This is a genomic window from Curtobacterium poinsettiae (genome assembly GCF_025677645.1).
Taxonomy (GTDB): Bacteria; Actinomycetota; Actinomycetes; order Actinomycetales; family Microbacteriaceae; genus Curtobacterium; species Curtobacterium poinsettiae_A.
On record NZ_CP106879.1, the window covers coordinates 230687 to 288357 of the forward strand.

Genomic DNA, 57671 nt, shown 5'->3' on the forward strand with positions numbered 1-57671 from the left:
AACCCGCACGCAGCATTGCAGGCGTACTGGCGCGAGACGATGCAGCAGCTCCGGTTCGAGGGGCGCGTCGTCCGGCTGTCGGACGACGAGTCCGATGCGCTGTTCGCGGACCGCTCCCCGAAGTCACGCGCCGCGACGGCCATCGCCGATCAGTCGGCCGTGCTCGAACCGCGGACGCTGCAGGACCTGATCGACGACGCGAACGACCTGCTCGACGACTCGGGCGACGACGTCCCCCGACCTGCACGGTGGGTTGCCTGGCGTCTCGAGCCCGACATCGTGGAGTTCTGGCACGGCAGCCGTGACCGGATGCACCGACGACTGCAGTACGCATTCGCCGACAGTCTGGACGGCCACCCGCCTGCAGCCGTAGTCGGCGCGGCTTCCGTTGGTGCGAGATCGACCACTCCGCGCGCTCGTTGCGCTGCACGGAGTGATCAACCTCGCACCGAGCGCCGCCCGCGCCCCTACCGCCCGATCGGGTTCACCATCTCCCCCGCCCGGATGAGCGACGCCGACTGGTCCGCCAGGTCCACCATCGACAGGGTGTTCCGCAACTGCAACCGGTTCAGGCACGAGTGCTCGAACGTCGGTACCCGCAGGTCCAACGGTCGACGGCGCTCCGGGTGTGCAGCGGCGTGCGCGTCGATGCACTCCCCCACGACCTCCCAGAAGCGGGACTCCGGCAGCCCCCCGTCGTCGTCGAGGATCGCGGCGACGAACCGCAGCACCCCGTCGAACACGTCGGTGAACACGGCGAGCGCTGCTTCGTCGTCGGACACCGGGTGCACGATCCGGTCGATGTCGGCCGGGACGGGGTGGTCGGCGTGGCGACTGAGGACCGCCGCCTCTTCCCCGATGTCCTTCATCACGGCACGGACCACGACGCCGTCGCGCACGACGAGCACCAGGTTCTCGCCGTGCGGCATGAACACCAGGTCGTGCACGGTCAGGCAGTGCACGACGGGCAGCAGGTACGCGTGGAGCCAGCGCCGGACCCAGACGTCGGCGGACAGACCAGAGGCCTCGATCAGCGCCGAGACCACGGCGTTCCCCGAGGCGTCCCGGTGCAGCAGCGCCGCCATCGTCAGCAGTCGCTCGCCGTCCGCCACCCGCGGCAGAGGGCTCTCCCGCCACAGCGCCGCGAGCATCTTGCGCTGTGGCGAGGACACGTCGACCCGATGGTACGCGTCGCCGGTGTACCCGATGGCGGCGTGCTCCCGGAGCACCGAGAACCCGGCGGCGGCGAGCGTGGGGTCGGCGGCGACGATCGACGCGACCCAATCGTTCACAGCCGGGGTGTTCCGCATGTACGCGGGCGACATCCCCCGCAGGAACCCCATGTTCTGCACGGCGAGCGCCGTCTTGACGTACGAGCGTGATGGGTCGGTGCGGTTGAACGCGGTGCGGATCGACTGCTGCGGCTGGTACTCGTCCGGCCCCTCGCCCAGGTCGACCAGGTCGTGTCGGCCCAGGTCGGGCGCGAAGGTCACGGCGATCCGGTGCTGCCACTGCCACGGGTGCACGGGCAGCCACACGTAGTCGTCGGGGTCGAGCCCGCGACGCTCCAGCGTGCCCCGGAAGCCGGCCACGACGTCCGCCGACAGCTCCGACTCCCAGTGCGCCTGCTCGGTGCGGTCCGCGGCGAGCGCCAGGTGCGTGTGCTCGCGTCGGGCGGCGAGCCACCGGTACCGGAACCGCCCGCCGGACTCCGGCGCGAACGCCCGGTACTCGTCGAGCCCGAACCCGATCCGACCGTTGGCGGCGACGAAGGCCGGATGCCCCTCGGTCATCGCGGACTCGACGTCCTGGAAGGATGCGACAGCGGCGTCGACGGATTCCCCGGACCGCCCGCGCGCGAGCTGTGCAGCGGACGGGCCTCCCCGCCGGTGCTTCGCCGCCGCGCTCGCCAGGGTCGACGCGATCTCCTCCAGGTACGTGCCGAGCAACTCGTCGGGGATCCCGAGCACCCCGCGCAGTTCGAGCACGAGCTCCTGCGCACTGAGCGGCGTCGGCACCCCCGCACGGTTCCGCGTCAACGAGGCCTCGTCCATCGACCAGTGCTCGAGCAGGTGCTGCCGCGCCCGGAACCGGTACGTCGACTCCCCCGCGTCGAGCCGCCACCCGTCCTCGTCCGGCACGGGTGCGATCAGCCGTTCGTGGGTGAACTCCGCGATCGCCTTCGCGACGAGGTGCCGTTCGGCGGGTTCCAGGTGCTCGGGCCGCAGGTGTGCGGCCGGCCCGTCGTCGTCCGGCACGCCGATCCGGTCGGTGTCGAGCACCGACAGCAGGGCCCGCTTGCCGGCGACGTCCACCTGTCGCAGGGCGCGGAACCCGACCTCGGCGTTCTTCGCCTGCACGGCGGTGTTCCGCACGTCCGGTTCGACGACGACCCGGCGCGCGCCGAGGGCGTCCCGGCAGTGCTCGACGACGGCGCGCATCACCGCGCTCGTGAGGCCGTGCACACGACGGTCCGCGGGTGCCGGAGCGACGAGCAGGTGCATGCCGACGTCGCCGGGTTCGGCCGCCCACACGTCGGTGAGCAGGACGGCGGCGGGGTCGTAGGTCTCGGCCAGGAAGCACGGGTCGCCGTCGCGACGACCGAGCCACGCGGCCTGCGCCGGATCCGCCTGCACGCCGGCCAGGTAGTCCCGGACGCCGTCCACGTCCAGGTCACCCATCTCCCACCAGGACGACGCCGGGTGGGCGAGCCAGGACTGCACGACGGCGGCGTCGCGTTCCGGGTCCACGGGTTCGACGGTCAGGAGGCCCGGCTCGGCTCCTCCAGGCACGGTCGCGTCCGGTGCGGTGGTGGTCACGGTCGTGCTCATGCGGACACCTCCGCACGCTCGGTCGCGAGCCGGGCTGGCGCCCGCTCCGCGGCGCCGGGCTGGGCGGTGGACGGCGCTGCTGTCGACTGCCCCGAGGCGGGCAGGCCGAACTCCTGGAAGGCGATCCGGGCCTCCAGGCCGTACACGGGGCGACCCGTGACGGACCGGATGATCGACGCGTTCCGCCACGCCCCCATGCCGAGGTCGGGCGCGGTCAGGCCGTGCGTGTGCTCCTCGGCGTTCTGCACCCAGATGCGTCCGCCCAGGGTGTCGACGTGGTGGTCGCGGGCGACCGCCAGGCGGCCCCGGGAGTCGCGGGCGACGAGGTGCTCGACCGGGTCGAGGAACCGCGGGACCCGTGGGGTGTACCCGGTGGCGAGCACCAGCTGCTCGACCTCGTGCTCGTACGTCTGGTCGAGCTGCCCGTGGCGCAGCGTCAACCGGTACGTGCCGCGGTCGGCGAGCCAGGCGGCGTCGACGACGCTCGTCTCGGTCCGGAGCGTCGTCGGGACCGGGCCGCGCGCACTGATCCGGTAGAGCTGGTCGTACAGGTCGTCGACCAGGTCGGCGCTGATGCCCTTGTACAGGCCGCGCTGTTCCCGCCCCAGGCGATCGCGGACGGCCTCGGGCAGCCCGTGGAAGTGGTCCGTGTACTCGGGGCTCGTCATCTCGAGGGTGAGCTTGGTGTCCTCCATCGGGAAGAACCGGGGCGAGCGCGTGATCCAGTCGAGGCGGTATCCGTCCTGCCGGATGTCCTCGAGCAGTTCCCGGTAGACCTCCGCGGCGGACTGCCCGCTGCCGACGACGGCGATCGACCCGGCGTCGCGCAGGGCGTCGCGGTTCGGCAGGAACGCAGCGGAGTGGATCGCCGGCCCGCCGATCCCGCGCAGCGGGGCGGGGACGGACGGCTCGGTGCCGATGCCCACGACGACGTGGCGTGCGCGGTACGTCTCGAGGCCCTGATCGGTCTCGGCGTGCACCGTGAACGTGTCGGTGACCGGGTCGTGCTCGACGGCGGTCACCCGGCGGCCCCACCGCAGGGTGTCGAGCCGGTCGGCGGCCCATCGGCAGTAGGCGTCGTACTCGCTGCGCAGGGGGTGGAAGTCCTCGCGGATGTAGAACGGGTACAGGCGCCCGGTCTCCTTGAGCCAGGCGAGGAACGAGAACGGCGAGGTCGGGTCGGCCATCGTCACCAGGTCGGCGAGGAACGGCACCTGGATCGTGGCGTCGTCGAGCATCATGCCGTGGTGCCAGGCGAAGCCGTCAGCCGCGTCGAGGAACACCGCGTCGAGGTCGGCGATCGGGTCGGTCAGGCAGGCGAGGCCGAGGTTGAACGGGCCGATGCCGATGCCGACGACGTCGTGCACCGGCTGCTCATCGCGGTTCATCGGTTCGCTCCCTCGGTCGCGGCGGTGACGGCGCGCACCCGGGCGGCCGTCGCGACGACGTGCTCCAGCGACGCGCGCATCTGCTCCGGGGTGGTCTCGGGGTTGAGCAGCGTGAGCTTGTTGCACGGCCGACCGTCGATGACCGTCTTGGCGATCAGCACCCGGCCCTCGGCGAGCAGGGCCGAGCGGATGGGGGCGACCAGCGCGTCGGCGGCCTCGTCCGTCATGCCGGCGGGCTGCCAGCGGAACAGCACCGTGCTGAGCTGCGTCGGCGCGACGAGCACCAGGTCCGGGTGCTCCTCGACGATCCAGTGGGTGGCCGCGGCGAGGTCGATGACGGCGTCGAACGCTTCGCCGATCGCGTCGGCGCCGGTCGCCCGCAGGGTGGCCCAGAGCTTCAGCGCGTCGAACCGACGGGTCGTCTGCAGCGACTTGTCGACCTGGTTGGGCTCGGCGGCGTCCTCGGGGTTCAGGTAGTCGGCGTACCAGGCGGTGCGGCGCAGGTCCTCCGGGCGCTGGACGAGCAGGGCGCTCGACGACACCGGCTGGAAGAACGCCTTGTGCAGGTCGGCGGTCACGCTCCGGGCCCGTTCGGCGCCGTCGAGCAGGTGCCGGCGGGTCGGGGAGACGAGCAGACCGCAGCCGTACGCGGCGTCGACGTGCAGCCAGACCCCCTCGAGGTCACAGACGTCCGCGATCGGCTCGAGCGGGTCGATCACCCCGCGGTCGGTGGTGCCGGCGGTGGCGACGACGGCCATCGGCGTCTGCCCGGCTGCGCGGGCGGCGGCGATCGCCTCGGCGAGGGCGGCGGGCACCATCCGGCCGGCGTGGTCGGTGGCGACGGCGACCACGGCCTCGAGCCCGAGCAGCCGCGCCGACTTCGCGATGCTGAAGTGGGTCTCCGCGGTCGTGAACACGGTGCCACTGACGCCGAGGGCCTCGCGCGCCAGCAGCAGGGCCTGCAGGTTCGATTGCGAGCCGCCCGAGGTGAAGATGCCGTCCCCCGCGGCGAACCCGATCCGACCGGCGAGCCAGGAGACGACGTGCCGCTCGATCTCGGTGCCGATCCGGGACTGGTCCCAGGTGTCGACCGACGGGTTCACGGCGGCCAGGACCGACTCGGCGGCGACCGCGGGCAGCGCGACCGGGCAGTTCAGGTGCGCGAGGTACGCCGGGTCGTGGAACCAGACGGCCTCGCGGACGAACAGCTCGTCGAGTTCGGCGAGTGCGCGGTCCGTCCCGAGGGGTTCGGCGTCGAGGTCGACGTCCTGCACCCGGGCCCGGAGGACCTCGGGAGCGGTGTCGGTCGTCGGACGGTCGGCGGCGGCGAAGCGGTCGGCCAGACGGCCCACCGTGGACGTCACGGCGGAGCGGTAGCGCTCGGCGGTGGCGGTGTTCAGGAGTTCGATGGGAGGTGTCACGTTAGGTAAGGCTAACCTCACAAAGCGTGATCGTGCCACCCGAACGAGGGGCGCTCTGGCAGGCCGGGCGTGTCAGACGCCCGTCTGCCGGACGCGCCGGGCGTCCATTCGCCGCGCGGGTCGGCGTCCGCCCGCCGGGGCGTCAGGCGTTCATGAACTCGCTCAGCTGCAGGGCCCGGCCGACGATGCGCACGTCGCCGATCGACCCGACGAACACCTGGTCGAGCTGTCCGCCGTAGCGGTACCCACCGAGCAACCACGGCTTGCCGATCGTGCTCAGACCGCGGTTCGGCGTGGACGGGTTCCGCACGACCGGACATCCGTCGACGTACAGCACGGTGTGCGTCCCGTCGTTCACCACGGCAACGTGCCACCAGGCGCCGAGCGGCAACTCGTGCCCCCAGTTCGTCAGCGATCCGTCCTGGCTCGTCGGGTACACGCACCACTGCAGCTCGCGGTCCCCCGACAGGCTCAGCGTCACGGCGGGCTCGTCCGGGTCACCATCGGGCCCGGTCGCCTTCCCCACCTGGCCGGCGCTCGAGTACTGCGACAGCAGGGCACTGAACCCGTTCGCGCTCGGGTCGAACGTGGTCGGCAGGGCGAAGAACGCCTCGACCGTGTAGCCGTGGGGGAACCGGGTCCGGTTGAGCGGAGCCGTGTCGATGGTCTGCAGGTGGTCGCCGCCGGACTTGCCGCCCTGCAGCGCGAGGCTGCCGGCACCCGGCTGGTCTGGATGGTGTGCCGCCGTCCAGCGCAGCGCCCCCGCGACGGCACCGGTCCGGCGGGCGACCACCAGGTCGTTCCCCCGCCCGCTCTGGTCGCGCACCAGCGTCGTCGGCGCGAGCGCCGCCCCGTCCGGGTTGCCGTCGAACCGCCAGTACGCCAACGTCCCCGGCACCAGCATGCGTGCCGCCGGCCGGGAGGCCCGTGGTGCGACCGGCGCGAACCCCGCGAAGCGCGCGTCGAAGTCCACGGCCATGGTGAAGCGGTCGACGTCGCCGCTGAGCGCGGTCTCCTGTGCTGCGAGCTCGTTCGCGTCGCCGAGTCCGCCGGCGAGCAGGAAGGGCGACAGCGTCTCGACGTCGATGACGTTCCGCTCGACATCGACGTGGTACAGCCGGATCATGGCCGCCCCGCCGTAGTAGCGGTTCTGGTAGTTGGTCAGGTGCAGCGCGACGTCGTGCCCCACGGCGTTCTTCGCCGTCGTGCGTCCCGGCCCCCAGTAGTGCCCGTTGAGCGTCAGGAAGACCTGGTCGTGCTTCGTGATGAAGGAGTCCCAGAGCCGCTGCCCGTAGGGGTCGAACGCCGCCCCGCCGCTGGCGTCCGAGTCGACGAGGGCGTGCGTCGTGAGGATCACCGGAGCGTGCGGTCGGGCCGCGAGCACGGAGCTGGCCCAGGCGAGCCCGCTCGCACTCGTCCGCCAGTCGAGCGCCAGGACGACCCACTCGCGGCCGGCCGCGGTGAACCGGTGAGCGGTGTTGTACCCGTCCGGGCTCGAGCCGATCCAGCCGGGGGCCTTCCGGAACCGCTGCGGACCGAACACGTCGAGGTACGGGGTCCGGCCGCGCTGGTCGTCGGTCGAGGGATCGACGTCGTGGTTGCCGGCGAGCACGCTGTAGGGCGCCCCGGCTCGGTCGAGCACGTCGAAGACCGCACCGGACGCGCGCATCTCGGACGCCGCACCGTTCTGGGTCAGGTCGCCGAGGTGGACGAGGAACACGGTGTTGTGCCGGGCCTGCTCGCGGACGACGTACTCGAGCGAAGCCCGCATCGGCGCCGGGTCGACCGCGGCGCCGTCGAACATGTACTGCGTGTCCGGCATCACCGCGACGGTGAAGCGCGGCGAGGTCGTGTCCGGGCGCCACCGTCCGGTGTGTCCGCGCACCACCGCAGCCCGAGCGGCCGCGGCCGGTCCGCCGAGCGTCCCCGGGGCCACAGCGGGTGCCGCGGTCAGTGCATCGGCGACGGCCGGGGCGCTGCCGAGGCCGTTCGACGCCACGAGACCGGCGGCACCGGCGAGCCCAGATCCGACCAGGAAGCCCCGGCGGGAGACCGGGATGCGCTTGCTGCGCTCTCCGGCGTGGTCGTCGGTGCCGTCGCGGTCGTCAGGGCTGTTCTGCACAGCACCGCACCGTACGGATCGCGGGGGAACGCCCCGGGTCCGTTCCGTGAACTCCAGACCGGCTGCGGCTGCCGGTTCGGTGTGGACCGGTGAGGGCTCCTACAGCTTCTCGATCGGGGCGATCTTGATGAGGAGCTTCTTGCGGCCCGCGGAGTCGAACGCGATCTCCGCGATGCGCTTGGCACCCTGCCCCGTCACCGCGGACACCGTGCCTTCACCGAAGTCGACGTGCTTGATGCGGTCGCCCGCGACGAGTTCCATGTCGCCGTTGTCGCGCACCTGCCCGGACACCCGGTTCGCCCACTCGGTCTTCGGGCGGGTCTTCGAGGCCGCCGCTGCGCGGTCGTACGAGCCGCCACCCCAACCACCACCGCCGCGGTAGCCGCCACCGCCGCCGCCGAAGCCGCCGTCGCGCTTGGCGTTCAGGGCACGGGGCTGCGTGCCACCGCGGCTGTTCGCCATGCCCGGGGACTGCTTCCACTCGATGAGCCCCTCGGGGATCTCCTGCAGGAAGCGCGAGGGCATCGCCACGTTGACGTCACCGAACTGGGCACGGGTCATCGCGAGGGACAGGAACAGGACCTTCTTGGCGCGGGTGATGCCCACGTAGAACAGCCGTCGCTCTTCCGACGGCCCGCCGGGTTCGTTGGCGGACATCCGGTGCGGGAGCAGGTCTTCCTCGACGCCGGTCAGGAACACCGCGTCGTACTCCAGACCCTTCGCGGTGTGCAGCGTCATCAGCGAGACCGTGCCCGAGGAGTCGTCGAGCTCGTCCGCCGCGGCGACCAGCGAGACCTCGGTCAGGAAGTCCGACAGCGTGCCCTCGGGGTTGTTCTTCTGGAACTCACGCGTCACGGCCACGAGCTCGTCGATGTTGTCGGCACGGGCCGCGTCCTGCGCGTCGGGCGACTTCCGCAGGTTGTCGAGCAGCCCGGAGCCGTCGAGCAGCTGTGTCAGGGTGTCGACCACCGGCTGCGTCGGGGCCTTCTCGGACACGGAGTCCAGCAGCGCCGCGAACTCGGTGATGGCGTTCCGCACCTTCGGTCCGAACCCGAGCTCGCCCGCGTGTCGCAGGGCGTCGCGCATCGTGGTCTCGTGCTCGTCGGCGTAGCGCTGCAGCGTGGTCTCGGTGACCGAGCCGATGCCGCGCTTGGGCACGTTGAGGATGCGGCGCAGGGCCATCGGGTCGGCCGGGTTCGCGACGGTGATCAGGTACGCCATGGCGTCCTTGATCTCGGCGCGCTCGTAGAACTTCGTGCCGCCGAGCACCCGGTACGGGATCGCCGCACGGATGAAGATCTCCTCCAGCGCACGGGTCTGCGAGTTGGTCCGGTAGAACACCGCCATGTCGCGGTAGTCCATGCCGTCTTCCCGCAGGCGCTGGATCTCGTCGGCGACGAACTGCGCCTCGTCGTGGCCGGTGTACCCGGTGAAGCCGACGATCTTCTCGCCGGCGCCGACGTCGGTGAACAGGCTCTTCGCCTGGCGGTCGAAGTTGTTCGCGATGACGGCGTTCGCCGCGTCGAGGATGTTCTGCGTCGAGCGGTAGTTCTGCTCGAGCAGGATCGTCTTGGAGTTCGGGAAGTCCCGCTCGAACTCGACGATGTTGCGGATGTCCGCCCCGCGGAACGCGTAGATCGACTGGTCGGAGTCGCCGACCACCGTCAGGGACGCGGGGGCGATCGAGCCGTCGGTCTCGCGCATCCGGGCGACGTGCTGCCCGGAGTCCTCGAGCTTGTCCACCTGTTCGACCGGTACCGGGCGGGTGAGCTCGCGGATCAGGGCGTACTGGGCGTGGTTCGTGTCCTGGTACTCGTCGACCAGGATGTACCGGAAGCGGCGCTGGTACAGGGCGGCGACGTCCGGGAAGGCGCGGAACAGGAACACCGTCTGGCCGATGAGGTCGTCGAAGTCGAACGCGTTCGCCCGGCGGAGTTCGTTCGTGTAGCGCCGGAACACCTCGGTGAACATGACCTCTTGCGGGTCGTTCACGTTGATGTTGCGCGCGTAGGTGTCGATGTCCTGCAGCTCGTTCTTGAGCTTCGAGATCTTCGACGCCGCGGCGCCGACGGTCAGCCCGAGGGAGTCGGCCTCGAGCTCCTTGATGATCCGCTTCAACAGCGCCTTGGAGTCGGCGGAGTCGTAGATCGTGAAGGACTGCGGGAACCCGAACCGTTCGGCTTCGCGCCGCAGGATGCGCACGCACGCCGAGTGGAACGTGGAGATCCACATCCCCTCGGCCTCGCCACCGACCAGGGCCCGGACGCGCTCGCGCATCTCGGCGGCGGCCTTGTTCGTGAACGTGATCGCCAGGATCTGCGACGGCCAGGCTTCGCGGTTGGCGAGCAGCAGCGCGATGCGGCGGGTGAGCACGCTCGTCTTGCCGGAACCGGCGCCGGCAACGATCAGCAGGGACTCGCCGCGGTACTCGACGGCTTCCTTCTGCTGGGGGTTCAGACCCGCGGTGAACGGGTCTTCGTACGCGCGGGCACCGGCGCCCGGCTCGGGCGTCGATTCGAAGGGGTCGAGCACGATCGTCATGTCCGGGACAGTCTAGGCGGGACCCCCGACAGCAGACCGGGCGAGCACCGCCAGGTCGGGGTGGTCGGCGAACACCCCGTCGAGTCCGGTGCGGATCACGGAGGTGAACCACCGCTCCCAGTCGCCGAAGGCCGCGACGTCGCCACCACGACGCAACGGCGACGGCAGGAACCGGTTCTCCGGCCGGAGGGTCCACGTGTACACCGCGAGTCCGGCGGCGTGGGCACGGTCGACGATCGCGCTGCGCACCGGCGTCGGGTCGTCGAGCGCGACGCTGTCGACGCCGGCCATCAGGGTGCCGAGGTCGACGCTGATGCCGTGGAACTCGGTCGCGAACGACGCGAGCGCGTCCTCGGAGCGCTCGGCGGCGTAGGTGGGGGCGAGCGACCCGTGGGACGCGACCTCGTCCGCGGCGCTGCCACGGGCCTCCTGGAGGTACACGAGCCGGCCACCGGTCCCCCGCTCGCGCAGGTCCCGCAGCACGCCCTTCTCGAAGCTCTCCACCGTGAGCCGCTCGTCCTGCCGCCACCCGGCCTCGCCGAGCGCGGCGTCGACGAGTGCACCCATCGGGAACCCGGCGCGGTCGAAGTACGCGGCGTGCTTCACCTCGGCGACGAGCCCGACCGGGCGGGGCGCCGCGTCGAGGATCGCGAGCAGGTCGACGAGCCGCAGGATCGGCTGCGCACCGTCGTGCTCGGCGGATCCCGGCCGCAGCACCGGCAGGCGCTCGCGGGTGCGGAGCGTCTGCAGCTCGGACCACGTGAAGTCCTCGGTGAACCAGCCGGTCAGGGTCTGCCCGTCGACGGTCTTCGTCGTGCGCAGGTGCCGGAACTCGGGGTGGTCGGCGACGTCCGTGGTGCCCGAGACCTCGTTCTCGTGCCGGAGCACCAGAACGCCGTCCTTCGTGGGCACCAGATCCGGTTCGATCGCGTCGGCGCCGAGCTCGATCGCGAGGTCGTACGCGCTCCGCGAGTGCTCGGGACGGTAGCCGGACGCACCGCGGTGGGCGATCACGAGGGTCATGGCGCGACCCTACTTGCCGCGGGTGACCAGCGGGGCGCCTGTGTCGCGGGACACACGCGTCGCTCCGGCGGCCGTCGTTCCCAGCGACTGCGCCGAGCATCACCGCATGACCGTCCGTTCGCTCTCCACCGCCGTCGAGGCCCGGATCGACCGGGCTGCACGCCGTCTGCTCGACGCCGGGCACCAGCCGCACCGGCCCGTCCGGGTGTTCGTCACCGAGTTCCTGGTGTTCGGCGCGAAGCAGGCCTGGGCGTGCGCGTTCGGGGCGATGCTGCTCGCGACCATGGCCGTGGTGCACCTGACCGTGCCGGCGGCGATGCGGAACGACGTGCTGACCATCGCGGCCGTGCTGCTGCAGGTCGGCATGCTCGTGTTCGGGCTCGAGACCGTGCGTGAGCTCCGGGTCGTCCTGCTGTTCCACGTCGTCGGCACCGCGATGGAGGTGTTCAAGACCCACATGGGCTCGTGGACCTACGAGCCGGGCGGGCTGTTCGTCGTCGCCGGGGTGCCGCTGTTCTCGGGGTTCATGTACGGCGCGGTCGGGTCGTACATGGTGCGGGTCTACCGGCTGTTCGACCTGCGGTTCGACCGGTACCCGCGGCAGTGGCTGCTGGCGGTCGTGGCGGGCGGGATCTACCTGAACTTCTTCGGCCACCACTTCGTCGCCGACGCCCGGTACGTGCTGCTCGCGCTCGTGCTGCTGCTCTTCGCCCGCACGACCATGCACGTGCGGATCCACCGGGCGACGCTGCGGATGCCCGTCCTCGTGGCGATGGCCCTCGTCGCGGTGTTCATCTGGGCGGCCGAGAACGTCGCGACCTGGGCCGGGGCGTGGAGCTACGCGGCGCAGCTCGCGGTGTGGCAGCCGGTGGCGCCGACGAAGGTCGTGGCGTGGTTCCTGCTCATGACGATCTCGGTCGCGCTCGTCACCTGGCTCTACCCGGCGCTGTCGTCCGGACGGGCGGACTCGGCTGGCTCGACGGCGGACTCTCGACGTCCTCGGGGCGCGCGTGCAGCGGGCGACCCTAGGCTTCCCTCGACGGGGCCCGCTGGGCCCGCGTCCGCTCGCCGCGAATCCTCAGCCTTCCGCGACCGAGCGCCCCTAGGCTGAGAGGACTCGAATCTCCTAGGAAGAGGACACCATGGCCTTCAAGCCCGGTTTCGACCAGTCCCCCGCCTTCAACGCACAGGGGGCAAACACCTGGGGCGGGCGCGGTGCTGGTCAGCAGCAGGCCGGCTGGGGACAGACCCCGCAGCAGGCCCAGGGCGGCATGACCCCCGAGCAGCTGCAGTACATGTACGACCGCCCGACCGCGTCCCCGGTGGACACCGACCGCATGTCGTACGAAGACACCATCGTCAAGACGCTGCTCGCGTTCGGCGTACTCGTCGTCGGCGCGGTGGCCGGTTGGAACCTGCCGCCGGTCGTGTGGATCGTCGCGGCGGTCGTCGGCCTCGTGCTCGGCCTCGTGAACACCTTCAAGAAGAAGCCGTCACCGGGCCTGATCCTGACGTACTCGTTCGTCCAGGGTCTGTTCGTGGGTGGCATCTCCGGCGCGTACAACTCGATGTGGGGTGGCATCGTCACTCAGGCGGTGTTCGGGACGCTCGGTGTCTTCGCCGTGACGCTCGCGCTGTTCGCATCGGGCAAGGTCCGCGCCACACCGAAGGCCACGCGCTTCTTCCTCGTCGCGATGGTCGGGTACATGGTGTTCTCGCTCATCAACCTGGTCCTGATGTGGACCGGCGTCACGGACACCGCGTTCGGTGCCCTCGGGATCACGATCTTCGGCATCCCGCTCGGCGTGATCATCGGCATCCTCGTCGTGGTCATGGCGGCGTACTCGCTGATCCTCGACTTCGACCAGATCCAGACCGGCGTCCGTCGTGGTGCTCCCCGCATCTACGCCTGGACCGCGGCGTTCGGCCTGATCGTCACGATCGTCTGGCTGTACCTCGAGATCCTGCGCATCCTCGCCATCCTCGCGAGCAGCTCGCGCAACTAGTACCACCGCACACGCGAAGGGCCCCGGCACTGCCGGGGCCCTTCGTCGTTCCCTGGCCGGTGGTCGGCGACAGCGGGGGCGGTGGCGGGGGTGGTGCCGGCGTCGGTCCCAGTGGTCGCAACACCCCGTCGACCGCCCGCCGAGTGGTCACGATGTGTCGCCCAGGCCGGGGCCAGCCGACACATCGTGACCACTCGGCACCGGACCCGCGGGGTGTTGTGACCCCTCGACGGACACCAGGACCGCACTGCGCCCGGCAGCGCCACCCCCGCACGCACGAAGGCCCGGCACGCATGACGCGTACCGGGCCTTCCGTTGCTCAGGGGAGCCCTACTCCCACTCGATCGTTCCCGGCGGCTTCGACGTGACGTCGAGCACGACCCGGTTGACGTCGGGCACCTCGTTCGTGATGCGGTTCGAGATCTTCGCGAGGGTGTCGTACGGCAGACGAGTCCAGTCGGCGGTCATGGCGTCCTCCGACGAGACCGGACGGAGCACGATCGGGTGTCCGTAGGTCCGGCCGTCGCCCTGCACGCCCACGGAACGGACGTCGGCGAGCAGCACGACCGGGCACTGCCAGATCTCCTGGTCGAGGCCGGCCGCGGTGAGCTCTTCGCGGGCGATCTTGTCGGCCGCGCGGAGCAGTTCGAGCCGCTCCTTCGTGACCTCGCCGACGATGCGGATGCCCAGGCCCGGGCCGGGGAACGGCTGGCGCCCGACGATGACCTCGGGCAGCCCGAGCTCGCGACCGACCGCACGGACCTCGTCCTTGAACAGGGTGCGCAGCGGCTCGACGAGCTCGAACGTCATGTCCTCGGGCAGGCCGCCGACGTTGTGGTGCGACTTGATGTTCGCGGTGCCTGCTCCGCCGCCGGACTCGACGACGTCGGGGTAGAGGGTGCCCTGCACGAGGAACTTGACCTCGGCATCGGAGTCGGATGCCTTGGCCTCGAGCACGAGCGCCTCGGCCGCGCCCTCGAACGTGCGGATGAACTCGCGCCCGATGATCTTGCGCTTCTGCTCGGGGTCGCTCACGCCGGCGAGGGCGTCGAGGAACTGCTGCTCGGCGTCGATCGTGATGAGCCGGACACCGGTGGAGGCGACGTAGTCCTCTTCCACCTGCTTGCGCTCGTCGGCACGCAGGAGCCCGTGGTCGACGAAGACGCAGGTGAGCTGGTCGCCGACGGCCTTGTGCACCAGGGCTGCGGCGACGGCGGAGTCGACACCCCCGGAGAGCCCGGCGATGACCCGTGCGGAGCCGACCTGCTCGCGGATGCGGGCGACCTGCTCCTCGATGACGTTGCTGGAGTTCCAGTCGCCGGGCAGGCCCGCGGCACGGTGCAGGAAGTTCTCGAGCACGGCCTGGCCGTACACGGAGTGCTTGACCTCGGGGTGCCACTGCACGCCGTAGAGCTTGCGCTCGTCGGATGCGAACGCCGCCACGGGCGTCGACGCGCTCGAGGCGAGCACCTCGAACCCGGCCGGTGCCTTGGCCACGGAGTCGCCGTGCGACATCCACGTCACCTGGTCCACCGGCTGGTCGCCGAGCAGGGTGCTGGTGCCGGGGGCGAGCGTCACGTCGGTGGCGCCGTACTCGCGCAGACCGGTGTTCGCGACCTCGCCACCGAGGGCGGTCGCCATGGCCTGGAAGCCGTAGCAGATGCCGAGCACGGGGACGCCGAGGTCGAGGATGTCACCGTCGAGGGACGGCGCGCCTGCTTCGTACACGGACGACGGACCACCGGACAGCACGATGGCCGCCGGGTCCTTGGCGCGGATCTCGTCCGCGGTGATGGAGTGCGGCACGATCTCGCTGTAGACGTTCGCTTCACGGACCCGACGCGCGATGAGCTGCGCGTACTGGGCCCCGAAGTCGACGACGAGGACGGGACGCTGTTCGGTCTCGCTCACCGAGCGGCCTCCTTCTCACGCTGCTGGGCAGCGATCAGCTCGTGGTAGGTGTCCATGGCCCGCTGCTGCATGCGGTGTTCGACCACGAAGGACATGAACGGGATGATGCCCCCGAGGGCGATGAGCAGGAAGCGCGACGGCCTCCAGCGCATGATGCTCCACAGACGGAAGTCCGTGAAGAGGTAGAGCACGTACAGCCAGCCGTGGGCGATGAGGATCGCGATCGACAGGTTGAACGTGCCCGGGGTCTCGCCCGCCGTGCCGTTGGGCACGAAGAACGGGCCGTTGCCGAGCTGCATCTCGAGCTGCAGCGGCGTGTACTTGATGATGACCTCGACCACCAGGGCGAGCAGCAGCACACCGGTGATGTACGCCGAGACGCGGTACCACTTCACCGCCCCCGGGATCTTGGGGATGTCACGGGTTCGGACGGTCAGGGCCATGCCGGCAATCCTACCGTTGCAGCACGTCGGCTTCGGTGGCGGGCGCTGCCTCGCGCTCCTCTTCCTGCTCGCGCTCCCAGGCGTCCTTCACGAAGCGGTACCAGAGGAAGACGGCGAAGCCGGCGAAGACGACCCACTCGATCGCGTAGAACAGGTTGAGCCAGTCGAACTGGACCTCGCGCGACGGTGCACGGTCGGCGATGGTGCCGAGGTCGGCGGCCTTCGCGGTGGTGCCGTCGGCGACGACGTACCCGAGGTACATGCGGTCGTCGAAGGCCTGCCAGGTGTTCACGAACCGGGCGGGGGCGACTGCAGAGTACTCGCCCTCCTTGTAGGCGTCCTGGTCGGGCGACTCCGCCGGGTAGTAGCGACCCTGGATCGTGAGCGTCTGACCGTCCGCCAGGCGCTCGCCCCCGGCGACGGCGGCCGACCGCTGGTCGGACCACCCGATGACGACCGGGAGGCTCGCCCCACCGTCCGAGTCCACCAGGTGGCCGACGGTCTGGTACTCGCCACCCCCGGTGCGGCCGGTCAGGACGGTGGTGTCGTCGGCGACGAAGGTCCCGGTGACGGTGACCTTCTGCCCGGCGAGACTCTCGCTGACGGGCCGCTCGGGAGTGGTGACCGCCTCGAGCGTGCGGCGGGTCTCGGTGGTCGCCGGCAGGGGTTTGCCGTTGGCGATCGACCGCTCGAGCTGCCACTTGCCCAGCCCGGCGAACACCGCCGCCAGCACGAGCGCCAGCAACAGCAGCGCGATCCACCTCGGTCGTCGGGCAACGGCCCACATCTGTATCAGTACTCCGGATCGCGCTGTCGGACCGGGCGCTCGGGGCGCTCGGCGGGGATCTCGACCGGCGACGTCACGGGGGCGGACGTCGGCTCGGACCCCTCATTGTCTCGCTCGTCCCTGCCAGCCGCCTCGACGAGCGCGAACTCCTCGGCGAACTGGCGGTCCCGCTCGGCCTTCCGCGCCGCGGCGGTGGCGTCCGCCTCGGCCTCGGCCGCTTCGGCGCTCTCGGCGGCGGCGGCCGCGGCGACGGCACGTCGGCCGCCCAGCCGTCCGCGCAGACGGATGAGCCGGCCCGGGCGCACCACGAGGCGGCCGATCCGGTCCGAGTTCACCGCGAGCAGCGGCCCGAGGACGGCCATGCAGAGGACGTAGAGGCCCGCGAAGGCGGTGATCCGCGCCTCCAGCCCGGCGGCAGCCGACAGCGTCGCGAGGATCAGCGCGAACTCACCGCGGTTCACCAGGATGACGGCGGTGTTGATGCCCTGTTGGACGTTGAAGCCGTTCATCCGGGCGACGATCTGCCCGGCGACGGCGTTGAGCACGACCGTCATGCCGATCGCGCCGAGGACGGGCCAGAGCACCTCGCCGAAGGTCGACAGGTCGAGGCCGAGCCCGAAGTTGACGAAGAAGAACGCGGCGAAGACGTCGCGCATCGGCAGGGCGAGCTGTTCGATGCGATCGCGGTACCGGGTCGCTCCGCAGAGCAGGCCGATGACGAAGGCACCGATCGCGTCGGTCACGCCGAGCAGGTCGCCGATGCCGCCGAACATGACCGCGAGTCCGAAGAACAGCACCGTGAACAGCTCGTCGTCACGGGTGGCGAAGATCTTCGAGACCCACTTGCCCGCGAAGCGCGCGAGCGTGAACATCACGATGAGGAACCCGAACGCGAGTGCGAGCTTGCCGACGACGGCCCAGACGTTGGTGTCGCCGGACAGCACGACGGAGACGATCGCCAGGTAGACGGCGATGAAGACGTCCTCGATCACGGTGACACCGAGGATCATCGGGGTCTCGTCGTTCGCCAGGCGCCGGAGCTCGATGAGGAGCTTCGTCACGATGGCGCTCGAGGACGTCGCCGTCATGCCCGCGATGATCAGGGCTTCACGGGTGCCCCAGCCGAGCGAGAACCCGAAGGCGAACCCCACGCCCATGTTGATGACGACGTAGGTGCCGCCGGACACCAGGAGCTTCCCCGCGTTGCCGTAGAACTCCTCTTGGTCGAACTCGAGCCCGAGGTTGAACAACAGCAGGATGAGCCCGAACGTCGCGATGAGCTCGATCGTGTGGGACTCGACGCTCAGCCCGAACCACGGCGTGTTCGGACTCGCGACGAGTCCGACCACCATGTAGATCGGGATGGCCGGCAGACCGATGGTCTTGCCGAGCCGTCCCAGGACGTAGGCGATGACGAAGAGCACACCGATGGTGAGCAGCTCACCACCCAGGTGCATGCGCTAGCTCTTCCGCGGGGCCTCGGCCGATGCGGCCGCAAGCTCTCCGCTGCGGTAGAAGGAGAACGCCTTGGCGACCTTCTCGGGGGATCCGGCGACGACGATCGTGTCCCCGGGGAAGACGACGAAGTCCGACGAGGGCGCCGGGTTGGCGCTGTCGCCACGGACCACGGCGACGACGGTCAGGCCGATGAAGCCCGAGTCGTGCAGGTCGCCGAGGGGCTTGCCCGCGATGGCGTCGTCGTAGTCGACGGAGAACCAGTCGATGGACAACCCCGGGATCTCGTCGAGCTTGTCGAGGCCCTCGGTGATCCGGGTGCCGCCGAGCAGTTCGGCGAGCGTGTGCGCCTCGTCCTCGCTGAGACGCAGCGAGACCTTCTCGGACTTGTCCGCGCCGTCGGAGACGTCGGCGAACGAGATGAGGTCGGAGTGCCCCGACCGGTGCGTGATGACACCGCACTTGCCACCGTCGTCGGTGTAGAAGCTGTGCAGCACGCCGACTCCGGGGAGTTTGACGCGATGGACGTCGACCATGATGGCTCCCTCTTCGAGTACCCCCATGCTAACCACCCGGTGGTCCCACGCATTCCGCCCGCTACTGTTCTGTGGATGGGGAGAACACGGATCGTCGTCGCCGTCGTCGGGGTGCTGGTCGTCGCGCTGTACGCGGCACTGCTGGCGGTGAACGCACTGGTGCTGGACCCGCTCGCCGCGGTCCCCGGTGCGACCCTGCCCGAGATCCACGCCGAGCTCATCCAGCAGGGCTTCCACGTGCAGACCGACATCGTGGTCGTGATCGCGCTGGCCTCGGTCGGGGTCGTGCTCGCCGCCGGGCTGTCGGTGCTGCTGCTCGTCACCCGAGCACCGACCCACGTCATCGCCGCGGTGCTGCTGGCCGTGGTCGTGCTCGGTGGTCCGGCGTCGTTCTGGAGTGGGTTCGCCCTCGGGATGGACGTCGCGGACGGCTTCGGTACCGACGGTGGTGACCACACGATCTGGGCCGGCGTGCTGTACGTGACGAGCCTCGTCGCGCTGATCGCGATCCCGGTGGTGCTCGTGGTCGGCCAGGCGGCGCACGCGCGCCGCGCCGCCCTGCGGGCACACGCCGTCTGACGGACGCACCACGGGCCTCCAGTCCGGTCTGCTGGCCTGGAGGCCCGTGGTGCGTCCGCGACGCTGCTCGCTACTCCGGCTCGCTCGTCTTCTCGCCGACGACCTGCTCGTCGGACGCCTTCGCGCCCTCGGCGCCGTCCGAGCGGCCGCCGCCCACGACCACGTCGTCCTCGTCGAAGCCGAACGCGATGTCCGGGGCCTCGAGCCGCACGCGGTCCGCGCTCTCGTCGTCGGGCTGCAGCTGCGACTCCCGTTCCGCGGCCACGCGCTTCAGGTAGTTCGACACCTCGTGCTCGGTGGTCTCCTGGTCCCACCCGAGCACGTCCGCCATGAGCTTCGCGGCGACGGGCGCTGCTGACTCGCCGCGGTCCCAGGCCTCGATGGAGATGCGGGTGCGGCGGGCGAGGACGTCCTCCAGGTGCAGGGCACCTTCGTGCGAGGCGGCGTAGACGACCTCGGCGCCGATGTAGTCGTCGGCCCCCGGCAGCGGCTCGGCGAGCGCGGGGTCCTGCTCGACGAGCTGCAGCACCTCGGTCGCGAGGGTGCCGTACCGGTTGAGCAGGTGCTCGATGCGGACCTTGTGCACGTTGCAGCTCCGCGCGGTGCGGGCACGTCGGTTCCACGCGGCGGGGTACCCCTCGGCGCCGAGCAGCGGGATGTCCTCGGTCGTCGACTCCGGGATCCTGCCGTCCATGGCCGCGACGGCCTCGTCGATGGCGTCCTTGCCCATCACCCGGTAGGTGGTCCACTTGCCGCCGGCGACGACGACGAGCCCGGGCACGGTGTGCGCGACGACGTGCTCGCGGCTGAGCTGGGAGGTCTGGTCCGACTCCCCCGCCAGCAGCGGGCGGAGGCCGGCGTAGACGCCCTCGACGTCCTCGCGGGTCAGCGGGACGGCGAGCACCTTGTTGACGTGCTCGAGGATGTAGTCGATGTCCGCCGCGGTCGCTGCCGGGTGCGCCTTGTCGAGGTACCAGTCGGTGTCGGTCGTGCCGACGAGCCAGTGCCGACCCCACGGGATGACGAAGAGCACGCTCTTCTCGGTGCGCAGGATCATGCCCGTGTTCGACTGGAACCGGTCCCGGGGGATCACGAGGTGGACGCCCTTCGACGCCCGCACCTTGAACTGGCCGCGGGTGCCGATCATCGCCTGGGTGTCGTCGGTCCAGACACCGGTGGCGTTGACGACCTGCTTCGCACGGATCTCGAACCGTTCACCGGTCTGGATGTCGTGGGCCTGCGCGCCGACCACGCGCTCCCCGACCTTGATGAACCCCTCGATGCGGACGCGACTCGCCGCCTCGGCGCCGTACGACGCCGCGGTGCGCACGAGCGACGCGACGTAGCGCGCGTCGTCGACCTGGGCGTCGTAGTACGTCATACCGCCGACGAAGGCGTCCTTCTTGAGCCCGGGCATGTTCTTGAGCACCTGCTTCCGGCTGAGGTGCCGGTGGTGCGGGACGCCGGGCGGACGGCCGCCGGACCAGCTGAACACGTCGTACATCGCCATGCCGATCCCGATGTAGAAGCGCTCCCACACCCGGTGGTTGAGCGGGTAGAGGAAGCGCACGGGCTTCACCAGGTGCGGCGCGATGCGCTGGAGCAGCAGTCCGCGTTCGATGAGGGCCTCGCGGACGAGTGCGAAGTTGAGCTGCTCGAGGTAGCGGATGCCGCCGTGCACGAGCTTGGACGAGCGGCTCGACGTGCCGGAGCCCCAGTCGCGGGCCTCGACGATGCCGACGCTCAGGCCGCGGGTCACGGCGTCGAGCGCACTGCCCGCCCCGACGATGCCGCCACCGACGACCAGGACGTCGAGCTCCTTGGTCTTCAGGGTCTCGATCGCGGCCGCACGTTCGTCCGGTCCGAGCTTCGCCGCGGGGTCGAACCCCACGCCGGGCGCGACGTCACGCGGACGTCCGGCCGTGCTGGTCTGCTTCGTCGTGCTGGACTTCGCCATCGTCGCCTCCGGGTCACGGTCGGCGCCGAGGCGTCACCCGGGTTCGTGCCCGGGTGCCACCGTCACTGGTGGTACGGCGCCACGACCACTTCTACTCGCTGGAACTCCTTGGCGTCGGAGTATCCGGTCGTCGCCATCGAGCGGCGCAGGGCCCCGACCAGGTTGGCGCGGCCGTCGTGGGTCGGCGTCGGGCCGTTCAGGACGTTCTCGAGCGGCGCGATCGTCCCCACCTGGACACGGCGCCCGCGCGGCAGCTCGGGGTGGTGCGCCTCGGCACCCCAGTGGTAGCCACCACCCGGGGCCTCGGTCGCACGGGCCAGTGCGGTGCCGAGCATGACGGCGTCGGCGCCCACGGCGATGGCCTTGACGATGTCGCCCGCGGTGTCGAGCCCGCCGTCGGCGATGACGTGCACGTAGCGGCCGCCCGACTCGTCGAGGTAGTCACGACGGGCACCCGCGACGTCGGCGACGGCGGTGGCCATCGGGGCGTGGATGCCGAGCGCGGCGCGGGTGGTCGACGCTGCGCCGCCGCCGAAGCCGACGAGCACGCCGGCGGCGCCGGTGCGCATGAGGTGCAGCGCCGACGTGTACGTCGAGGCACCGCCCACGATCACCGGGACGTCGAGCTCGTAGATGAACTTCTTGAGGTTGAGGGGTTCCTCGGTCTGGGAGACGTGCTCCGCCGAGACCGTGGTGCCGCGGATGACGAACAGGTCGACGCCGGCGTCGACGACCGTCTTCGAGAACTCCTGGGTGCGCTGCGGGCTGAGCGAACCGGCGACCGGCACCCCGGCTGCGCGGATCTCGGCCAGGCGTGCGGTGATCAACTCGGCCTTGATCGGCTCGGAGTAGATCTCCTGCATGCGCTTCGTGACGTTGCCGTCGGTGAGCGACTTGATCTCGTCGTAGTACGGGGTCGGGTCCTCGTAGCGGGTCCAGAGACCTTCGAGGTCGAGCACACCGAGGATGCCGAGCTCGCCCATCTGGATGACCGTCGCCGGCGAGGACACGGAGTCCATCGGCGCCGACAGGATCGGCGACGCGAACGTGAACGCGTCGATCGACCACTGCACGTTGACGTCGCGCGGGTCACGCGTCCGCCTGGAGGGGACCACCGCGATGTCGTCGAACGCGTACGCCCGACGTCCGCGCTTGCCTGCACCGATCTCGACTTCGCTCACTCCGACAGCCTACCGGGCGGGCTCTGCGGCGTGCACGGGCCGGACGGTGCGGGCGGAGTCGTCAGCGCGGGCGGCGCGGGGCCCGTCCGCGCTTCCGGAGAACCCGCAGCACGAAGCCGAGCAGGAGCGCGAGCACCACGAGGACGACGAGCAGCGCGGCCGCGACCTTGACGAGCAACGCCGCCCCGACGAAGAGCGCGATGAACACGAGCCAGACGAGGGCGTCGAGCACGAGGGGTCCGGAGGTGCGCACCCGCGGAACGATACCGACCCGCGCAGGGTGGGTCGTGCCTCCAGGCCGGGTACAGGAGCGGGGCCGTGCGGCGCGAAGCGACCACGCACGGCCCCACCCGTCGCGGATACCACCCCCACAGCGGTACCCGCAGCCGACGACAGCGCTAGCGCTGTGCGTCGACGTCCTTGGCGAGCGTCCCCAGGTACAGCTCGATGACCTTGGGGTCGTCAGCGAGTTCCTTCCCGGTGCCCGAGTACGCGTTCTTCCCCTGGTCGAGCACGTACCCACGATCGCAGATCTGCAGACAGCGTCGCGCGTTCTGCTCCACCATGATGATCGACACACCGGCCTTGTTGATCCGGCGGGTCCGCAGGAACGTCTCGTCCTGGCGCACGGGGGACAGCCCGGCGCTCGGCTCGTCGAGCAGCAGCACCTTCGGGTCCATCATCAGCGCACGGGCCATCGCGACGGACTGCCGCTCCCCGCCCGAGAGCGATCCGGCCCGCTGGTTGCGCCGCTGCGCGAGGACGGGGAACAGGTCGTAGATGACCTCGAGCCGCTCGGCGAACTTCTTCGGCCGCAGGTACAGCCCCATCTGCAGGTTCTCCTCGATGGACAGCGAGGGGAACACGTTGTTCGTCTGCGGCACGAAGCCGACACCGGCCTGCACGAGCTTGTTCGCCTTGAGGTTCGTGATGTCGTCACCCTGCAGGGTCACCGATCCCTCGCGGATGGAAACGAGCCCGAACAGCGCCTTGAGGAGCGTCGACTTGCCCGCGCCGTTCGGCCCGATGATGCCGATGAGCTCGCCCGGGTAGCAGTCCAGGTCGCAGCCGTTCAGGATGTTCACGCCCGGCAGGTAGCCGGCGACGAGGTTCTTCGCGCTGAGCACCGGCTCGCGTTCCAGCGTGGCCGCCGGGGACGGACTGGAGGCACTGCTCGCGTTCGTGGGGTCCGTTGCGTCCGTCATCGGGTCGTCTCCTCTGCTGCGTCCTCTTCGGCGACTTCCTCCGCCAGTTCCTCGAAGGTCTCCTCGGTGAGGAGCGAGTCGTCGCCCAGGTCGGTGTCGTGGTGCGCACCGAGGTAGGCGTCGATCACCGCCTGGTCGTCCATCACCGTGTCCGCCGGGCCCTCGGCGACGACCTTGCCCTCGGCCATCACGACCACCCAGTCCGAGATGTGCCGGACCATGTGCATGTCGTGCTCGACGAACAGCACGGTCATGCCGTCGTCGCGCAGGGACTGGATGTGCCCGAGGAGCGACTGGGTGAGCGCGGGGTTCACGCCGGCCATCGGCTCGTCGAGCATGATCATCGTCGGGTCGGACATCAGCGCACGGGCCATCTCGAGCAGCTTGCGCTGCCCGCCGGACAGCGAACCGGCGTAGTCGTCCGCCTTGGTGTCGAGCTTGAACCGGGCGAGCAGGTCCTCGGCCTTGGCCGTGATCTCGCGCTCCCGCTTCGCCCACACCGGCTTGACCAGGGCGGCGAAGAAGTTCTCGCCGGGCTGGTCGCGAGCGCCGAGGAGCATGTTCTGCATCACGGTGAGCCGGGACAACGCCTTGGTCAGCTGGAAGGTGCGGACCATGCCCTTGTTCGCGATGTGCGTCGCGCTCGTCTTCTGCAGCGTGGCACCGTCGAACTGCGTCTTCGCTCCGGGGCTCGGCTTGTCGAACCCGGTGAGCAGGTTGAAGAACGTGGTCTTGCCGGCGCCGTTCGGGCCGATCAGGGCCGTGATGGAGCCGCGCTGGACCTCGAGGTGGTCGACGTCCACGGCGGTCATGCCCCCGAAGCGGCGGGTGACGTCGTCGACGGTGAGGATCGGGTCGGCCTTGGGGTGGCCGTAGGTCTCAGACACTGAACGTCAGCTCCTTCTTGTTGCCGAGCAACCCCTGTGGACGGAACACGATGAGCAGCATGAGCGCGACGCCGACGAGCACGTACGAGAACTGCTCGGCCTGCTGCGCGTTCATGATCGAGTCGGGGATGAAGTCGCCGGCCAGCGTGCGGATGAAGAGCCGGACGACGAAGAAGAGCACGGCTCCGAGCACCGGTCCGAACACCGTCGCCGCACCACCGAGGATGAGCGCCGTCCAGATGAAGAACGTCATCGAGCGGCCCATGGCGTCCGGTTGCACCGAACTCGGCAGCACGTAGATGATGCCCGCGATCGCACCGAGCGCCCCACCGAACACGAGCGCCTGCATCTTGTACGAGTAGACGTTCTTGCCGAGCGAGCGGACGGCGTCCTCGTCCTCGCGGATGGCCTTCACCACGCGGCCCCACGGGCTGCGCATGAGCAGGAAGAGCACCAGGGTGAACAGGGCGACCATCGCCCACGCCGCGATGCGGATCCACCAGCCGTTGACGCCGTTGTTCGCGTACGTGAACCACAGGATCGTGGTGGTGCCGTCGGGCAGCGGGCTGAGGGCGGTGAACGGGTCGCGGTAGCTCGACCCGGTGATGCCGTTCGAGCCGCCCGTGGTCGAGGTGAGCAGGCTCGAGCGGCCCACCATGCGGATGATCTCGGCGCCGGAGATCGTGACGATCGCCAGGTAGTCGCCGCGCAACCGCAGGGTCGGGATGCCGAGGATGATCGCGAACACGATCGCGACGAGCAGGGCGATGAGGACCGCCATCACGAACGGCAGTCCGTTCGTGATCGAGATCGCGAATCCGTAGGCACCGAGCAGCAGGAACGCCGCCTGGCCCATGTTCACGAGGCCGGTGAGCCCGAAGTGCACGTTCAGGCCGATCGCGGCCAGCGCGAACGCCGCCGTCGTCGGGGCGAGTGCCTCCTGGGTGAGCGAGGACAGCAGGTTGAGGATGTAGTCCATGCGCGTGCTCCCTTAGCCGATCCGCTCGGCGCGGCCGAAGATGCCCTGCGGCCGGAACAGCAGGATGAGGATGAGGATGACGAGGGCGGTGGCGTACTTGAAGTCACCGGGGAGCACCAGGTTCGTGAGCTCCACGACGACGCCGATGATCATCGAGCCGACCAGGGCGCCGTACGCGGTGCCGAGGCCACCGAGCGTGACCGAGGCGAACATGAGCAGGAGCAGCTGGAGCCCGGTCTGCCAGTTCACGCCGTTCAGGACGAGTCCGAGCATCACGCCGGAGAGTCCCGCGAGGCCGGCGGCGAGCGTCCACACGAAGCGGATCACCCGGTCGACGTCGATGCCGGAGGCCGCGGCCAGCGCCGGGTTGTCCGACACGGCGCGGGTTGCCCGTCCGAAGCGCGTCTTCGCCAGGAAGAGTCCGGTCGCGACGAGGACCACGAGCGCGATCCCCATGGCGACGTAGGACTGCACCGTCAGGGTGACACCGGCGAACCGCACGGTCTCCGGGTTGCCCTGCTGGATGCGGACCGTCGAGGCGCCGAAGAAGTACTGGAACGCGTACTGGGCGGCGATCGACAGACCGATCGTGACGATCATGAGCTGCGTCAGGCTGATGCGCTTGCGCCGGAGTGGTCGCCAGATCGCGGCGTCCTGCAGGTACCCGGTCGCGGCGCACAACAGCGTGACGACGATCCCGGTGACCCAGATGTTCCAGCCGAGCTGGTTGGCGAACACGTACGCCAGCAGACCGCCGAGGGTCACCTGCTCGCCGTGCGAGAAGCTCGACAGCCCCGTCGTGCCGTAGATGAGCGAGAGCCCGATCGACGCCAGGGCGATGAGCAACCCGAGCCGGAGCCCCGAGGCGAACTGCTGCCAGGCGCGCTGCATGCTCACGCTCGACGAGTCGGCCGAGGTGGTGGCGCCCTTCTGGTCGGACAGCTGGAAGATCTGCCCGACGTTGGCGTTCAGCGTCGCCTGCACCTTGCGGTCGGCGTCGGCGGCGTTCGTCAGGTACTGGCCCTTCGGCAGGGTGCCCTGGTCGACGCTCACCGTGTACTCGCCGGCCGTGTCGACGCTGACGGACCAGCGGCCGTCGGCGTTCGTCGTGGCCGTCTCGTCGAAGCCGCTCGGGCCGGTCACGTCGACGTCGACGCCCTCGGCCGGTTCACGCTCGGAGTCGGTGATCGTCCCCTGGATGCACCCGTTGTCGGGGCTGACGGTGCACGCCTGGCTGGTGGCCGGTGCCGAGGTGGCACTGAAGGCCGGCAGGGTGACCGCCCAGTCGATCAGGAAGGTCGCCAGGAACGCGGCGACGAGCACGGCCGCCAGGACCGGTCGTCGTCGTGCGTGGCGGAGGCGGAACAGGCGCGGCTGCGCCCGTCCCGGAGGAGTGATGGATCCCACGGAAGAGCCTCTCGTTCGGATGACGAGGAACCTATGGGGATTTTGTGACACCCGTGTTTCCAACACGTTCCCTGTGTGATTCGTACCCGAACTGTGACGTTGTGGAGGAACGCCCCGAGGCGGGCGCGATCCGTGCCTCCAGGCGGAATGCGGCGACAGCCGCTCGCGTTACCATGTCCTATCCGGAACCCGTCGTCGCGTTCCCGGTGTCTCGACACTTCACTCGCCCACGAAGGGGACCCATGGACCAGCCGGATCCGTTCGGATTCATCGGACTCACGTACGACGACGTCATGCTGCTGCCCGGGCACACCGACGTCATCCCGAGCGAGGCGTCCACGGCGTCCCGGCTCACCAAGCGGATCTCCGTCAACGTCCCGCTGCTCTCCGCCGCGATGGACACCGTCACCGAAGCCCGCATGGCCATCGCCATGGCGCGCCAGGGCGGCATCGGGATCCTGCACCGCAACCTGTCCATCGAGGACCAGGCTGCGTACGTCGACAAGGTCAAGCGCTCCGAGTCGGGCATGATCACCAACCCGGTGACCACCACCCCGGACGCCACCGTGGCCGAGGTCGACGCGCTCTGCGGCCAGTTCCGCGTCTCCGGTCTGCCGGTCGTCGAGCAGGACGGCACCCTCGTCGGCATCATCACGAACCGCGACATGCGCTTCGTGGCCACGTTCGAGCAGGCCACCACGTACGTGCGCGACGTGATGACGAAGGCCCCGCTGATCACCGCGATGGAGGGCATCGACCCCGAAGAGGCGATCGCCATCTTCGCGCAGCACAAGATCGAGAAGCTGCCGCTGGTCGACGCCGAGGGCAAGCTCCGCGGTCTGATCACCGTCAAGGACTTCGACAAGAGCGAGCAGTACCCGGACGCCACGAAGGACGACGAGGGCCGGCTCCGCGTCGGTGCCGCGATCGGCTTCTTCGGCGACGCCTGGCAGCGCGCCGAGGCCCTGCGGGACGCCGGCGTCGACGTGCTCGTCGTCGACACCGCCAACGGCGAGAGCGAAGGCGTGCTCGACATGGTCCGCCGCCTCAAGGCCGACCCGACGTTCGACGCGATCGACGTCATCGGCGGCAACGTCGCCACCCGTGCCGGAGCCCAGGCGCTCATCGACGCCGGTGTGGACGCCGTCAAGGTCGGTGTCGGCCCGGGCTCCATCTGCACCACGCGCGTCGTCGCCGGTGTCGGTGTGCCGCAGGTGACCGCCGTGTACGAGGCCTCCCTCGCCGCACGCGAAGCCGGTGTGCCGATCATCGCCGACGGTGGCCTGCAGTACTCGGGCGACATCGCGAAGGCCCTGGTGGCCGGTGCCGACACCGTCATGCTCGGCTCGCTGCTGGCCGGCACCGACGAGTCCCCCGGTGACCTGGTGTTCGTGAACGGCAAGCAGTTCAAGGCCTACCGCGGCATGGGCTCCCTCGGTGCCCTGCAGACCCGTGGCAAGAAGACCTCGTACTCGAAGGACCGCTACTTCCAGGCGGACGTGCCGAACGACGACAAGCTCATCCCCGAGGGCATCGAGGGCCAGGTGCCCTACCGCGGCTCGGTCGGCAACGTCGTCTACCAGCTCACCGGTGGGCTGCGGCAGTCGATGTTCTACGTCGGCGGTCGCACGATCCCCGAGCTGAAGGCGCGTGGCAAGTTCGTCCGCATCACGGCGGCGGGGCTCAAGGAGTCCCACCCGCACGACGTCCAGATGGTCGTCGAGGCGCCGAACTACCGCAGCTAGTCAGCTGTTCGACAGCACGCCCCCGTTCCCCGTGGAGCGGGGGCGTGCTGCGTCCCCCGGCAGTAGTGTCGCGACATGGTCAGCGCCGTCTCACACACCACGATCGACTCCCGCGACGCCTACGCCCAGTCCGAGTGGTGGAAGCAGGTGCTCGGCTACGTCGACCTGCCCGACGACCCGAACGCTCCCGGGCACGAGGAGTGCGAGATCACGGCACCCGATCGATCGCACACCGTGCTCTTCATCCAGGTGCCCGAGGCGAAGACCGTGAAGAACCGGATCCACTTCGACCTGCGCCCCACCGACCGCACCCGCGACGAAGAGGTCGAGCGGCTCCGCGGCATCGGTGCCGTGGAGCTCGCCGACCTGCGCCACCCGGACGGCGGGTGGGTGGTGTTCGCCGACCCGGAGGGCAACGAGTTCTGCGTCCTGCGATCCCAGGCCGAACTCGACGGAGACGCCGCCCGGCAGGACTGACCGGGCGAGTGCCTACGCCGAACGCCAGTCGTTCGACGTGATGTGCGAGCCGCCGTGCGGGCCCATCTGCAGCATCCCGCCGTCCACCGGCAGGGACACCCCGGTGATGTACGACGACGCACGCGAGGCCAGGAAGGCCACGGCTGCCGCGATCTCCCACGCGTTGCCCGGCCGACCGAGCGGCACACCGGGGCGGTCGATGGTGTGCGGGTCCTCGTCCTCGGCCCCGGTCATCCGGGTGGCGATCTCGCCGGGGGCGACGGCGTTCACGGTGATGCCGTGCTCGGCGAGCTCGATCGCCATGGTCTTCAGCAGACCGCCGAGTCCGTGCTTCGCGGCGTCGTAGGCGCTCGAGCCGGAGCGGGGCTGGTGTTCGTGCACGCTCGTGATGCCGATGATCCGGCCGCCGGTGCCGGCCTGCACCATGTGCTTCGCGGCGGCCTGCATCGTGACGAAGGCACCGTCGAGGTCGGTCGACACCGTGTGACGCCACTGGTCGAGGGTCATCTCGAGGAACGGAGCGTTGTCGCCGGTGCCGGCGTCGGCCACGAAGACGTCGACGCCGCCCAGCTGCGACACGAGGCGGTCGACGACGGCGGCCGCACCGGCGAGGTCGGAGACGTCGATCTGCTCGACGAAGGCCTGGCGGCCGGTCTTCCGGACCTCCTCCGCGGTCTCCTCGGCTCGGTCGGGTTCGGACAGGTAGGTGATGCCGACGTCCATGCCGGCTTCGGCGAGCGCGACGGCGGTCGCGCGGCCGATCCCGGATTCGGAGCCGGTGACGATGGCTTTGGTGGGCTGGAAGTCGCTCATGCGGCGGAACGTACGCCGGGCCTCCCGGGCGCCCTGCCGGACCATCCGCCTGGCGCAGATCGGCTCGTCACGGCGGCACCGTCGCTCCTGGACCGATCCCTGTCCCTGCGCACAGGAACGTCACGGCTCGGTAACGAAACACCTTTGCGTACCGCCCCGTCACACGGGCGAAACACATGGACCCTACGTTTCTCGACATCCAGTGGAGGCGTCGCATTCACCCGAAGCGGCACAGCCTCCGCGCAGAGAAAGGGCTCCACGGATGATCAGAACCACCCGTGCCACCGCGGCACTGGCGTTGGCGGGCGCAGCAGCCGTCCTCCTCGCCGCGTGTTCCACCACCGGCAGTGCTTCCCCCTCGAGCTCGGCGTCGAGCGATGCGAAGAAGGATCCCGCCGCCAGCTGCAAGGCCCCGGACACCCCCGGTACGGACGCGCTGAAGATCGGCACGATCCTGCCCCTGACCGGTTCGCTGGCCTACCTCAACCCGCCGGCCGAGTCCGGTGTCGGCCTGGCCGTCAAGGACATCAACGCCGCGGGCGGCGTCCTCGACAAGGACGTCACGATCGACCCGGCGACCGACTCCGGTGACAGCAACGACATGACCGTGTCGAGCTCAGCCGCGACGAAGCTCGTCAACGCGAAGGTGCCGGTCGCGATCGGCGCCGAGTCCTCGTCGGTCACGCTGAACGTCATCGACCAGCTGACGAGCAACTGCATCGTCGAGATCTCGCCCGCGAACACCGCGACCGACCTCTCCGGCTACTCGTCGTACTACTACCGGACCGCACCGCCGGACTCGGTGCAGGGTTCCGCGCTCGGCCAGCTCGTGACCGGTGACGGCAACGCGAAGGTCGCCTTCCTGGTCTTCAACGACACGTACGGCACCGGCCTCCGCAACTCCGTGCAGGCTGCGGTCGAGGCCTCGGGCGGTCAGGTCGTCTACGGCGCCAAGGGGGAGGGCCAGGAGTTCCCGCCCGGCCAGACCACGTTCTCGTCCGAGGTGACCGCGGCCCTGGCCGCGAAGCCCGACGCGATCGTCGTCCTCGCCTTCGACGAGACGAAGTCGATCATCCCGGAGCTCGTCTCGCAGGGGAACGAAGCGAAGATCTACATGTCCGACGGCAACACGGCGGACTACTCGAAGGACTTCGACAAGGGCACCCTGACGGGCGCCCAGGGCACCATCCCCGGTGCCTCGCCGAAGGACGACTTCAAGAAGCAGCTCGCTGCGTTCTACAAGGACTCGTCGGGCAAGACGCTCGCCGACTACTCGTACGCGGCGGAGTCCTACGACGCCACCGTCCTCGCCGCCCTCGCCGCGGTGAAGGGCAAGGGCACCGACTCCGGCACGATCCAGGCCAACATGGCTGCGGTGTCGGGTGCTGACGGCGGCACCGAGTGCGCGACGTTCAAGGAGTGCAAGACGCTCCTGGACGACGGCAAGGACATCCACTACACCGGCCCGTCCGGCATCGGTCCGTTCGACGAGAACAACGACCCGTCGAGCGCCTACATCGGCATCTACAAGTTCGACGGCGACAACAAGCCCGTCTACCAGAGCGCCATCCAGGGTGCGGTGAAGAAGTAGGGCACCGGCACCACCCCACGAAAGCGACAGTCCCCCGCGGGTCATCCGCGGGGGACTGTCGCTTTCGCGTGCGGGTGGCTGAGCGGGCGGACGGGCAGACGGGAGGCCCGGGGTGCGCCCGTCAGACCGGATCGGCCGAGCCGGGTGCGAGCGCCCGGCGGCGGGACGCTCGTGCAGCGGCGAACGAGTCGGCCGTCAGCACCACGAGGGCGAGCCACACGATGCCGAAGCCGAACCAGCGCCCGGCCGACATCTCCTCGTGCTGCACCAGCACGCCGACGAGCAGTTGCATCACGGGCGCCAGGTACTGGGTCAGTCCGAGCGTCGACAGGCTCACCCGGCGTGCCGACGACGCGAAGAGCAGGAGCGGCACCGCCGTCGCCGGCCCCGTCAGGACCGTGATGACCGCGTGCCCCCAGCCCTCGCTCGTGAACGTCACGCCGCCGCCGAGGCCGGTCACGCCGAGCACGACGAGCGCCACGACCGCGATCGGCAGCAGCCACACGGTCTCGATCGTCAGGCCGCTCAGGGCGTCCACGGTGCCGCCGACGCGCTTCTTCACCAGGCCGTACAGCCCGAACGAGAACGCCAGGGCCAACGAGATCCACGGCATCTGCCCGTAGCCGACGGCGATGACGACGACCGCCACGACGCTCAGCCCGACAGCTGCCCACTGCGCCGGACGCAGGCGTTCGCGCAGGACGACGACGCCGAGCGCGATCGTGACGAGCGGGTTGATGAAGTAGCCGAGCGCGGCCTCGACGGTGTGGCCGGTGGTCGTCGCGAGGACGTAGACGGTCCAGTTGACCAGGATCAGGACGGCGGCGAGCCCCATCACGAGCATCACGCGGCGCTGGGCCATCAGGGTGCGGGTGCGGAGCCACGACCGGGTCACGGCGATCGCCACCGCGCAGAACACCAGGCCGAAGACGATCCGCCACGACACGATCTCGAACGCCGCCGCGGGGGCCATCGCCGCGAAGAGCAGGGGCATCAGTCCCCAGAGCCCGTAGGCCACGACGGCCTGCACCACGCCGACGGATGCCTCGCTGCGGACGGGTCGCGCCGGACTCGGTTCACTCACGGAACCATCCTAGGAACGACCGCCGACCCGTGGCACGCCCACCGGGCCTCCAGGCGGGCTGACAGCGGGCTGGTCAGGACCGGAGCACCCGGGTGATCGCCCCCGGACGCACGGACGCCCCGTCGGCCCGAGGGCCGGACGGGGCGTCCGTGGTGAGTACTCGACTCAGTGAACGATGACCGCGAGGACGTCGCGGGCGGACAGGACCAGCAGGTCCTCGCCCGAGTACTTGACCTCGGTTCCGCCGTACTTGGAGTAGATGACCTTGTCACCCACGGCGACGTCGAGCGGGACGCGGTTGCCGTTGTCGTCGATGCGACCCGGACCCACGGCGACGACCTCGCCCTCCTGGGGCTTCTCCTTCGCGGTGTCGGGGATGACCAGACCGGAAGCGGTGGTCTGCTCCGCCTCGACCTGGCGGATGACGATGCGATCCTCGAGCGGCTTGATGCTGACGGCCACGGTGACCTCTTCTTTCTCGGTACGGACTCGGTACAGATGAAAACCGGGTTGGCACTTCGCACAGGAGAGTGCCAACGCCAACTCTAGGGGGCCTCTGGCACTCGGTCAATCCGAGTGCCAGCACATCCGGAGAACACGCAGCACCTGCGAGGATCGACGCATGGACGCCGCCGAACTCACCGCACTGCTGACCCCCGACGGGATGGCCCTGCTCGACCGTACCCCGGGTGTCTCCGACGGCGGCGAGATCGTCCGCGTGGTGTCCCGGCTGCGCGCCGAGGGCCACGATCCCCGACTGGTCGCCGCGGTGCTGACCCAGGCGAAGCTGCGGCTGAAGGCCCGCGGCAAGTTCGGCGACTTCGCGTCCCGCATGCTCTTCACCGAGGCCGGGCTCGAGCAGGCCACCCGGCTGCAGGTCGCGGCCCAGCACGCCGGACGCTTCGCAGCGGCCGGGCTGACCCGCGTCGCCGACCTCGGCTGCGGCATCGGCGGGGACGCCATGGCGATGGCGGCGCTCGACCTCGACGTCACCGCGGTCGACCGCGACGAGGTGACCGCGGCCGTCGCGACCCACAACCTGGCAGTATGGCCGAACGCGCGTGTCGAGCTCGGTGATGCAGCGTCGTTCGACCTGTCGTCGGTGGACGGCGTGTGGATGGACCCCGCACGCCGCACCTCCGGCCACTCGGACACCCGCCGGCTCGCCGACCCGGACGACTGGTCGCCCTCGCTCGACACCGTGTTCGCCGCGGCGACGACGACGCCGACCGGCGTGAAGCTCGGACCGGGCATCGACCGCGACCTGATCCCGGACACGGCCGAGGCGCAGTGGACCTCCGTCGACCGCGAGGTCGTGGAGCTCGCCCTGTGGTTCGGCCCCCTCGCCCGCCCCGGGATCCGCCGCGCCGCCACCGTCATCGGTGCGCACGGCATCGCCGAGATGACCGGAGCGGCCGACGCCGACGACGCCGAGGTCGGAACACTCGGCGCCTACCTGTACGAGCCCGACGGCGCCGTGATCCGCGCACGGCTGATCGGCGATCTGGCACGGGGCCTCGACGGGCACATGCTGTCCGAGGGCATCGCCTACGTCACGTCCGACCGCGCCGTCACGACCCCCTTCGCGCAGGGCTTCCGGGTGCTCGACACGATGCCGCTCGACGTCAAGCGACTGGCCGCACGGCTCGCTGCCGACGGCATCGGCACCGTCGAGATCAAGAAGCGCGGCGTCGACGTCGACCCGGCGCAGTTCCGCAAGCGGCTGCGGTTGCGCGGATCGGGTCGCGTCACGCTCGTCCTCACCCGCCTGGAGGGACGCCACACGGCGATCCTGTGCGAACGGCTCACCGACGCGGTCGGCTGACGGCCGGGGGCCGCGTGCGGTGCTGCGTGCGCGTCAGCGTCAGTTGACGAAGGCGCCGGAGTTCGAGCTGTAGTCGGAGTAGTCCGAGTAGTCCGACGCGTTCGCGATCGAGATCCACACCAGGGCGACGATCAGGATGAACAGGCCGGTCAGGATCCAGCCGCCGATGATGCCTGCGAGCGCGAGACCGCGGCCGCCCTCGCCGGTCTGCTTGATCTTGCCGAGGGCGATGTGTCCCATGATCGCGCCGGCCGGGCTCGTCAGGATGATGATCGGCCAGATGATGATCCCGCCGAACGCGAAGACGATCGACAGGATCGACCACACGTTCGTCTTCGGCCGCTGCGCGTAGGGCTGGTACGTGTAGGGGTTCGACGCGTAGGGCTGCTGCTGCGGCTGCGCGTACGGGTTCTGCTGCTGGCCGTACGAGTTCTGCGGGGTGCCGTAGGCGTTCTGCTGCGGAGCCGCGTACGGGTTCTGCTGCTGCGGCTGACCGTACGGGTCCGACGAGGGCTGCGATGCCGCGTAGGAGTTCTGCTGCTGGCCGTACGGGTTCGACTGCTGCGGCTGGCCGTACGGGCTCGACTGCTGCGGCTGGCCGTACGGGTTCTGCGGCTGCTGCGGAGCGCCGTACGGGTTCGGCTGCTGCGGGGCCGCGTACGGGTCCTGCTGCTGGCCGTACGGGTGCTGGGGCGCTTCCGGGGCCGACGGTGCCTGCGGTGCTTCAGGGGCCTGCGGGCCGTCCGGGGCGGGCGTGCCGTCGGGCTGTCCGTTCGCTGGGCCGTTCGGCGTCTCGCCCGGCTTCGGCCACTCGTTCTGATCGGACACCGTCCACCCCTCTCGGGCGTCCGGTCTCTCCGACGCCCGTGTGAATCCTCCCACAGGCTCCCGAAGAAGGACCGGGGCCGAACTGGTCAGACCTGGACGATCGTCACCGGCAGGGTCGAGTCCGCTGCGATGCCGAGGTCGCTCGGCGCGTGCCCCTCCGCCACGAGTCGGGCGCCGACGGCGGCGATCATCGCGCCGTTGTCCGTGCACAGGTCGAACGGCGGGATGCGCAGTCGCACGCCCGCGGCCGCGCAGCGATCCTCGGCGACCTGTCGCAGTCGGGCGTTCGCGACGACCCCGCCACCGAGCAGCAGCCGGTCGACGCCGGTGTCGCGGCACGCGTTCAGGGCCTTGGTCAGCAGGACGTCGACGACGGCCTCGCGGAAGCTCGCGGCGACGTCGGCCACCGGCACCTCGCGGCCCTCGTCGCGGCAGCGCTCGACCCACCGTGCGACGGCGGTCTTGAGTCCCGAGAACGAGAAGTCGTACCGGTGCGCGGCCATGTCCTTCGGCAGCGTCAGCCCCCGGGGGAACCGGATCGCCGTCGGATCGCCGTCAGCCGCCGCACGGTCGATCTGCGGGCCGCCGGGGTAGGGCAGCCCGAGCAGCCGCGCGACCTTGTCGAACGCCTCGCCCGCCGCGTCGTCGATCGTCTCGCCGAGCAGTTCGACGTCGCCGACCAGGTCGCGCACCAGCAGCAGCAACGTGTGGCCACCGGAGACCAGCAGCGCGATCGTCGGCAACTCGATCTCGCTCCCGTCCTCGCGCAGCACGTCGGCGCCGACGTGCCCGACCAGGTGGTTCACGCCGTACAGGGGCTTGCCCGTGGCCACGGCGAGCGCCTTCGCGGCTCCCACCCCGACCATGAGCGCTCCCGCCAGGCCCGGCCCGGCGGTCACCGCGACCGCGTCGAGTTCGTCGAGGGTGACGCCGGCACGCTCGAGCGCCTCGTGCAGCGTCGGGGTCATCGCCTCCAGGTGGGCCCGTGCGGCGACCTCGGGCACGACCCCGCCGTAGCGGGCGTGCTCGTCCATGCTCGAGGCGATCACGTTCGCCAGCAGGGTGTTCCCCCGCACGATGCCGACGCCCGTCTCGTCGCAGCTCGTCTCGATGCCGAGCACCAGTGGTTCAGTCGCGCTCACCGAGGGCCTCCTGTCCGATGGGTCCGACGCCCGACGTCGGCTCGGCGTCCGGGCCGGGCAGCTCCGCCCGCATCACCCACGCGTCGACGCCGTCCGGCTGGTAGTAGCGCGGCCGGGTCGCAATGTGCTCGAACCCGAACGCCGTGTACATCGCCTGGGCCACGGGGTTGTCCGCGCGCACCTCGAGGAACACCTCGCGCACCCCACGGCGCCGCGCCTCGTCGAGCAGTTCCGTGAACAGGACCCGCCCGAGCCCCTTGCCGCGCTGGTCCGCTGCGACCGCGATGGTCTGCACGTCGGCGACCGGGTTGCCCGCGAGCGACGAGAGACCGGCGTACCCGACGACGAGCGGCGCGGACGTGTCGTCGGCCGTCTCGACCACGACGTAGTACCCGTGCGGCGAGTACAGCTCGCCCGACATCTGCGACGCCGACCAGGCGTCCGTCGGGAACGAGACGTGCTCGAGCCACATGATGTCGTCGAGGTCCTGCGGGTGTGCTCGCCGCAGGCGGAGCCCGTCCGGCAGGGTCACTGCTTCACCCGCTTGGGCGCACCCGGCACCGTCACGTCGGGCTCCCGCAGGTACAGGGGGGTGTCCTGGTCGAACCCTGTGCCGGACCGCAGGCGGTCCGCGGCGAGCGAGCCGAGCCTCCAGGCCGGGATGCACGCGACCGTCACGCGGTCCCAGCCCACCGCTGCGGGCCGGGAGGCGCGGATCGCGTCGTCGAGATCGGCGGGCTTGGCGAGTCCGGGGCCGGCCACCCGGACGCCGTCGGCGTCGTAGGCGCTCCAGTAGACCTCGCGGCGGCGGGCGTCCGTGAGGACGACGAACGGGCCGGCGATGCCCGAGTCGCGCTGGTCGAGGGCGACGGCGTCGTGGCTGACGAGGGGCAGGACGGGGACGCCGCGGGCTGCGGCGAAGGTGCGGGCGGCGGCGATGCCGACGCGCAGGCCGGTGAAGGGGCCCGGGCCCATGCCGGCGACGACCCCGGTGACGTCGGCTCCGGTGATGCCGGCCTCGGCGAGGGTCTCGGCCAGGAACGGGCCGATCACTTCGGCGTGCCGGCGGCTGTCCTCGGTGTCGCGGGTCGCGAGGGCCTGGCCGGTGGCCGGGTCGACGACGGCGACGGAGGTCCCGGCGGAGGTGTCGATCGCGAGCAGCACTCGTCCATCGTAGGCGCGTCGCAGCCTGCGCAGCGGCGGGTCAGCTCTCGTCCAGGCTGCCAGCGACAGCATTCCAGATCTCGTCGGCGCGCCAACGCTCTCGGCCACCTCTACCGGCTCGTCCGAGCGATCGGACCCAGCCGTACTCTTCGGCCCGCCGGAGGAGCGACGAAGCTGTCGGTTGTGAGACGTCGAGCGCTCGCCGAACCGAAGCGACCGTGAGGACCGGGTTCTTGAAGATCACATCCACGAGCCCGGGCAGCGCAGATCGTTCTGACCGAGCAGCGAGGCGGTAACGCTCTCGGATCTCGACGAGCTTGCGGATCCGTTCCGCGCTGTCGTTCGCGCGGACCGTGACGGCCTCGGCGAAGAACTGGATCCATTCATCCACCTCACCGCGCTCGCGCACCGCCTGCAGTCGCTCGTAGTACTCGGTGCGGTACTGCTCGAAGTACCCGGAGATGTGCAAGATCGGTGCCGGCAGGATGCCCTCTGCGATGAGCGAGAACCCGATCAGGAGTCGCCCGATCCGACCGTTGCCGTCGAGGAACGGGTGAATGGTCTCGAATTGGTAGTGCATCAGCGCGCACTTCACGGTCACCGACATCGCCTCGAGTCGTCCGTTGACGAACCGCTCCCAGTCGGCGAGGGCGTCGGGAAGGTGGTCCTGGTGCGGCGGGATGAACCTCGCGGTCTCCGGTCTCGCGTTCGGGGATCCGATCCACACCGGCGACCGACGCAGCTCGCCGGGAGCTTTCTCATCACCGCGGACATCGCGCATCAGGGTCTCGTGGAGCGCGCAGATGAAGCGTTGCGTGATGGGGAGGTCCGCAAGCAGATCAACACCTTCGCGAGCAGCGCGGAGGTAGTTGTCGACCTCCCGAAGATCTTCGTCGAGGATCTCCTCGTCGTTCTCGACACTGAGCACGTCACTCAGCGACGCCTGGGTGCCCTCGATCCGCGAGCTCGCCAGAGCTTCTTGCGCCATCGATGGCCCGAGCAGGAGTTCAGGCTCCTGGACGAGTTGCCCGAGCCCTGCCAGCCGGCCGATGGCGATGTCCGCACGGGACACGGCGGCGTTCGTCACGGGCTCGAGGACGAGCTCACGGGGCAGGAGCGCTGGGAGGAAGTAGGCGTGCGGCCACTCGGACAACGGCCGGGTCGTCAGCGAGCCGAAGCGTTCTGATCGGAAGTCTTCTCGCCGCATTCCTTCATCATAAGCAAGTTGCCGTTTGAGTTATAAGTTCCGGCGCAACTTCCAAGTCAGTGTTCGGTGCCCGGGGCGACGACCCCGACGACAGCCTCGACCGCTGCGGTGACCGCGCGGGCACGCACGTCGGCATCGTCATGCTCGGAATCGTGGACGAAGGCTGTGATGCCCCGCCGAGCCCCGCAGAAGTCGACGATGCCGTGTTCGATCTGCGTCCGGAGGGCCTCGCCGTACCCGTGTCGCTCGTACACGCCGACGTCGTCACCTGCGATCGGGACCAGGTGGACGGTCAGCTGGCCGAGGTTCCGGCGAATCCCGCCCTCGGGATCGACGTCGAACGCCCAGCCGTTCACGAACACCCGGTCGACCCAACCCTTGAGCAGCGCCGGCATCGACCACCACCAGACCGGGAACACGAGCACGAGGTCGGTGGCACGATCGATCCGCTGCTGCTCGGACACCACGTCCGGCGGCGCGTCCACTCCGGTGCGGTACGTCTGCCGGTCAGCCAGCGTGAACCGTGGGTCGAACGCCTCGGCGGCGAGGTCGGCGAGTTCTGCGGAGCCCGACGGCAGCGCATCGCGCAGCCGGCGCGCGACGTGGTGCGTGAGCGAGTCGGGGTCGGGGTGGGCGGTCACGATGAGCGTTGGCACACCTCATCTTCCCGGGGCCGCGGTGCTGCGGAGCGACGGCCACGCTGCGGACGAGCACGTGCACGCCGTCGGCACTCGCCTCGAAGCCGGCGCTGCCGACCGCCATGCCGTCGTCGTCGCGGTCGATCCAGAGCCGCACCGTCGGATTGTCGAGCCCGGCCACGGTCAGATCGGCCTCGACGAGGAACGCGCGGAGCGCCTCGACGTCGTCCGCGCCGACGGGCTGGAGGGTCAGAGGGCCACGCCGTCCCAGCGCGGACCGGTGGCGGTGACGACGACACGGCGGGGCTCGTCGGGCACGTCGTCGGGGTCGAGGTCGTCGTCTCCGTGCTCGACCGCGTCCGCGCCGGTGGGACGCGTGATCTCGACGTCGAGCACGCTGTCGCTGATGCCGTCGACCATGCCCCGGCCCCACTCGACCACGACGATCGCGGCGTCCCAGTCGAGGTCCAGGTCGTCCAGCTCCACGGGGTCGGACAGCCGGTAGGCGTCGACGTGCACCAGGTCGGGGCCGGCGGTCGTCGGGTGCGTCCGGGCGAGGACGAAGGTCGGGCTGGACACCTGGCCGCGCGCGCCGAGTGCAGCGCCGAGCCCGCGCGTCAGGGTCGTCTTGCCGGCGCCGAGCGGTCCGGTCAACACGACGAGGTCCCCCGCGCGCAGCACCGCGGCCAGTCGGGCACCGAGCTCCCCCATCGCCTCGGTGCCGTCGACGGTGGTGTCGAGCAGGACCCGCGCCGACTCGGTCACGGCCGCTCGCCCCGCAGGTACTCCCCGACGCGTCCCTCGATGTCGTGGCCCTCGTAGGACCGAGGCACACGGCTGCCGATCCGGCAGACGATCTCTTCACCGATGGTCTCGAGCGCCGCGCCCCATTCGAGCACGGTCATCTCGTCGTGCTCGCCGGTGCCGAACAGCACGACGGTGTCACCGGTCTGCACGTCGTCCTCGCCGACGTCCACCAGGAACTGGTCCATCGCGACGCGGCCGGCGATCGGGTACCGCTTGCCACCGATCGCGACCTCGATGCGGCCCTGTGCCAGACGGGGGACCCCGTCGGCGTACCCGACGGGCACGAGCGCCAGGGTCGTCTCGGTCGCGGTGCGGTACGTGTAGTCGTAGGAGACGCCGGTGTCGACGGGGACGCGCTTCGTCTTCGCGACCGACGCGGTGAGGGTCATCACCGGCTCGAGTCCGAGGTCCGCTGCCGAGACGCCGTCCGCGCCGGGGATGCCGAACAGGTTCGCACCCATCCGGACCATGTCCTTGCGGAACTCCTTGCGCTCGAGCCCCGCGAGCGACGCGGCGACGTGCTCCATCGGGACGTCCAGCCCCAGGTCTTCGGCGATCTCGATCGCGGCGTCGAACACGGCGACCGCGGCGCTGTCCTCGTGGTCGGACGCCTCGGCCAGGTGCGTGTACGCGGCGACGACCTCGATGCGGCCGTTCCGCTGGGCGTCCCGGGCGAGCTCGACGAGCGCCGGCCAGTCCGACGGCGTCGCGCCGTCGCGGTGCAGGCCGGAGTCGACACCGAGGTGCACCCGGGCCGGTCGCTGGTCGACGGCGTCGATGATGCGCTGCAACTCGGCGACGTTCGAGACGCCGAGGTCGACGGCCGAGTCGATGGCGTCGCGGAAGTCCAGGTCGGGGTCGTGCTGCCAGGTGAACAGGTGGACGTCCTCGCCGACGCCGATCGAGCGCAGGCGCAGGGCGGCGGGCACCGTCAGCACACCAATCCAGCGGATGCCGGCGTCGACGGCAGCGAGTGCGATCGGCTCGAGGCCGTGCCCGTACGCGTCGGCCTTCATGATCGCCATCACGGCGACCGGGTCCATCCACTCGCGGACACGGTCGAGGTTGGCACGGTAGGCGTCGAGGTCGATGCGCGCCTGACGCAGCGGTGCGGAGCTCACGTCGTCCTCCGTTCGACGCTGCGGCCGATCCGGGCGACCACCTCGTAGTTGATCGTGCCGATGGCGTCGGCCCAGTCCTCGACGGCGGGGTCGCCGTTCGCGGGGTCACCCCACAGCACCGCCTCGTCGCCGACCTGCACGTCGGCGTCGCCGATGTCGACGTGCATGGCGTTCATCGCGACGCGTCCGACCACCGGGAACGTCCGGTCGCCGATCCGCACCGAGACCCGGTTGCCGAAGGCACGGTCGAAGCCGTCCGCGTAGCCGAGGCCGATCACGGCGAGACGGGTGTCGGTCTCCGCGCGCCAGGTGTAGCCGTAGGAGACGCCGTCGCCCGCGGCGACCGGCACGGTACGGAGCACGGCGGCGGTGACCCGCATCGCCGGGCGCAGCCCCAGGTCGGACGAGGTCCGACCGTCGAAGGGGCTCAGCCCGTACAGGGCGAGTCCGACGCGGGACAGATCGTGGCGGGTCTCCGGCACGGCGATGCTCGCGGCACTCGCGGCGAGGTGCACCACGTCCGGCACGATGCCGTTCGCGGCGAGACCGTCCAGCGCCCGCTGCAGTGCGGCGTCCTGGTCGAGGTCGTCGGTGAGCGACGCGTTCGACAGGTGGGACATGAGCCCCTCGACCCGGGTGCGGTTGCCGCCGCGGGCCAGGGCGCCGGCGGTCGCGAAGAGCTCGGCCCACTCGGACTCGACCGCACCGTTGCGGCTCAGGCCGGTGTCGACGCACAGGTGCACGGCGCGGACGTCGGAATCCGCTGCTGCGGAGAGCTGCTCGACGCTCGACACCGCGGGCGTGACGTCGAACTGCGCTGCGCGGCGGAAGTCCTCGTCGGGGGCGTGCAGCCACGCGAGGATCCGGACCCCCTCGTCGATGCCGCCCTGACGGAGCGCGACGGCCTCGTCGATGTCGGCGACCCCGAGCCACTCGGCACCGGCGTCCACGAAGGCCTGCGCGGCGTCGAGGGCCCCGTGGCCGTAGGCGTTCGCCTTGACCACCGCGATGACCCCGGCCGGGGCGACCCGGTCGGCGATGGTCGCGTAGTTCTCGATCAGGGCTCCGCGATCGACCGTGATGCCGGTGAACGCACTCACCGGACCGTTCCTTCCAGGACCACGTCTGTTCCTTCCAGGACCACGAACGCGGTCGCGATCCCTCCATCATGCGAGAGCGACAGGTGCACGCTCGTCACGCCACGCGCGTCCGCCACCTGCCGGGCGCCCTGGTGCAGGGTGAGCGACGGGTTCCGCTGGTCGTCGGACACGACCTCGAGGTCCTGCCAGCTGAGCCCGGCACTCGACCCGAAGGCCTTGATCAGGGCTTCCTTCGCCGCGAACCGTGCGGCGAGGGACGCGATCGGCCGGGGTTCGCCGTCACGGACCTGCTCGGACGGTGTGAACAGCCGCGCCCGCATCGCCGGTGTGCGCTCGAGCACCCGTTCGAACCGCTCCAGGTCGACCACGTCGACCCCGATCCCGATGATCACCGTCGCGACTACTCGACGGTGACCGACTTCGCGAGGTTGCGTGGCTGGTCCACGTCGAGGCCCTTGGCGGCGGCGAGCTCCATGCCGAACATGTGCAGCGGTGCCACGGCGAGCAGCGGCTCGAACAGCGGGGTCGCCAGCGGGATCCGCAGGACCTCGTCGGCGAAGGGCAGCACCGCGGCGTCGCCCTCTTCGGCGATCGCGATCACCCGGGCACCGCGGGCGCGGATCTCCTGGATGTTCGAGACGACCTTCGGGTGCAGCGATCGGGGGTCGCGCGGCGACGGCACGATGACGAAGACGATCTGGCCCGGCTCGATCAGGGCGATCGGGCCGTGCTTGAGCTCACCGGCGGCGAAGCCCTCGGCGTGGATGTACGCGAGCTCCTTGAGCTTGAGGGCCCCCTCGAGCGCGATCGGGTAGCCGACGTGGCGGCCGAGGAACAGCACGCTCCGGGTGTCCGCCATCCAGCGGGCCAGGTCCTTGATGCCGGCGGCGTCCTCGATCGTCTGCTGCAGCTTCGGGGCGAGCCCCTCGAGCTCGGCGACCTGCTCGGCGATCTGCTCGGTGGTGAGCGTGCCGCGCAGCGTCGCCAGGTGCAGCCCGAGCAGGTAGAGCGCGACGCCCTGGGCGATGAAGGCCTTGGTCGACGCGACGGCGACCTCGGGCCCGGCGTGCGTGTAGATCACGGCGTCGGACTCACGGGGGATCGTGGCGCCCTGGGTGTTGCAGATCGACAGGACCTGCGCGCCCTGCTCGCGGGCGTACTTGACGGCCATGAGCGTGTCCATGGTCTCGCCGGACTGGCTGATCGAGACGACCAGGGTGCGCTCGTCCAGCACCGGGTCGCGGTACCGGAACTCGTGGGCGAGCTCGACCTCGACCGGCACACGGGCCCACTGCTCGATGGCGTACTTGCCCAGGATGCCGGCGTAGGCGGCGGTGCCGCAGGCGATCACGATGACGCGGTCGACGGTCGCCAGGCGCTCGGCGATCGGGTCGAGGTCGGTCAGCGTGACGGCGCCGTCGTGGACGCGACCGAGGATCGTCTTCGCGACGGCCTCGGGCTCCTCGCTGATCTCCTTCGCCATGAACGAGCTCCAGCCGCCCTTGTCGGCGGCGGACGCGTCCCAGTTGACCTCGAACTCGCTCGGCGTGGCCGGGGTGCCGTCGAAGTGGATGACGTCGACGCCGTCGGGGCGGATCGTGGCGATCTCGTCCTGCCCGATCGACAGCGCGCGCTGCGTGTAGGCGACGAACGCGGCGACGTCCGAGCCCATGAAGTTCTCACCGTCGCCGAGCCCGACCACCAGAGGCGAGTTGCGGCGGGCACCGACGACGACGCCGGGCTGGTCGGCGTGCACGACGAGGAGCGTGAAGGCCCCCTCGAGCCGCTGCACGGCCTGCTGCATGGCGGCGGTCAGGTCGCCGGTCTCGCGGAAGGCGCGTCCGACCAGGTGCGCGGCGACCTCGGAGTCGGTCTCGCTGCGGAACTCGATGCCCTCGGCCTGCAGTTCGGCGCGGAGCTCGGAGAAGTTCTCGATGATGCCGTTGTGGATGAGGGCGAGCTTGTCGCCGTCGGCCAGGTGCGGGTGGGCGTTGCCGTCCGTCGGTCCGCCGTGCGTCGCCCAGCGGGTGTGCCCGATGCCCGTCGTGCCGTCCGGGATCGGCGACGACTCGAGCTCATCGACCAGGGCCTGGAGCTTGCCGGCCTTCTTGGCCGACACGAGGTCTCCGGCTGGGTCGACGACGGCGATGCCCGCCGAGTCGTAGCCGCGGTACTCGAGGCGACGGAGGCCACCGAGGAGGACGTCCTGGCTGCTGTTGCTGCCGACGTAGCCGACGATTCCACACATGGAACCGATCCTACGGTCTGCCTGGACGCCGACCCTGCGAAGTCCCGGGGGTGGGGATAACGTTTCGGCCATGGGACGCTTCGACGACATCGCCATCACCACGCTGCACGGCGAGGACACCACGTTCGGCGCCTACGCCGACAAGGCCGTACTGGTCGTGAACGTCGCCTCCCGGTGCGGCCTCGCCCCACAGTACGAGCAGCTCGAGGCCCTGCAGAAGCAGTACGGCCCCCGCGGGTTCACGGTGCTGGGCTTCCCGAGCAACCAGTTCCTGCAGGAGCTCGGCTCGTCCGAGGCGATCGACGAGTACTGCTCCACCACGTGGGGCGTGACGTTCCCGATGTCCGAGAAGGTCAAGGTCAACGGCAAGAGCGCCCACCCGCTCTACCAGGCCCTCAAGGAGACCCCGGACGCCGACGGCAAGGCCGGCCGGGTCGCCTGGAACTTCGAGAAGTTCCTCGTCGCCCCCGACGGCACCGTCACGCGGTTCCGCCCCACCACGAAGCCCGACGCCCCCGAGGTCGTCGCCGCCATCGAGGCGGCCCTCCCCGCCTGACGCGTCGCGTCCTGCGGACGCGCACCGAGCACTGGACGGGAGGCCCGTGGCAGGTGAGCCGGTCGGCTCACGTGCCACGGGCCTCCCGTCTGTACGCTCGATCCCATGCCGTTCTCGGAGACCGCCGTCGCGCACCCGACCCCGTTCGTGGAGATCCCGCGCGACGAGTGGTCCCAGCTCGCCCCGAAGGAGCACCTGTCGCTCACCGAGACCGAGATCGTGCAGCTGCGCGGTCTCGGTGACCGGTTGGACATGCAGGAGGTGCAGGAGGTCTACCTGCCCCTGTCCCGCCTGCTCACGCTCTACGCCGCCGGTGCGCGCAACCTGCACGCCGAGACGAGCCGGTTCCTCGGTGAGCGCGCCGGACGCACGCCGTTCGTCATCGGCGTCGCGGGCTCCGTCGCGGTCGGCAAGTCCACCGTCGCCCGCCTGCTGCGCGAGCTGACGAAGCGCTGGCCGGACACCCCTCGTGTGGAGCTCGTGACGACCGACGGCTTCCTGTACCCGAACGCCGAGCTGGAGCGCCGCGGGATCATGGACCGCAAGGGCTTCCCGGAGTCGTACGACCGCCGCTCCCTGCTGCGCTTCGTGAGCCAGGTGAAGAGCGGGGCGACCGAGGTCCGCGCGCCGTACTACTCGCACCTGGTCTACGACATCGTGCCCGATGCCGAGATCGTCGTCCGGCAGCCCGACGTGCTCATCGTCGAGGGCCTCAACGTGCTGGCGCCCCCGGTGCACGGCCGGCTCGCGCTGTCCGACCTGTTCGACTTCACGATCTACGTGGACGCGAAGACGAAGGACATCGAGTCCTGGTACGTCGACCGGTTCCTCGCCCTGCAGGAAGAAGCGTTCTCGAGCCCCGACTCGTTCTTCCACCGGTTCGCCTCGCTCTCGCGAGCGGACGCGGTACGGACGGCGACCGAGGTCTGGCGGGCGATCAACGAGCCGAACCTGATCGAGAACGTGCTGCCCACGCGCTCCCGCGCCACGCTGGTGCTGAAGAAGGGCGCGAACCACAAGGTGAACTCGGTCCTGCTCCGCAAGATCTAGCGGTAGGGCAGCGCAAAACACCGGTGTTCGCGAGCTGAACCGCGGTCTGCGCGTGTTCAACCGGCGAACACCGGTGTCTTGCGGCGAAACCCCTACGCGGCGTCGAGCGCCAGGCGGTCCTGCACGACGGCGGCGAGCTCCTCGGCGATGCGCTGGGCATCGTCCTGCGAAGCGGCCTCGACCATCACGCGCACGACCGGCTCGGTGCCCGACGGACGGAGCAGCACGCGGCCGCTGTCCCCGAGCGCCGCGCTGGCGGCGGCGATGGCGTCCTGCACGCCCTGGTCGGCGAGCCCGTGCCGATCGACGCCGCGGACGTTGAGCAGCACCTGCGGGAACACGGTCATGCACGAGGCGAGCTCCTGCAGCGACTTCCCGGTCCGGGCCATCTCGGCCACCAGGTGGAGCCCGGTCAGGATGCCGTCACCCGTCGTGGCGAACTCGTTGAAGATGATGTGGCCCGACTGCTCGCCGCCGATGGAGTAGTCGCCCTCGGTCATCTTCTCGAGCACGTAGCGGTCGCCCACGCCGGCCTCGATCACGGTGATGCCCGCGTCGGCCATGGCGCGCTTCAGCCCGAGGTTCGACATGACCGTCGCGACGAGCGTGTCGTCCTTCAGGCGGCCGCGCTCCTGCAGGGACAGCGCGAGGATCGCCATGATCTGGTCGCCGTCGATCGCGTTGCCCGCGGCGTCGACCGCCAGGCAGCGGTCCGCGTCGCCGTCGTGCGCGATGCCGACGTCGGCGCCGTGCTCGAGCACCGCGCGGGCGAGGTTGTCGATGTGGGTCGAACCGACGCCGTCGTTGATGTTCCAGCCGTCGGGGTCGGCGCCGATGAGCGTCACGCGGGCACCCGCGTTGACGAAGACCTCGGGCGAGACGCCGGCCGCGGCACCGTTGGCGCAGTCGAGCACCACGTGGAGCCCAGCGAGCCGGTGCGGCAACGTGCCGAGCAGGTGCACGACGTAGCGGTCCTCGGCGTCGGCGAACCGCGAGATGCGCCCGACGTCGATGCCGGTCGGGGTGGGCGCGGAGTGGTCGTGCATGGCCGCTTCGATGCGGTCCTCGACCTCGTCCGGCAGCTTGCGGCCACCTGTGGCGAAGAACTTGATCCCGTTGTCGGGAGCGGGGTTGTGCGATGCGGAGATCATCACGCCGAAGTCGGCGTCGATGTCCGCGACGAGGAACGCCGCGGCGGGGGTGGGGATGACCCCGGCGTCGAGCACGTCGACGCCGGCCGAGGCGAGTCCGGCCGCGACGGCGGCACCGAGGAACTCGCCGGAGACGCGCGGGTCCCGCGCGAGGACCGCGCGTGGGCGCGGTCGACCCGACGCCCGGCGGGCGTCGGCATGGTGTCCGTGTGTGAGGACGGCCGCGCTCGCCTGGGCAAGACCCAGTGCGAGCGCGGCCGTCAGCTCGCCGTTGGCGAGACCACGAACCCCGTCGGTACCGAACAGACGCGGCATGGCGATCTTCAGCCGGTGACGACTAGCGCTTCGAGAACTGCGAAGCCTTGCGGGCCTTCTTGAGACCGGCCTTCTTGCGCTCGATGACGCGGGCGTCACGGGTGAGGAAGCCGGCCTTCTTGAGGGTCGCGCGGTTGTTCTCGCGGTCGATCTCGTTCAGGGTGCGGGCGATGGCGAGGCGGAGCGCGCCGGCCTGACCCGAGGGGCCACCACCGGTGATGCGGGCGACGACGTCGTACGAGCCGAGGAGCTCGAGCACCTTGAAGGGGTCGTTGATGAGCTGCTGGTGCAGCTTGTTCGGGAAGTAGTCCTCGAGCGTGCGGCCGTTCACGACGAACGTGCCGGAGCCCGGGACGAGCCGGACACGCGCGATGGCCTCCTTGCGGCGCCCGACGGCACCGCCGGAGACGTTGAGGATCTGACGGGGAGCGGCCTCGGCAGCGGCGGGTGCGCTCTCCGTGGTGAAGCTCTCCGGGGTCTGGTCGAGGGAATCAGCGATCTGAGCCATGAGTTTCTCTATGTCCTTGAAGTCGTCGTGGCCGGAACTACTGTGCGACCTGGTCGAAGATGTACGGCTTGGGCTGCTGCGCGGCGTGCGGGTGCTCCGCGCCGGCGTAGACCTTCAGCTTCTTGAGCTGCTCGCGGCCGAGGGTGTTCTTCGGCAGCATGCCGCGGATCGCCTTCTCGACGGCGCGGGTGGGGTGCTTCTCGAGCATCTCCGGGTAGGAGGTCGCCGTCAGGCCGCCCGGGTAACCCGAGTGACGGTAGTAGACCTTCTTCGCGAGCTTCGAACCGGTCAGGGCGACCTTGTCGGCGTTCACGATGATGACGAAGTCACCCATGTCCATGTGCTGGGCGAAGGTGGCCTTGTGCTTGCCGCGCAGGAGCGCCGCGGCGTGGGTGGCGAGACGGCCGAGGACGACGTCGGTGGCGTCGATGACGATCCAGTCGTGCTGGACGTCTGCCGGCTTCGGTGAGAACGTGCGAGTCACAGGAGTGCTGCTTTCGTGTCGAGGTGAGGAGTCCGTGAATCCCACTCCGGGCGGGAGTTCCACGAGCAGAAGCGCGGGGAACACCTCGGTTGGAGGGCTCATCTGACTGTCCGCGCGCGGGGCGCACAGACCAAGGTGAGAGCCTAGCCGACGCGGGGCACGTCGGTCAAACGCGGGCAACTGCCGGCCTGGAGGCGCGGGGCGGCCCCGCACCGCGCCTCCCGTCCGCCCTGGGCCCAGCCCACTGCACCCGGTGAGCAGAAGACGTCGGGTCCGCACCGCGAACCCGACGTTTTCTGCACACTCGTCGCCCCGACGCGCGACGTGGGGACTACTCCACAGCCGCAGCCTTCCGTCGGCGACGCACGACCAGCACACCCGCACCCGCCCCGAGCAACAGGAACGCCACCAACGCACCAGCACCCATCCCCGCAGCACCCGTGAACGCGAGCTGCCCATCCACGGTGATCGCGATCGGGGTCCACCCGATCAGACTCCCGTCCGCAGCCGTCACCGCCAACCGGTGCACACCAGCCGCCGTGTCCGCCGGGATCGTCACCCGAACCGTCCCATCAGCAGCCACCACCGCGGTGCCGATCAGCGTCGGCTCCGAGAACAACCACACGTTGACCGTGTCACCGGCAGACGCCGTCCCCACCGTCACCGTGATCGTCTCCCCCGCACGCGCCGTCGCCGGAGCAGACACCCCACCACGACTCGCCTCCGTCAACAGCGACCCCGACGGCGCCACCGGAACGACCGGCGGAGTGATCCCGTCGACCGGCGGCGCCGGCGTCGGGGTCGGGGTCGGCGTCGGGGTCGGGGTCGGGGTCGGTACCGGCGTCGGGTCGGTGCCCGCGGCGTCGAGGTCGAACCCGACCAGGATCGGATCGTGGTCGCTCGCCCGGTACACGTCGTCGGTGTACAGGTTCGTCGCGTTGTAGTTGTAGCGGCTGTACTCCAGGCCCACCGACTCGACCGAGTTGATGTTCCAGATGTCCACGCCCGTGACCGTCTCGAGCGCGGCCTCCGACGCGAACACGTGGTCGAGCGAGCCGCTCAGGCCGGAGAACACGTACGAGTACTCGGTGCTGTCGAGCGCCGGGCCGAGGTCGGTGTAGCCGGCCTCGTCGAGGACCACCACCGGGTCCTCCTTGCTGTAGGCGTTGAAGTCGCCGAGCATGAACACCTTGTCGGTGCCGTACTGCTCCTGCATGTCGGTGGAGAACGTCACCAGGGCCTTCGCCTGCTCGACGCGGTCGGCGTTCGACGCCCCCTGCCCGTCGCCCTGGTCGGCGTTCTCGCCGGTGCCGGAGCCCTTGGACTTGAAGTGGTTCGCGATCACCAGGAAGTCGTCGTCCGCGGTGCCGCCGACCGGGCGGAACGCGTCCGCGACGGGCTGGCGGGCGTTCGTGAACGCGTCGTCGAGCAGGATCGTCGACTCGCCGACGGGCTCGACGCGGTCCTTCTTGTAGATCAGGGCGAGGCGGATGACGTCCTCGCTCGCGGGCACGACGGCCGGGGACTTCGCGTAGGCCCAGGTGTCCTGGCCGGTGGCGGCGTTGAGCGCGTCGACCAGGGTGGCCACTGCGGCGTCGCGGTCCTGACCGAAGCGGACGGAGTTCTCGATCTCCTCGAGCGAGACGACGTCGGCGTCCAGGCCGTTGATGGCCTTGACGATCTTGACCTGCTGGCGCAGGAAGTCCTCCTGCTCGGCGGCGCCGCGGGCGTCGCAGCCGGAGTTCACCGTGACGGGGTCTCCGGCACGGTCCGTGTAGTACTTGCAGCCGGTGAGCTCGTCGCCCGTGGTCGGGAAGTAGTTGAGCACGTTGAAGCCGGCGAGCTTCAGGTCGCCACCGACGTCCTGCGGTGCCGGCTGGCGCACCTTCGAGAACGACGCCGGCAGCTCGGCGGCCGGGGTCGCACCCGTGATCGGCGCGGTCGGCTGGAACTTCCACCCGTTGTTGCGGTAGTCGAGGACGACCGGCTCGGTGAAGGTGGCGGCGGCCCCGACGGTGACCGGGCCCTGGGTGAGCCACGACACCGGGATGCCCTGGTTCGCCTGGGTCAGGAAGTTGGTGCTCGCGCCGTCGTCGAGCGTGACCTTGCGCGCGGCGTTGTCGGCCTCGGCGGCCTTCGCCTCGGCGCTGCCCGGTCGGCCGACCTCGGTCGGCTGGATCAGGCGCTTCGTGCCGCTGGCGAGCACGACCTCGCCGTACTGGTTCGTCGTGTAGTTGTCGGCGACGGTGTACGCCCCCTGGGGAGCGACGAGCATGCTCTCGAGCGACTCGCGCTGGGTGTCGGACGACGGGAACGCGACCGCGGCCGGCTGCGGTGCCGCGACGGTGTCGTCCAGCTGCTGCAGCGACGAGGCCCCGGACACCGTGAGCTCGGTGAGGCCGAAGTACTCGGACACGGCACCGGTGACCCGCACGTGGTCGCCCTCGTGCACCAGGCCGGCGGTGGCCGACGAGAAGACGAACACCGCGTCGGACGCGGTGTGGGCACCGAGGTCGATGGCGCCGCCGGTGCCGGGGGTCTGGATCGTGTAGCCGTTGAAGCCGCCGGTGCCGTACACCGCGGTGACGACGCCGTCGGTCGTGACGTTCTTGCCGGCGTACGGCGAGGTGTCCGTGGTGCCCTGCAGCTGGGCGATGGTCACGGTCTCGGCGGGGGTGCCGGGTGCGGGGGTCCCGCCGTCACCCGGGTCGGTCGGGTCCGTGGGTTCGGTCGGTGCCGTCGTCTCGCCCGCGGCGTTCCGCGGGGTGAGCGTCGTCGTCACGGAGAAGTCCGCACCGTTGACGTCGGTGTCCGTGGTGCCCTGGCGGACCAGGCCGTTCGGGACGGAGTTGTCCCCGGTCACGGTGCGCACGGCCGACTCGAACGTGTTCGAGGCGCCGTAGCCGAGCAGGTCGACCACGCCGTCGGTGCCGGTGGTGACGGATCCGGCGGCGAGCGACAGGGGTGCCGTGGCGTCGGACAGGACGAGCGTGCCCGTGGTGCCCGAGGGGTTGAGCGTCGCGGTGTCGTCGGCGGCGGGCAGGTCCTCACCGGCCGCGGTGGCCCCGCCGTTGCCCGCCATCGACACCAGGAATGTGCCCTTCGCCGGCACGGTGCCCTGGAGCGTACTGGCAGAGAAGGTGCCGGTGCCCGTGGCGGACCGGTACTGCAGCGACCACCCGTCCAGTGACACGGCGGCGTCGGTCGGGTTGCCGATCTCGACGAACTTCTCGTTGTAGAACGCGCCCTTGCTCCCCGCCTTCAGGTAGGCCTCCTCGATGACGAGGTCGGTCCCCTCGGGGTTCGCGGTCGCTGCGGTGACGGTGACGAGTGGGGCCGCGAGGAGCGTCGCGGCCGCCGTGGCGCACAGCAGAGTGCGCCCGAGGGTGTTGGCCATGTCGGCACGCTACCGACCTGCGGGGACATTCAGGTTGCGTCGAGGTAAATGATTGCGCTCGGCAACAAGAGCCGACCGCGTTCCGCGGCGCAGCCGATCGCCCGGCATGAGCCGATCGCCTCAGGTGCCATCAGCCGATCGGCAGCCAGGCCCCACCCACGCGTCGGACGGCCGGTCCGTGTCCCGGCAGCACGAGGGCCGGGAACGGCAGCGCTCGTGCTGACTCGAGCGCCAGGTCCTGATCGGCGGTGAAGAACGGCGTGATCATCCGCGGCCGCGGGGCCCACGACCCGGGCTGGGTGTCGTGCCGACTGACGACCGCGTCGCCGGTGACGATCGCGTCCGCTGCGGGCAGCAGGTAGGCCGTCGAGCCGTCGGTGTGGCCGACGGCCGGGAACGGCGCGATCGCCCGACCCGCGAAGTCCGCACTGGTGAACGCGCGAGCGGACGGCACGGTGGTGGGTCGGAGGGCGTCGGAGCGGATCGCCCGCGCCAGCCAGGCGAGCACGCGGGGGCTGGCGAGCCGGCCGCCGATCTCCGCCGGGGTGACCTGCTGCCGCTCCGGCCCGCGCACGTTGGCGAGCTCGTCGGCGTGGGCGAGCACCTCGACGTCGGGGTACCGCTCGAGGATCCCGGGGATGCCGCCGACGTGGTCGACGTGTCCGTGCGTCACGTAGACGCGACGGAGGTCTGCGGGGTCGTGTCCGGCGGCGCGCACGGTGTCGAGCACGAGGTCGGTGTCGGCCGGGTAGCCGGCGTCGATCAGCGCGACGCCGTCCTCCTCCGCCAGCACCACCCAGTTGGACACGGGGCCCTCGACGAAGACGACTCCGGGGGCGACGGACACGACGGAACGGGGTTCGCGCGGGCTCATCCCTCGACGGTACCGTCCACCGACCGTCGGGCCCGGGTCTGTTCCGCCCGCTCCGCGAGCTCGGCGTCGGCCGGGTAGCCCACCTCGGTCAGGGTCAGTCCCTTCGCCGGCGCCGTCTTGAAGGCGCTCGTGCGTTCCTCGGCGACGCGCAGTTCCTCGAGGCGGTCCGGGCCGAAGCGGCCCTCGCCGACGGCGATGGTCGCGCCGACCATGGCCCGCACCATCGAGTGGCAGAAGGCGTCGGCCTGGAGGCGCGCCACCAGCACGCCGTCCGGCTCGCGGTCCCAGCGGAACTGCTGCAACGTCCGGATGGTCGTCGCCCCCTCGCGCGGCTTGCAGAACGTCGCGAAGTCGTGCAGCCCGAGCAGCGTCAGCGCACCGCGCTCCATCGCTGCCGGGTCGAGCCGCGCCGCGTGCCAGACCGTGTGCCCACGACGACGTGGATCGCGCGGGGCGTCGGCGTCCGCGACCCGGTACTCGTACCGGCGCCACAGCGGGGAGAACCGGGCGTCGAACCCCGCGGGTGCCACCGAGGCACCGGTCACGACGACGTCCCCCTCGGGTGCCGCGATGCCGTTGACCCGCTTGAGCAGCCCGTCGAGCGGTGACCTGCCCGACCCGCGCTTGGCGGTGAGCGCTGCCCACTGCTCGGCCGACAGGTCCAGGTGCGCGACCTGCCCGGTGGCGTGCACCCCGGCGTCGGTGCGTCCGGCGACGGTGAGCAACGGCGGTTCACCCCAGCGGGTGAACACGGTGGCGAGTGCGGCCTCGAGGGCACCCTGCACGGTCCGGAGCCCGGGCTGCCGGGCCCACCCGGAGAACGCCGCCCCGTCGTAGGCGATGTCCAGTCGCAGCCGCACCGTCTCACTCACACGACCACGGTAGCGATGTCAGCGCCACGTCAGTGCCGCGTGAGCGCCCCGCGGCAGCATCGTCCACGACATCGACGAAAGGACCCCGCGATGACCACGACACCGCTCGCGGTGGAGGCCACCGGCCTCGTGAAGACGTTCGGCTCGAACCGGGCCGTGGACGGTGTCGACCTCCGCGTGGAGGCCGGCACGGTCTACGGCGTGCTCGGTCCCAACGGCGCCGGCAAGACCACCACCATCTCCATGCTCGCGACCTTGCTCAAGGCGGACGGCGGCGAGGCTCAGATCTTCGGGCACGACGTCCGCCGAGAGGCACAGACCGTCCGGACCCTGATCGGCGTGACGGGGCAGTACGCCAGCGTCGACGAGACGCTCAGCGCGACCGAGAACCTGGTGGTCTTCGCCCGCTTGCTCGGGCTGTCCCGCGCGGACTCGAAGCGGAAGGCCGTCGAGCTGCTGGAGCGCTTCGGGCTGACCGAGGCCGCGTCCCGGCCACTCAAGGGGTTCTCCGGCGGCATGCGTCGTCGGCTGGACCTCGCCGCGAGCCTGATCGCACAACCGCCCCTGATCTTCCTCGACGAGCCGACGACCGGCCTCGACCCCCGCACCAGGGCGCAGATGTGGGACACGATCCGCGAACTCGTGGCGACCGGTTCGACCGTCCTGCTCACGACGCAGTACCTCGACGAGGCGGACCAGCTCGCCGACCGCATCGCGGTGATCGACCACGGCAGGGTCGTCGCCGAGGGCACGAGCGACGAGCTGAAGTCGAGCATCGGCACGGCATCGTTGCAGCTCCGCCTCGCCGACTCGCTCCTCCTCGACACGGCACGCGGCATCGTCCGGAACACGCTCGGCGTCGACGCGGTCGTCAGCCCCGAGGGATCGCGCCTCACCGCTCCGATGGCGGACCCCGACCGGGTGACCGACCTGCTCCTGTCGTTCCGGCAGGCCGGTGTCTCGCTCGCCGAGATGAGCGTGCAGAAGCCGACGCTCGACGAGGTCTTCCTGACCATCACCGGCGCGCCCGCACACACCGATGACGACGCCCACCACGAGCTCGAAGGGAGCATCGCATGACCACCATCACCACCACGGGGACCTCGGGTCCGCGGGTCACCCCCCGCCCCGGCGTCGGCTCGACCGGGCTCGGAGCCACGGTCCGTCAGTCGCTCACGATGGCCTACCGAGGCCTGATCAAGGTCCGGCGTACCCCCGAGCAGCTGTTCGACGTCACCTTGATGCCGATCATCTTCACCGTGATGTTCACGTACATCTTCGGGGGAGCGATCGCCGGCGACGTGGCGAGCTACCTGCCGATCATCATCCCCGGCATCCTCGTGCAGACGAACATCACGTCGTCGATCGTGACGGGCGTCCAGCTCCGCGAGGACATGGACAAGGGCGTGTTCGACCGCTTCAAGTCCCTGCCGATCGCACGGATCGCCCCGCTCGCCGGCGCCCTGCTGGCCGACACCGTGCGGTACGCGATCGCGACCGCCATCACCTTCACGGTCGGGATCGTCATGGGGCTCCGTCCGGCCGGGGGCTTCGGCGCGGTGGTCCTCGCCGGGCTGCTCGTGATCGTGGTCGCCTGGGCGATCAGCTGGATCTTCGCCTACTTCGGTGTGGTCGCCCGGACGGCGTCGAGTGTCTCCGGCATCTCGAACATGGTGCTGTTCCCGCTGACGTTCCTGTCGAACGCGTTCGTGCCAGCCGACACCCTGCCGGATTGGTTGCGCTGGTTCTCCGAGGTCAACCCGATCTCGCACCTGATCACCGCGGTCCGTGACCTGGTCAACCAGGGCACGGTGGGCGTCGACCTGTGGATCAGCCTGCTCGGTGCGGCGGTGATCGTCGCGGTGTTCGCGCCCCTGACGGTCCGCGCCTACATGCGGAAGGCCTGAACCGCACGATCAGTGGTCGCTGAAGCGCAGCTGCTCGAGCAGCGCCCGCGCCCGCGAGACGGCCTCGGCCCGGTCCCAACCGGCCGAGGCCGTCTCGGCGTCCTTCACGGCCGCGTCGCCGAGCGCGGTCACCAGCAACGGCCGCATGCGGGTGTGCGCGAGCACCCCGAAGTCCTGCCGAGACCCGAGCCGAGCAGTCACCCCCCACGCCTGCGCAGCGAAGTCCGACTGACCGGTCCGGACTGCGGCGAGCGCCAGCCCGAGCAGGGTGGTCCCGATGACCGGGAGGTCGAGCCACCACGGGTGCAGGCGCAGCATCACGAGCGCACCGACCCGCAGGCGTCTCGCGACCGCCACATCGGTGGCCGGGAGGCCCGGGGCGCTCCCGGCGGTCCGGCTCACCGCCGCCTCGTCAGCAGCCGCGATCCGCGCCACGCCCGCCATCAGGCTCCAGTGCGGCGTCTCCTTCCGGATCGGGGCGATCGCGTCCCAGGCGGCGGCGTATGCGGCCGCCGCCTCGTCGAGGTCGCCCTCGTACCGGGCGCACTCGGCGGCGATCGCCGTCGCGAGGACGCCGATTTGCATCCGGTCGCCGTCGAACCCGCCACGGCCCTCCGACGGCCGCTGCCGCAGGTCGTCGGCGACGGCCCTGGCGCGTGCCACGTCGCCGGTCGTCGCCGCGCAGAGCCCGACCGTCCATCCGATCTCGTACAGGTCGTCGTCGGCGCCGAACCGTTCGAGTTGCTCCCGCGCGGCCTCGGCGGCCGCCAACGCCTCGGAGTGGCGCCCGGTCTGTGCGAGCAGCTGCGTGACGGTGACGGCGGTCGACCCAGCGGTCCACGCGTCGTTGCTGATCCGTGCGAGCGCTTCGGCGCGGTGGGCGTACCGCAGGGCGACGGCCGTGTCACCGTCGTTCTCGGCCAGCGGCGCACTGAGCATGTTCGCCAGGCACGCCACCCCGGGCTCCGGGTCCTCGCGCAGGCGGGCCAGCAGGGCACTGCCGTCGGCAGGCCGGCCAAGGGTCAGCACCAGCGCGGCCTGTGCGTCGAGGACCGCGTACCCGGTGCTGCCGCCGGCGGACACCCGCCGCAGGGCCGACACTGCGAGGGCAGCCGTCCGCCGGTCGCCGAACGCGGCAGACGCCCCGGCGACGACGAGGCCCACCACCACGGCGTTGCGGTCCTCCGGCGCTGGGACGGTGCCGCCCAGCAGCGGCACGACGTCCGGGCCGAGGGCGACGACCTCGCCGTGCGCACCTCGGAGCGACCAGTACCCGGCGAGCGCGGCGAAGAGGTGCGCGACCGCGGATGCGTCGCCGGCGCGCAGGCTCCAGCGCAACAGCGTGACGATGTTGTCCGCCTCACGTCCGACCTGCCGGAAGCACTCGAGCTGCGGCTCGCCCGTGATGGTCAGCAGGTTGCGGGCGGCGGTGAAGCCGCGACCCCACCGGATCATGGCGGACCGCACGTCCTCGGTCGCCCCGGCATCCCGGAGCCGTGCGGCTCCGAACTCGCGGACCGTCTCGAGCAGCCGGTACCGCACCGGTTCGCCCACGTGCTCGACCAGCTGCACGAGGGACTGTTCGACCAGCTCGGCGAGGTCGTCGAGCGCCTCTCCGCGGCGTCCGGGCAGCGTCACCGACTCGACGGCGTCGACCGCCAGCCCGTCCGGGAACAGCGCGAGACGGGTCAGCAGGTTCTGCGCACCGTCGTTCAGCAATCGCCAGCTCCACTCGATCACCGCGAGGAGGGTGCGGTGCCGCTCGGGAGCACTCCGGTCGCCGCCGCGGAGCAGCGCGAACCGGTCGTCGAGTCGGCGCTCGATCTCCTCGGTGCTCATGCCACGGATCCGCGCGGCCGCGAGTTCGATCGCCAGGGGCGATCCGTCCAGCCGCGTGCAGATCCGGCGAACGGCGTCCACGGGCAGCACCGCGCCCGGACGCGCCGCCCGCGCCCGCTCGGTGAACAGGCGCACGGCGGCGCCGTCCGCGGCGACCGGCAGGGGTGCCAGGGGGGCCACGACCTCGCCGGCGATCGCCAGCGGTGCCCGCGAGGTCGTGAGGATCCGGAGCTGCGGCACCGTCGCGAGCAGGTCGGCTGCGAAGGTCG

50 protein-coding genes and 1 pseudogene (2 of these 51 running past the window's edge) are annotated in these 57671 nt (G+C 70.6%); 12 read left to right on the top strand and 39 right to left on the bottom strand.

The genetic code is table 11. From position 1 onward, the window contains the following. Positions 1–294 (top strand): annotated as a pseudogene (locus OE229_RS01120) (pyridoxal 5'-phosphate synthase); its annotated part reaches 264 nt to the left of the window's first position; the annotation flags it as partial. 173 nt (positions 295–467) lie between these two features. Here the strand turns inward: OE229_RS01120 and OE229_RS01125 are convergent. The 6 genes from OE229_RS01125 to OE229_RS01150 all read right to left on the bottom strand — a co-directional run bounded on the left by OE229_RS01125 (position 468) and on the right by OE229_RS01150 (position 11326). Then, a complete protein-coding gene (locus OE229_RS01125) occupies positions 468–2831 on the bottom strand; it encodes a GNAT family N-acetyltransferase (RefSeq protein ID WP_262139367.1) in 2364 nt (787 codons plus the stop codon). After that, positions 2828–4219, bottom strand: coding sequence for a lysine N(6)-hydroxylase/L-ornithine N(5)-oxygenase family protein (locus OE229_RS01130; RefSeq protein ID WP_262139368.1), 1392 nt, complete (start codon positions 4217–4219; stop codon positions 2828–2830). Before OE229_RS01130 ends, OE229_RS01125 begins: the two co-directional genes overlap by 4 nt. After that, a complete protein-coding gene (locus OE229_RS01135; RefSeq protein WP_262139369.1) occupies positions 4216–5640 on the bottom strand; it encodes a pyridoxal phosphate-dependent decarboxylase family protein in 1425 nt (474 codons plus the stop codon). Before OE229_RS01135 ends, OE229_RS01130 begins: the two co-directional genes overlap by 4 nt. A gap of 142 nt (positions 5641–5782) precedes the next feature. Then, positions 5783–7762: a LamG-like jellyroll fold domain-containing protein gene (locus OE229_RS01140; RefSeq protein ID WP_263344898.1), complete on the bottom strand. Its 1980-nt coding sequence runs from the start codon at positions 7760–7762 to the stop codon at positions 5783–5785. Positions 7763–7861: 99 nt separating this feature from the next. Next, positions 7862–10303 (bottom strand): ATP-dependent helicase, encoded by a 2442-nt coding sequence (locus tag OE229_RS01145; RefSeq protein ID WP_111090924.1) that lies wholly within the window; start codon positions 10301–10303, stop codon positions 7862–7864. A gap of 12 nt (positions 10304–10315) precedes the next feature. Next, a complete protein-coding gene (locus OE229_RS01150; RefSeq protein WP_262127110.1) occupies positions 10316–11326 on the bottom strand; it encodes a glycerophosphodiester phosphodiesterase family protein in 1011 nt (336 codons plus the stop codon). 106 nt (positions 11327–11432) lie between these two features. On the opposite strand from OE229_RS01150, the gene OE229_RS01155 reads away from it, so the two are divergent. Both OE229_RS01155 and OE229_RS01160 read left to right on the top strand, forming a co-directional pair. Beyond that, the gene (locus OE229_RS01155; RefSeq protein ID WP_262139373.1) at positions 11433–12437 is read left to right on the top strand and encodes a DUF817 domain-containing protein; all 1005 of its coding nucleotides are present in this window, start codon (positions 11433–11435) and stop codon (positions 12435–12437) included. Positions 12438–12468: 31 nt separating this feature from the next. After that, positions 12469–13332, top strand: coding sequence for a Bax inhibitor-1/YccA family protein (locus OE229_RS01160; protein ID WP_259477123.1), 864 nt, complete (start codon positions 12469–12471; stop codon positions 13330–13332). Between the two features lie 330 nt (positions 13333–13662). On the opposite strand, the gene guaA is transcribed toward OE229_RS01160, so the two are convergent. The 5 genes from guaA to OE229_RS01185 are packed head-to-tail and all read right to left on the bottom strand — an operon-like array spanning position 13663 to position 18464. Further along, positions 13663–15243, bottom strand: coding sequence for a glutamine-hydrolyzing GMP synthase (gene guaA / locus OE229_RS01165; RefSeq protein WP_262139374.1), 1581 nt, complete (start codon positions 15241–15243; stop codon positions 13663–13665). After that, positions 15240–15686: a DUF3817 domain-containing protein gene (locus tag OE229_RS01170; protein WP_017885467.1), complete on the bottom strand. Its 447-nt coding sequence runs from the start codon at positions 15684–15686 to the stop codon at positions 15240–15242. Before OE229_RS01170 ends, guaA begins: the two co-directional genes overlap by 4 nt. Before the next feature lie 10 nt (positions 15687–15696). Continuing rightward, complete coding sequence (locus OE229_RS01175) at positions 15697–16473, bottom strand: SURF1 family cytochrome oxidase biogenesis protein (RefSeq protein WP_262139376.1); 777 nt, start codon at positions 16471–16473, stop codon at positions 15697–15699. A 5-nt stretch (positions 16474–16478) separates the two neighbouring features. Then, a complete protein-coding gene (locus tag OE229_RS01180) occupies positions 16479–17930 on the bottom strand; it encodes a cation:proton antiporter (protein ID WP_027466692.1) in 1452 nt (483 codons plus the stop codon). Positions 17931–17933: 3 nt separating this feature from the next. Then, positions 17934–18464: a cation:proton antiporter regulatory subunit gene (locus OE229_RS01185; protein ID WP_017885470.1), complete on the bottom strand. Its 531-nt coding sequence runs from the start codon at positions 18462–18464 to the stop codon at positions 17934–17936. A gap of 75 nt (positions 18465–18539) precedes the next feature. On the opposite strand from OE229_RS01185, the gene OE229_RS01190 reads away from it, so the two are divergent. Then, a complete protein-coding gene (locus OE229_RS01190) occupies positions 18540–19043 on the top strand; it encodes a hypothetical protein (protein WP_262139378.1) in 504 nt (167 codons plus the stop codon). A gap of 70 nt (positions 19044–19113) precedes the next feature. Here the strand turns inward: OE229_RS01190 and OE229_RS01195 are convergent, their stop codons facing one another. The 7 genes from OE229_RS01195 to OE229_RS01225 all read right to left on the bottom strand — a co-directional run bounded on the left by OE229_RS01195 (position 19114) and on the right by OE229_RS01225 (position 26575). Then, the gene (locus OE229_RS01195; RefSeq protein WP_262139380.1) at positions 19114–21000 is read right to left on the bottom strand and encodes a glycerol-3-phosphate dehydrogenase/oxidase; all 1887 of its coding nucleotides are present in this window, start codon (positions 20998–21000) and stop codon (positions 19114–19116) included. Positions 21001–21062: 62 nt separating this feature from the next. Beyond that, complete coding sequence (locus OE229_RS01200) at positions 21063–22181, bottom strand: GuaB3 family IMP dehydrogenase-related protein (RefSeq protein ID WP_182065723.1); 1119 nt, start codon at positions 22179–22181, stop codon at positions 21063–21065. Positions 22182–22242: 61 nt separating this feature from the next. Then, positions 22243–22434, bottom strand: coding sequence for a hypothetical protein (locus tag OE229_RS01205; RefSeq protein ID WP_262139381.1), 192 nt, complete (start codon positions 22432–22434; stop codon positions 22243–22245). Between the two features lie 145 nt (positions 22435–22579). Then, positions 22580–23386, bottom strand: a complete 807-nt coding sequence (locus OE229_RS01210) for an ABC transporter ATP-binding protein (protein WP_247737896.1) — start codon at positions 23384–23386, stop codon at positions 22580–22582. Continuing rightward, positions 23383–24273: an ABC transporter ATP-binding protein gene (locus OE229_RS01215; RefSeq protein WP_110859529.1), complete on the bottom strand. Its 891-nt coding sequence runs from the start codon at positions 24271–24273 to the stop codon at positions 23383–23385. The genes OE229_RS01210 and OE229_RS01215 overlap by 4 nt, the downstream gene beginning before the upstream one ends. Next, positions 24266–25252: a branched-chain amino acid ABC transporter permease gene (locus tag OE229_RS01220; RefSeq protein ID WP_027466698.1), complete on the bottom strand. Its 987-nt coding sequence runs from the start codon at positions 25250–25252 to the stop codon at positions 24266–24268. Before OE229_RS01220 ends, OE229_RS01215 begins: the two co-directional genes overlap by 8 nt. A 12-nt stretch (positions 25253–25264) precedes the next feature. Further along, positions 25265–26575: a branched-chain amino acid ABC transporter permease gene (locus OE229_RS01225; RefSeq protein ID WP_182065761.1), complete on the bottom strand. Its 1311-nt coding sequence runs from the start codon at positions 26573–26575 to the stop codon at positions 25265–25267. A gap of 326 nt (positions 26576–26901) precedes the next feature. Here OE229_RS01225 and guaB point away from each other — a divergent pair, with 326 nt between their 5' ends. Then, positions 26902–28404: an IMP dehydrogenase gene (gene guaB / locus OE229_RS01230; RefSeq protein ID WP_027466700.1), complete on the top strand. Its 1503-nt coding sequence runs from the start codon at positions 26902–26904 to the stop codon at positions 28402–28404. A 75-nt stretch (positions 28405–28479) separates the two neighbouring features. Next, positions 28480–28881, top strand: coding sequence for a VOC family protein (locus tag OE229_RS01235; RefSeq protein WP_259578983.1), 402 nt, complete (start codon positions 28480–28482; stop codon positions 28879–28881). A 12-nt stretch (positions 28882–28893) separates the two neighbouring features. On the opposite strand, the gene OE229_RS01240 is transcribed toward OE229_RS01235, so the two are convergent. Continuing rightward, on the bottom strand, positions 28894–29694 hold the full coding sequence (locus OE229_RS01240) for an SDR family oxidoreductase (RefSeq protein ID WP_138802038.1): 801 nt from the start codon (positions 29692–29694) through the stop codon (positions 28894–28896). A gap of 262 nt (positions 29695–29956) precedes the next feature. Between OE229_RS01240 and OE229_RS01245 the strand changes: the two genes are divergently transcribed. Continuing rightward, the gene (locus OE229_RS01245) at positions 29957–31285 is read left to right on the top strand and encodes an ABC transporter substrate-binding protein (protein ID WP_182065718.1); all 1329 of its coding nucleotides are present in this window, start codon (positions 29957–29959) and stop codon (positions 31283–31285) included. A 121-nt stretch (positions 31286–31406) separates the two neighbouring features. On the opposite strand, the gene rarD is transcribed toward OE229_RS01245, so the two are convergent. Then, positions 31407–32369, bottom strand: coding sequence for an EamA family transporter RarD (gene rarD, locus OE229_RS01250; protein ID WP_182065717.1), 963 nt, complete (start codon positions 32367–32369; stop codon positions 31407–31409). Between the two features lie 165 nt (positions 32370–32534). Beyond that, complete coding sequence (gene groES / locus OE229_RS01255) at positions 32535–32831, bottom strand: co-chaperone GroES (RefSeq protein WP_017885484.1); 297 nt, start codon at positions 32829–32831, stop codon at positions 32535–32537. 160 nt (positions 32832–32991) lie between these two features. Between groES and OE229_RS01260 the strand changes: the two genes are divergently transcribed. Further along, complete coding sequence (locus OE229_RS01260) at positions 32992–34194, top strand: class I SAM-dependent methyltransferase (protein ID WP_262139382.1); 1203 nt, start codon at positions 32992–32994, stop codon at positions 34192–34194. A 39-nt stretch (positions 34195–34233) separates the two neighbouring features. Here OE229_RS01260 and OE229_RS01265 read toward each other — a convergent pair whose 3' ends face one another. The 11 genes from OE229_RS01265 to glmS all read right to left on the bottom strand — a co-directional run bounded on the left by OE229_RS01265 (position 34234) and on the right by glmS (position 44449). Further along, on the bottom strand, positions 34234–35022 hold the full coding sequence (locus OE229_RS01265; protein ID WP_262139383.1) for a DUF4190 domain-containing protein: 789 nt from the start codon (positions 35020–35022) through the stop codon (positions 34234–34236). A gap of 86 nt (positions 35023–35108) precedes the next feature. Then, entirely contained in the window at positions 35109–36164 is a 1056-nt protein-coding gene (gene tsaD / locus OE229_RS01270; protein ID WP_263344913.1) for a tRNA (adenosine(37)-N6)-threonylcarbamoyltransferase complex transferase subunit TsaD, read from the bottom strand. Further along, complete coding sequence (gene rimI / locus OE229_RS01275; RefSeq protein ID WP_262139386.1) at positions 36151–36696, bottom strand: ribosomal protein S18-alanine N-acetyltransferase; 546 nt, start codon at positions 36694–36696, stop codon at positions 36151–36153. Before rimI ends, tsaD begins: the two co-directional genes overlap by 14 nt. Beyond that, entirely contained in the window at positions 36693–37328 is a 636-nt protein-coding gene (tsaB, locus tag OE229_RS01280) for a tRNA (adenosine(37)-N6)-threonylcarbamoyltransferase complex dimerization subunit type 1 TsaB (protein ID WP_209135045.1), read from the bottom strand. The genes rimI and tsaB overlap by 4 nt, the downstream gene beginning before the upstream one ends. 40 nt (positions 37329–37368) lie before the next feature. Continuing rightward, a complete protein-coding gene (locus OE229_RS01285; protein ID WP_263344917.1) occupies positions 37369–38535 on the bottom strand; it encodes a Fic family protein in 1167 nt (388 codons plus the stop codon). A 56-nt stretch (positions 38536–38591) separates the two neighbouring features. After that, a complete protein-coding gene (locus OE229_RS01290) occupies positions 38592–39191 on the bottom strand; it encodes an NAD(P)H-dependent oxidoreductase (RefSeq protein ID WP_262139391.1) in 600 nt (199 codons plus the stop codon). Positions 39192–39422: 231 nt separating this feature from the next. Next, positions 39423–39938, bottom strand: a complete 516-nt coding sequence (gene tsaE / locus OE229_RS01300) for a tRNA (adenosine(37)-N6)-threonylcarbamoyltransferase complex ATPase subunit type 1 TsaE (protein ID WP_259362792.1) — start codon at positions 39936–39938, stop codon at positions 39423–39425. Beyond that, positions 39935–41101 carry an alanine racemase gene (gene alr / locus OE229_RS01305; protein ID WP_262139392.1) on the bottom strand — a complete coding sequence of 389 codons (1167 nt, stop codon included), beginning with the start codon at positions 41099–41101 and terminating at the stop codon, positions 39935–39937. Before alr (OE229_RS01305) ends, tsaE begins: the two co-directional genes overlap by 4 nt. Then, positions 41098–42201 carry an alanine racemase gene (alr, locus tag OE229_RS01310; protein ID WP_262139393.1) on the bottom strand — a complete coding sequence of 368 codons (1104 nt, stop codon included), beginning with the start codon at positions 42199–42201 and terminating at the stop codon, positions 41098–41100. The genes alr (OE229_RS01305) and alr (OE229_RS01310) overlap by 4 nt, the downstream gene beginning before the upstream one ends. Next, positions 42198–42593: a holo-ACP synthase gene (locus tag OE229_RS01315; RefSeq protein ID WP_111038494.1), complete on the bottom strand. Its 396-nt coding sequence runs from the start codon at positions 42591–42593 to the stop codon at positions 42198–42200. The genes alr (OE229_RS01310) and OE229_RS01315 overlap by 4 nt, the downstream gene beginning before the upstream one ends. Before the next feature lie 8 nt (positions 42594–42601). Beyond that, positions 42602–44449 carry a glutamine--fructose-6-phosphate transaminase (isomerizing) gene (gene glmS, locus OE229_RS01320; protein ID WP_262139398.1) on the bottom strand — a complete coding sequence of 616 codons (1848 nt, stop codon included), beginning with the start codon at positions 44447–44449 and terminating at the stop codon, positions 42602–42604. A gap of 70 nt (positions 44450–44519) precedes the next feature. On the opposite strand from glmS, the gene OE229_RS01325 reads away from it, so the two are divergent. Both OE229_RS01325 and coaA read left to right on the top strand, forming a co-directional pair. Then, the gene (locus tag OE229_RS01325; protein ID WP_071245463.1) at positions 44520–45005 is read left to right on the top strand and encodes a glutathione peroxidase; all 486 of its coding nucleotides are present in this window, start codon (positions 44520–44522) and stop codon (positions 45003–45005) included. Between the two features lie 105 nt (positions 45006–45110). Next, positions 45111–46055 carry a type I pantothenate kinase gene (gene coaA / locus OE229_RS01330; protein ID WP_259578964.1) on the top strand — a complete coding sequence of 315 codons (945 nt, stop codon included), beginning with the start codon at positions 45111–45113 and terminating at the stop codon, positions 46053–46055. Between the two features lie 92 nt (positions 46056–46147). Here coaA and glmM read toward each other — a convergent pair whose 3' ends face one another. From glmM to truA, 6 genes are all read right to left on the bottom strand, one after another. Continuing rightward, positions 46148–47521 (bottom strand): phosphoglucosamine mutase, encoded by a 1374-nt coding sequence (glmM, locus tag OE229_RS01335; RefSeq protein ID WP_182065708.1) that lies wholly within the window; start codon positions 47519–47521, stop codon positions 46148–46150. A gap of 22 nt (positions 47522–47543) precedes the next feature. Continuing rightward, entirely contained in the window at positions 47544–48029 is a 486-nt protein-coding gene (gene rpsI, locus OE229_RS01340; protein WP_027466716.1) for a 30S ribosomal protein S9, read from the bottom strand. Positions 48030–48066: 37 nt separating this feature from the next. Continuing rightward, positions 48067–48513, bottom strand: coding sequence for a 50S ribosomal protein L13 (gene rplM / locus OE229_RS01345; RefSeq protein WP_027466717.1), 447 nt, complete (start codon positions 48511–48513; stop codon positions 48067–48069). 331 nt (positions 48514–48844) lie between these two features. Next, positions 48845–51910: an ExeM/NucH family extracellular endonuclease gene (locus OE229_RS01350; RefSeq protein ID WP_262139402.1), complete on the bottom strand. Its 3066-nt coding sequence runs from the start codon at positions 51908–51910 to the stop codon at positions 48845–48847. Positions 51911–52040: 130 nt separating this feature from the next. Next, complete coding sequence (locus tag OE229_RS01355; RefSeq protein ID WP_262139404.1) at positions 52041–52784, bottom strand: MBL fold metallo-hydrolase; 744 nt, start codon at positions 52782–52784, stop codon at positions 52041–52043. Next, the gene (gene truA / locus OE229_RS01360) at positions 52781–53656 is read right to left on the bottom strand and encodes a tRNA pseudouridine(38-40) synthase TruA (protein ID WP_259578953.1); all 876 of its coding nucleotides are present in this window, start codon (positions 53654–53656) and stop codon (positions 52781–52783) included. Before truA ends, OE229_RS01355 begins: the two co-directional genes overlap by 4 nt. 90 nt (positions 53657–53746) lie before the next feature. On the opposite strand from truA, the gene OE229_RS01365 reads away from it, so the two are divergent. Both OE229_RS01365 and OE229_RS01370 read left to right on the top strand, forming a co-directional pair. Next, positions 53747–54736 (top strand): ATP-binding cassette domain-containing protein, encoded by a 990-nt coding sequence (locus OE229_RS01365; RefSeq protein WP_209134964.1) that lies wholly within the window; start codon positions 53747–53749, stop codon positions 54734–54736. Then, entirely contained in the window at positions 54733–55563 is an 831-nt protein-coding gene (locus tag OE229_RS01370; protein ID WP_259578948.1) for an ABC transporter permease, read from the top strand. The genes OE229_RS01365 and OE229_RS01370 overlap by 4 nt, the downstream gene beginning before the upstream one ends. Before the next feature lie 9 nt (positions 55564–55572). Here OE229_RS01370 and OE229_RS01375 read toward each other — a convergent pair whose 3' ends face one another. Continuing rightward, positions 55573–57671, bottom strand: partial view of a BTAD domain-containing putative transcriptional regulator gene (locus OE229_RS01375; protein WP_262139406.1) — the 3' portion only. It continues 1108 nt past the right edge of the window; 2099 of the gene's 3207 nt are visible here — the last part of the coding sequence; its start codon lies off the right edge, out of view; it ends in the stop codon at positions 55573–55575.

Excerpts from the sequence above, each read along its gene's own strand:
- OE229_RS01260 (WP_262139382.1), top strand. The coding sequence starts at position 32,992 with ATGGACGCCGCCGAACTCACCGCACTGCTGACCCCCGACGGGATGGCC.
- OE229_RS01240 (WP_138802038.1), bottom strand. The coding sequence starts at position 29,694 with ATGAGCGACTTCCAGCCCACCAAAGCCATCGTCACCGGCTCCGAATCC.
- OE229_RS01125 (WP_262139367.1), bottom strand. The coding sequence starts at position 2,831 with ATGAGCACGACCGTGACCACCACCGCACCGGACGCGACCGTGCCTGGA.
- OE229_RS01185 (WP_017885470.1), bottom strand. The coding sequence starts at position 18,464 with ATGGTCGACGTCCATCGCGTCAAACTCCCCGGAGTCGGCGTGCTGCAC.
- OE229_RS01350 (WP_262139402.1), bottom strand. The coding sequence starts at position 51,910 with ATGGCCAACACCCTCGGGCGCACTCTGCTGTGCGCCACGGCGGCCGCG.
- OE229_RS01210 (WP_247737896.1), bottom strand. The coding sequence starts at position 23,386 with ATGACGGACGCAACGGACCCCACGAACGCGAGCAGTGCCTCCAGTCCG.
- OE229_RS01220 (WP_027466698.1), bottom strand. The coding sequence starts at position 25,252 with ATGGACTACATCCTCAACCTGCTGTCCTCGCTCACCCAGGAGGCACTC.
- OE229_RS01195 (WP_262139380.1), bottom strand. The coding sequence starts at position 21,000 with ATGGCGAAGTCCAGCACGACGAAGCAGACCAGCACGGCCGGACGTCCG.
- OE229_RS01150 (WP_262127110.1), bottom strand. The coding sequence starts at position 11,326 with ATGACCCTCGTGATCGCCCACCGCGGTGCGTCCGGCTACCGTCCCGAG.
- OE229_RS01170 (WP_017885467.1), bottom strand. The coding sequence starts at position 15,686 with ATGGCCCTGACCGTCCGAACCCGTGACATCCCCAAGATCCCGGGGGCG.
- OE229_RS01175 (WP_262139376.1), bottom strand. The coding sequence starts at position 16,473 with ATGTGGGCCGTTGCCCGACGACCGAGGTGGATCGCGCTGCTGTTGCTG.
- OE229_RS01355 (WP_262139404.1), bottom strand. The coding sequence starts at position 52,784 with ATGAGCCCGCGCGAACCCCGTTCCGTCGTGTCCGTCGCCCCCGGAGTC.
- glmM (WP_182065708.1), bottom strand. The coding sequence starts at position 47,521 with ATGCCGCGTCTGTTCGGTACCGACGGGGTTCGTGGTCTCGCCAACGGC.
- coaA (WP_259578964.1), top strand. The coding sequence starts at position 45,111 with ATGCCGTTCTCGGAGACCGCCGTCGCGCACCCGACCCCGTTCGTGGAG.
- OE229_RS01235 (WP_259578983.1), top strand. The coding sequence starts at position 28,480 with ATGGTCAGCGCCGTCTCACACACCACGATCGACTCCCGCGACGCCTAC.
- OE229_RS01180 (WP_027466692.1), bottom strand. The coding sequence starts at position 17,930 with ATGCACCTGGGTGGTGAGCTGCTCACCATCGGTGTGCTCTTCGTCATC.
- OE229_RS01130 (WP_262139368.1), bottom strand. The coding sequence starts at position 4,219 with ATGAACCGCGATGAGCAGCCGGTGCACGACGTCGTCGGCATCGGCATC.
- OE229_RS01285 (WP_263344917.1), bottom strand. The coding sequence starts at position 38,535 with ATGCGGCGAGAAGACTTCCGATCAGAACGCTTCGGCTCGCTGACGACC.
- rpsI (WP_027466716.1), bottom strand. The coding sequence starts at position 48,029 with ATGGCTCAGATCGCTGATTCCCTCGACCAGACCCCGGAGAGCTTCACC.
- OE229_RS01370 (WP_259578948.1), top strand. The coding sequence starts at position 54,733 with ATGACCACCATCACCACCACGGGGACCTCGGGTCCGCGGGTCACCCCC.
- guaB (WP_027466700.1), top strand. The coding sequence starts at position 26,902 with ATGGACCAGCCGGATCCGTTCGGATTCATCGGACTCACGTACGACGAC.
- glmS (WP_262139398.1), bottom strand. The coding sequence starts at position 44,449 with ATGTGTGGAATCGTCGGCTACGTCGGCAGCAACAGCAGCCAGGACGTC.
- OE229_RS01245 (WP_182065718.1), top strand. The coding sequence starts at position 29,957 with ATGATCAGAACCACCCGTGCCACCGCGGCACTGGCGTTGGCGGGCGCA.
- OE229_RS01155 (WP_262139373.1), top strand. The coding sequence starts at position 11,433 with ATGACCGTCCGTTCGCTCTCCACCGCCGTCGAGGCCCGGATCGACCGG.
- OE229_RS01325 (WP_071245463.1), top strand. The coding sequence starts at position 44,520 with ATGGGACGCTTCGACGACATCGCCATCACCACGCTGCACGGCGAGGAC.
- OE229_RS01160 (WP_259477123.1), top strand. The coding sequence starts at position 12,469 with ATGGCCTTCAAGCCCGGTTTCGACCAGTCCCCCGCCTTCAACGCACAG.
- OE229_RS01365 (WP_209134964.1), top strand. The coding sequence starts at position 53,747 with ATGACCACGACACCGCTCGCGGTGGAGGCCACCGGCCTCGTGAAGACG.
- OE229_RS01190 (WP_262139378.1), top strand. The coding sequence starts at position 18,540 with ATGGGGAGAACACGGATCGTCGTCGCCGTCGTCGGGGTGCTGGTCGTC.
- OE229_RS01145 (WP_111090924.1), bottom strand. The coding sequence starts at position 10,303 with ATGACGATCGTGCTCGACCCCTTCGAATCGACGCCCGAGCCGGGCGCC.